Annotated in this window: 48 protein-coding genes (1 of these 48 running past the window's edge); 31 read left to right on the forward strand and 17 right to left on the reverse strand. The window is 73.6% G+C overall.

The features are described from left to right. Positions 1-150: 150 nt before the first annotated feature. Positions 151-333: a hypothetical protein gene (locus tag QK440_RS12950; RefSeq protein WP_282793212.1), complete on the reverse strand. Its 183-nt coding sequence runs from the start codon at positions 331-333 to the stop codon at positions 151-153. A gap of 139 nt (positions 334-472) precedes the next feature. After that, positions 473-1,735, reverse strand: coding sequence for a hypothetical protein (locus tag QK440_RS12955; RefSeq protein WP_282793213.1), 1,263 nt, complete (start codon positions 1,733-1,735; stop codon positions 473-475). Positions 1,736-1,925: 190 nt separating this feature from the next. Here QK440_RS12955 and QK440_RS12960 point away from each other — a divergent pair, with 190 nt between their 5' ends. After that, on the forward strand, positions 1,926-2,672 hold the full coding sequence (locus QK440_RS12960) for a phosphotransferase (protein WP_282793214.1): 747 nt from the start codon (positions 1,926-1,928) through the stop codon (positions 2,670-2,672). Positions 2,673-2,974: 302 nt separating this feature from the next. Here the strand turns inward: QK440_RS12960 and QK440_RS12965 are convergent, their stop codons facing one another. Further along, a complete protein-coding gene (locus QK440_RS12965) occupies positions 2,975-3,472 on the reverse strand; it encodes a DinB family protein (RefSeq protein WP_282793215.1) in 498 nt (165 codons plus the stop codon). A gap of 424 nt (positions 3,473-3,896) precedes the next feature. On the opposite strand from QK440_RS12965, the gene QK440_RS12970 reads away from it, so the two are divergent. Both QK440_RS12970 and QK440_RS12975 read left to right on the forward strand, forming a co-directional pair. Further along, entirely contained in the window at positions 3,897-4,421 is a 525-nt protein-coding gene (locus tag QK440_RS12970) for a hypothetical protein (RefSeq protein WP_282793216.1), read from the forward strand. Positions 4,422-4,436: 15 nt separating this feature from the next. After that, positions 4,437-7,019: a M48 family metalloprotease gene (locus QK440_RS12975; RefSeq protein WP_282793217.1), complete on the forward strand. Its 2,583-nt coding sequence runs from the start codon at positions 4,437-4,439 to the stop codon at positions 7,017-7,019. A gap of 50 nt (positions 7,020-7,069) precedes the next feature. On the opposite strand, the gene QK440_RS12980 is transcribed toward QK440_RS12975, so the two are convergent. Next, positions 7,070-7,654 (reverse strand): SMI1/KNR4 family protein, encoded by a 585-nt coding sequence (locus tag QK440_RS12980; RefSeq protein WP_282793218.1) that lies wholly within the window; start codon positions 7,652-7,654, stop codon positions 7,070-7,072. A 144-nt stretch (positions 7,655-7,798) separates the two neighbouring features. Between QK440_RS12980 and QK440_RS12985 the strand changes: the two genes are divergently transcribed. Together QK440_RS12985 and QK440_RS12990 are read left to right on the forward strand one after the other, a co-directional pair. Continuing rightward, positions 7,799-8,449: a hypothetical protein gene (locus QK440_RS12985; RefSeq protein ID WP_282793219.1), complete on the forward strand. Its 651-nt coding sequence runs from the start codon at positions 7,799-7,801 to the stop codon at positions 8,447-8,449. Positions 8,450-8,883: 434 nt separating this feature from the next. Continuing rightward, positions 8,884-9,249 (forward strand): cold shock domain-containing protein, encoded by a 366-nt coding sequence (locus QK440_RS12990; RefSeq protein WP_282793220.1) that lies wholly within the window; start codon positions 8,884-8,886, stop codon positions 9,247-9,249. Between the two features lie 138 nt (positions 9,250-9,387). Here the strand turns inward: QK440_RS12990 and QK440_RS12995 are convergent, their stop codons facing one another. From QK440_RS12995 to QK440_RS13015, 5 genes are all read right to left on the reverse strand, one after another. Continuing rightward, positions 9,388-9,657, reverse strand: a complete 270-nt coding sequence (locus QK440_RS12995; protein WP_282793221.1) for a hypothetical protein — start codon at positions 9,655-9,657, stop codon at positions 9,388-9,390. 365 nt (positions 9,658-10,022) lie between these two features. Then, a complete protein-coding gene (locus QK440_RS13000) occupies positions 10,023-10,292 on the reverse strand; it encodes a hypothetical protein (protein ID WP_282793222.1) in 270 nt (89 codons plus the stop codon). A 149-nt stretch (positions 10,293-10,441) separates the two neighbouring features. Beyond that, the gene (locus tag QK440_RS13005) at positions 10,442-10,723 is read right to left on the reverse strand and encodes a hypothetical protein (protein ID WP_282793223.1); all 282 of its coding nucleotides are present in this window, start codon (positions 10,721-10,723) and stop codon (positions 10,442-10,444) included. Positions 10,724-11,075: 352 nt separating this feature from the next. Next, positions 11,076-12,533, reverse strand: a complete 1,458-nt coding sequence (locus QK440_RS13010; protein ID WP_282793224.1) for an NF041680 family putative transposase — start codon at positions 12,531-12,533, stop codon at positions 11,076-11,078. 136 nt (positions 12,534-12,669) lie between these two features. Further along, positions 12,670-13,335: a peroxiredoxin-like family protein gene (locus tag QK440_RS13015; protein WP_282793225.1), complete on the reverse strand. Its 666-nt coding sequence runs from the start codon at positions 13,333-13,335 to the stop codon at positions 12,670-12,672. Positions 13,336-13,662: 327 nt separating this feature from the next. Here QK440_RS13015 and QK440_RS13020 point away from each other — a divergent pair, with 327 nt between their 5' ends. The 5 genes from QK440_RS13020 to QK440_RS13040 all read left to right on the forward strand — a co-directional run bounded on the left by QK440_RS13020 (position 13,663) and on the right by QK440_RS13040 (position 19,258). Further along, positions 13,663-14,268 carry a helix-turn-helix domain-containing protein gene (locus tag QK440_RS13020; RefSeq protein ID WP_282793226.1) on the forward strand — a complete coding sequence of 202 codons (606 nt, stop codon included), beginning with the start codon at positions 13,663-13,665 and terminating at the stop codon, positions 14,266-14,268. Between the two features lie 153 nt (positions 14,269-14,421). Then, positions 14,422-15,288 (forward strand): GNAT family N-acetyltransferase, encoded by an 867-nt coding sequence (locus QK440_RS13025; protein ID WP_282793227.1) that lies wholly within the window; start codon positions 14,422-14,424, stop codon positions 15,286-15,288. An 855-nt stretch (positions 15,289-16,143) separates the two neighbouring features. Then, positions 16,144-17,361: a phospholipase D-like domain-containing protein gene (locus QK440_RS13030; RefSeq protein WP_282793228.1), complete on the forward strand. Its 1,218-nt coding sequence runs from the start codon at positions 16,144-16,146 to the stop codon at positions 17,359-17,361. Positions 17,362-17,531: 170 nt separating this feature from the next. Further along, positions 17,532-18,377 carry an RNA polymerase sigma factor SigF gene (locus QK440_RS13035; protein ID WP_282793229.1) on the forward strand — a complete coding sequence of 282 codons (846 nt, stop codon included), beginning with the start codon at positions 17,532-17,534 and terminating at the stop codon, positions 18,375-18,377. A 290-nt stretch (positions 18,378-18,667) separates the two neighbouring features. Continuing rightward, positions 18,668-19,258 (forward strand): lytic polysaccharide monooxygenase auxiliary activity family 9 protein, encoded by a 591-nt coding sequence (locus QK440_RS13040; RefSeq protein ID WP_282793230.1) that lies wholly within the window; start codon positions 18,668-18,670, stop codon positions 19,256-19,258. 140 nt (positions 19,259-19,398) lie between these two features. Here QK440_RS13040 and QK440_RS13045 read toward each other — a convergent pair whose 3' ends face one another. Both QK440_RS13045 and QK440_RS13050 read right to left on the reverse strand, forming a co-directional pair. After that, positions 19,399-20,637, reverse strand: coding sequence for an MFS transporter (locus QK440_RS13045; RefSeq protein WP_282793231.1), 1,239 nt, complete (start codon positions 20,635-20,637; stop codon positions 19,399-19,401). Further along, entirely contained in the window at positions 20,634-21,923 is a 1,290-nt protein-coding gene (locus QK440_RS13050; protein ID WP_282793232.1) for an ATP-grasp domain-containing protein, read from the reverse strand. The genes QK440_RS13045 and QK440_RS13050 overlap by 4 nt, the downstream gene beginning before the upstream one ends. Positions 21,924-22,138: 215 nt before the next feature. Between QK440_RS13050 and QK440_RS13055 the strand changes: the two genes are divergently transcribed. Then, a complete protein-coding gene (locus tag QK440_RS13055) occupies positions 22,139-23,122 on the forward strand; it encodes a WYL domain-containing protein (protein ID WP_282793233.1) in 984 nt (327 codons plus the stop codon). Between the two features lie 114 nt (positions 23,123-23,236). On the opposite strand, the gene QK440_RS13060 is transcribed toward QK440_RS13055, so the two are convergent. Beyond that, positions 23,237-24,202 carry a superoxide dismutase gene (locus QK440_RS13060; RefSeq protein WP_282793234.1) on the reverse strand — a complete coding sequence of 322 codons (966 nt, stop codon included), beginning with the start codon at positions 24,200-24,202 and terminating at the stop codon, positions 23,237-23,239. A gap of 279 nt (positions 24,203-24,481) precedes the next feature. Continuing rightward, the gene (locus tag QK440_RS13065) at positions 24,482-25,471 is read right to left on the reverse strand and encodes a helix-turn-helix domain-containing protein (RefSeq protein WP_282793235.1); all 990 of its coding nucleotides are present in this window, start codon (positions 25,469-25,471) and stop codon (positions 24,482-24,484) included. A gap of 108 nt (positions 25,472-25,579) precedes the next feature. On the opposite strand from QK440_RS13065, the gene QK440_RS13070 reads away from it, so the two are divergent. From QK440_RS13070 to QK440_RS13110, 9 genes are all read left to right on the forward strand, one after another. Beyond that, positions 25,580-26,563 (forward strand): dienelactone hydrolase family protein, encoded by a 984-nt coding sequence (locus QK440_RS13070; protein WP_282793236.1) that lies wholly within the window; start codon positions 25,580-25,582, stop codon positions 26,561-26,563. A 138-nt stretch (positions 26,564-26,701) separates the two neighbouring features. Next, positions 26,702-28,531, forward strand: coding sequence for a molecular chaperone HtpG (gene htpG, locus QK440_RS13075; RefSeq protein WP_282793237.1), 1,830 nt, complete (start codon positions 26,702-26,704; stop codon positions 28,529-28,531). 296 nt (positions 28,532-28,827) lie between these two features. Then, on the forward strand, positions 28,828-29,292 hold the full coding sequence (locus QK440_RS13080) for a hypothetical protein (protein WP_282793238.1): 465 nt from the start codon (positions 28,828-28,830) through the stop codon (positions 29,290-29,292). A gap of 385 nt (positions 29,293-29,677) precedes the next feature. Beyond that, entirely contained in the window at positions 29,678-29,926 is a 249-nt protein-coding gene (locus QK440_RS13085; RefSeq protein WP_282793239.1) for a hypothetical protein, read from the forward strand. A gap of 487 nt (positions 29,927-30,413) precedes the next feature. Then, on the forward strand, positions 30,414-32,138 hold the full coding sequence (locus QK440_RS13090) for an ATP-binding protein (RefSeq protein WP_282793240.1): 1,725 nt from the start codon (positions 30,414-30,416) through the stop codon (positions 32,136-32,138). Positions 32,139-32,253: 115 nt separating this feature from the next. Beyond that, positions 32,254-32,673: a roadblock/LC7 domain-containing protein gene (locus tag QK440_RS13095; protein WP_282793241.1), complete on the forward strand. Its 420-nt coding sequence runs from the start codon at positions 32,254-32,256 to the stop codon at positions 32,671-32,673. Further along, complete coding sequence (locus QK440_RS13100) at positions 32,670-33,026, forward strand: DUF742 domain-containing protein (RefSeq protein ID WP_282793242.1); 357 nt, start codon at positions 32,670-32,672, stop codon at positions 33,024-33,026. The genes QK440_RS13095 and QK440_RS13100 overlap by 4 nt, the downstream gene beginning before the upstream one ends. Next, positions 33,007-33,627 carry an ATP/GTP-binding protein gene (locus QK440_RS13105; protein ID WP_282793243.1) on the forward strand — a complete coding sequence of 207 codons (621 nt, stop codon included), beginning with the start codon at positions 33,007-33,009 and terminating at the stop codon, positions 33,625-33,627. Before QK440_RS13100 ends, QK440_RS13105 begins: the two co-directional genes overlap by 20 nt. Next, positions 33,624-34,889, forward strand: coding sequence for a cytochrome P450 (locus QK440_RS13110; protein ID WP_282793244.1), 1,266 nt, complete (start codon positions 33,624-33,626; stop codon positions 34,887-34,889). The genes QK440_RS13105 and QK440_RS13110 overlap by 4 nt, the downstream gene beginning before the upstream one ends. A gap of 113 nt (positions 34,890-35,002) precedes the next feature. On the opposite strand, the gene QK440_RS13115 is transcribed toward QK440_RS13110, so the two are convergent. Next, positions 35,003-36,250, reverse strand: coding sequence for a cytochrome P450 (locus QK440_RS13115; protein ID WP_282793245.1), 1,248 nt, complete (start codon positions 36,248-36,250; stop codon positions 35,003-35,005). 184 nt (positions 36,251-36,434) lie between these two features. After that, a complete protein-coding gene (locus QK440_RS13120) occupies positions 36,435-37,013 on the reverse strand; it encodes a snapalysin family zinc-dependent metalloprotease (RefSeq protein WP_282793246.1) in 579 nt (192 codons plus the stop codon). A gap of 849 nt (positions 37,014-37,862) precedes the next feature. Between QK440_RS13120 and QK440_RS13125 the strand changes: the two genes are divergently transcribed. Continuing rightward, on the forward strand, positions 37,863-39,284 hold the full coding sequence (locus tag QK440_RS13125) for an erythromycin esterase family protein (protein WP_282793247.1): 1,422 nt from the start codon (positions 37,863-37,865) through the stop codon (positions 39,282-39,284). A gap of 115 nt (positions 39,285-39,399) precedes the next feature. Here the strand turns inward: QK440_RS13125 and QK440_RS13130 are convergent, their stop codons facing one another. After that, positions 39,400-40,086 (reverse strand): ribonuclease H, encoded by a 687-nt coding sequence (locus QK440_RS13130; RefSeq protein WP_282793248.1) that lies wholly within the window; start codon positions 40,084-40,086, stop codon positions 39,400-39,402. 293 nt (positions 40,087-40,379) lie between these two features. Here QK440_RS13130 and QK440_RS13135 point away from each other — a divergent pair, with 293 nt between their 5' ends. The 7 genes from QK440_RS13135 to QK440_RS13165 all read left to right on the forward strand — a co-directional run bounded on the left by QK440_RS13135 (position 40,380) and on the right by QK440_RS13165 (position 47,766). Further along, the gene (locus QK440_RS13135) at positions 40,380-41,492 is read left to right on the forward strand and encodes a hypothetical protein (protein WP_282793249.1); all 1,113 of its coding nucleotides are present in this window, start codon (positions 40,380-40,382) and stop codon (positions 41,490-41,492) included. 246 nt (positions 41,493-41,738) lie between these two features. Then, positions 41,739-42,203, forward strand: a complete 465-nt coding sequence (locus QK440_RS13140; protein ID WP_282793250.1) for a hypothetical protein — start codon at positions 41,739-41,741, stop codon at positions 42,201-42,203. A 32-nt stretch (positions 42,204-42,235) separates the two neighbouring features. Further along, positions 42,236-42,754, forward strand: a complete 519-nt coding sequence (locus tag QK440_RS13145; protein WP_282793251.1) for a hypothetical protein — start codon at positions 42,236-42,238, stop codon at positions 42,752-42,754. 83 nt (positions 42,755-42,837) lie between these two features. Further along, the gene (locus QK440_RS13150; protein WP_282793252.1) at positions 42,838-43,260 is read left to right on the forward strand and encodes a peptidoglycan-binding domain-containing protein; all 423 of its coding nucleotides are present in this window, start codon (positions 42,838-42,840) and stop codon (positions 43,258-43,260) included. A 14-nt stretch (positions 43,261-43,274) separates the two neighbouring features. Next, positions 43,275-44,372, forward strand: a complete 1,098-nt coding sequence (locus QK440_RS13155; RefSeq protein ID WP_282793253.1) for an RICIN domain-containing protein — start codon at positions 43,275-43,277, stop codon at positions 44,370-44,372. A gap of 220 nt (positions 44,373-44,592) precedes the next feature. After that, positions 44,593-46,191 carry an alpha/beta hydrolase gene (locus QK440_RS13160; RefSeq protein ID WP_282793254.1) on the forward strand — a complete coding sequence of 533 codons (1,599 nt, stop codon included), beginning with the start codon at positions 44,593-44,595 and terminating at the stop codon, positions 46,189-46,191. Positions 46,192-46,305: 114 nt separating this feature from the next. Then, positions 46,306-47,766: a WGR domain-containing protein gene (locus tag QK440_RS13165; protein ID WP_282793255.1), complete on the forward strand. Its 1,461-nt coding sequence runs from the start codon at positions 46,306-46,308 to the stop codon at positions 47,764-47,766. A gap of 47 nt (positions 47,767-47,813) precedes the next feature. Here the strand turns inward: QK440_RS13165 and QK440_RS13170 are convergent, their stop codons facing one another. Continuing rightward, a complete protein-coding gene (locus QK440_RS13170; RefSeq protein WP_282793256.1) occupies positions 47,814-49,058 on the reverse strand; it encodes a serine protease in 1,245 nt (414 codons plus the stop codon). 1,359 nt (positions 49,059-50,417) lie between these two features. Between QK440_RS13170 and QK440_RS13175 the strand changes: the two genes are divergently transcribed. The 3 genes from QK440_RS13175 to QK440_RS13185 form a co-directional block, all read left to right on the forward strand. Continuing rightward, positions 50,418-51,638, forward strand: a complete 1,221-nt coding sequence (locus QK440_RS13175; protein WP_282793257.1) for a cytochrome P450 — start codon at positions 50,418-50,420, stop codon at positions 51,636-51,638. Positions 51,639-51,722: 84 nt separating this feature from the next. After that, positions 51,723-53,072 carry a serine hydrolase domain-containing protein gene (locus QK440_RS13180; protein ID WP_282793258.1) on the forward strand — a complete coding sequence of 450 codons (1,350 nt, stop codon included), beginning with the start codon at positions 51,723-51,725 and terminating at the stop codon, positions 53,070-53,072. Between the two features lie 101 nt (positions 53,073-53,173). Next, on the forward strand, positions 53,174-57,671 hold the start of the coding sequence (locus tag QK440_RS13185; RefSeq protein WP_282793259.1) for a non-ribosomal peptide synthase/polyketide synthase. Its footprint extends 14,393 nt past the window's final position; 4,498 of the gene's 18,891 nt are visible here — the first part of the coding sequence; its start codon is at positions 53,174-53,176; the stop codon falls past the right edge of the window.

A 57,671-nucleotide genomic window follows, 5' to 3' on the forward strand; every position in this document is an offset into this window, starting at 1 on the left:
TGGGCGCAATCCGATCCCATGCCGCATCCGTCAACTCACCACGACCCACCACAAGATCAATTATCAGACAGGACCTAGGAGGGGGAAATGTCAGGCATCGAGCCGGAGCGAGTACCCGCCAAGGACTCCTTGCGCGCAGGCCAAGTCGAGTCAGGGCGAGACGGAGTTCTGGCGCGCGGCGTTCACCGTCCCCAGCGCCTTGGCGAACTCATGGTCGGCGGCGCCGCGTTCGAGCGCGCCGCCCTCGCCGGAGCCGCCCCTGCGGCGCAGGACGACGTAACACCCTCCAACTGCCGCGGCGAACACGACCAGCATGGCGACGATGAGGAACATGTCGCCCCCTTCCCCTCAGGCAGAGCCCTGAGGCCCCTTGTCGCTCTCCATCCTCGCCCACCAGCTGCACCGCTGGGAAGGCTGCCCCTCGGTACACGGACCTGCGGTCGCCGCGGCCAGGCACGTGGACCGAGGCACCTTACCCGCAGGTGCGAGCGACTTCCTCCAGAAGCACGGGGTAGTCCTCGCCGTAGGCGTGTATCGCCGAGTACACCGCGTCGAGCGCCGCGCGCAGGGGGTCTGCCTCGGCGGCACCCCTCAGCGCGGACAGGGCCGAATGCGGCTGCGACATCTCGAGACCCGGGAAGGACCCCGGTTCACCGATCCAGGCCACCACTGCGTGTACGTCCGTCCCAGCCGTAGCGAATGACCGGGTACGGCCCGCGGGTCCCAGCACCATGGCGTCCTCGTGCGGCGGCTTTCCGCCGGGCAGCGTCGGTGGACGGAACGGGGGCCGCGGAGGGGCGTAGGGCTGGCGGACGGTGCGCTGGGGGACACGCGGGTCGGCTTCGAGGCGGTCCCATACCCGCTCCTCGTCGGCGTACGACAACGGCAGCGCACGCCCCTCGGCCAGCGCGGCGAGCCCTTCCTCGATCCAGTCGATGCCGACGAGGCCGGACACCTCGCAGGCGCGGCGAGCCGCCAGCAGCGCCACCGCGCGCTGGACCTCCACAGGGGCGGCGTCGATCGCGTGCACCAAGGCCGCGTCGAAGTCACGTACGCCCAGTACGTTGCCCTCGACCCGGCGCAACGCCTCACTCGGCTCCCGACCGCCCCACTCCCAGCGCTCGTAGGCCAACTCCTCCTGTCGCTCGGCCTCCTCCTCCGCCAGGCGGGCAAGGCGCTCGGCCTCGGCGCGCTTCTCGGGCGTGGGCGGTGGCGGCTGCCGGCGCGCGTAGTCGTGCCAGTAGGCGGCGCACCGCGAACCGCACTTCAGGACGCGGTCCGGCGCGGAAGCGGCGGGCCAGAACTGCAGCAGATAGCGTTCCGTCGGATGGGGTTCGCCATCCACCCGCGTATCGAGTCTGTCGCCCTCGTCCATCCCCTGCGCGCTGTAGCGCACCCGGTAGTCGACCTGCCGCAGCCCCAACTCCCAAGCGCCTTCGCCTCCCCACAGCGTCAGAGCCGTACGCTCCGACACCGGGCGGAAGGACACCTCCACGACGTCTTCCCACGCGTCGTCCAACGGCGGAACCTCGTCGTGCACTTCCACCCGGAACCGTACGTCGCCCGTGTGCAGGCCCGTCGTCAGCCACAGCGCCCCAGGGGCCGCCGCCCCGCACAGCCCCGCGCTCTGCCCGGCGAACGCCTCTTCGAGGTCCGGCCCGTCACTGTCGGGGTCGCTCTCGACGTAGATCTGGCTGTAGTGCACGAACACTTCACCATCGACCGGCGTACGCACCCCGCACCCTCCCTACTCCGGGCCTGGCGCTGACCCGCGACCCACGACAGGCTTTCCCGGCAGCCTAAGCACTTCCGGCCGGGTGTGGGTGTCGTGCGGGAAGCCACTGGGCGGCGGGACGCGGTGTCAGCCGTGTTCACACGCGAAAATCCGGCGACGTAGGCGATCACGGCCGGAATACTGGTCACCCATGAACGAAGTCGAAGTCGTCGTCGCCCACTCCGAACGTGCGACGCTGCGCGTCGGCGATGTGTTCCTGAAGGTGGACGCCGACCAGGCGCGGATCGATGTCGAGGTCGAGGCGATGTCCCTCGCGCCGGTCCCGACTCCAAAGGTCCTGTGGCGCAAGCCGCCCGTGCTCGCGATCACAGCAGTGCCGGGGACGACGCTCGGGCGCCTCGGCGGGCCGTCGACCGGGTCGCCGGCGGCGTGGACCGCGGCGGGCGCCGCCATCCGCAAGCTGCACGACGCGCCGCCGCCGTCCTGGCCGGGCCGGGCAGGCCGGAGCATCGACGCGCTGGAGGCGGAACTCGACGCGGAGTGCGAGTTGCTCGTGACCCGCGGGATCCTGCCCGCCGACCTGGTCACCCGCAACCGCCAGGTCGCCGAGGCCGCGCTGCGGCCGTGGACTCCGGCGTTCACCCACGGCGACCTGCAGATCGCGCACGTCTTCGTCGACGGCGACGAGGTCACGGGCATCATCGACTGGTCCGAGGCGGGCCGGGGCGACGCCCTGTACGACCTCGCGACCTTCACGCTCGGCCATGAGGACCATCTGGACGACGTCATGACCGGCTACGGCACCGACGTCGACCTCGACGTCATCCACGCGTGGTGGTCGCTGCGAAGCCTGCTGGCGGTGCGCTGGCTGAACGACCACGGCTTCGACCCGTTCGCACCGGGCTGCGAGGTGGACGTACTGAAATCCCGGATGTGAGGCGGAAAGGGCGGCCAGAGTGTGCACGCGGTCCACTACCACGGCTTGGGCACCGTCGACTACGACCGCGAACCTGACCAGCAGGACGAGACCTGACCAGCAGGACGAGAAGGGGCACCACGGCCGTCGTGGACCGTGAACGGGTCCCCCCCCGAGCTGAGCCCACCGGCTCGTCGCCGTTCTCCTGCCCGAGTGCACGGCCGCTCAGCCGGGCGACCCGGCCTCGGGGCTATGGTCATCGAGGAGCGGAACTCCAGGCCTTGCCCAGCGACCTCGGTGGGCAGAGCGGAGCGGCTCTTCCGTCACGTGAGGACCAACCTCTGCCTGCCGTCGATGAGTTCGCGTACGACGTCCAGGTGGCCGGCGTGGGTGGCGGTCTCGGTGATCGCGTGCAGGACGATGTCGCGCAGGCTGTCGAGGCGCCAGTCGCCGAAGAAGTCCGGCCACCATCTCGGGGCCGCCTCCAGGTCGGCGCCGGCCAGGAAGGCGTCGGCGAGCTCCCCTTCCCTCCGGTAGAGAGCGAAGATCTCCTCGGCCGTCTTCTCCGGGGCGGGCTGCCACGCGTCCTCCCCGGCCCCGAGAACCTCTTCGATCGCCGCCTGTTCCCCCGCGGCAACGGCGCGGAACCAGAACTTCTCGTCATCCAGAGCGAGATGGTGCACCAGCCCGAGGCAGGTCCAGCCGGACGGCAGGACCGGGCGTCGCAGCGCCTCCTCGTCCAGACCCTCCAGAATGTCCAGGACGTGCCGGCGCTTGCTGTTCAGGACGCTGAGCAGCGTGGTGAGTTCGGTGTCGGCCATGGGACGGAGCCTATGCGGCCCCACTGACATCCGACTCGCCGAACGTTTCAGGATGCCGCTCGGAGCCGTCGGAGGCAGATGACAGCCCGGGGTGACGGCGGCGCCGTGCGGGGGTGGGCGGCAGCCACGGCTCCGCGTAGGTTGCCATACCAACTCGCTCCTCCCGGCTGATGCCGTGCGCCCAGCGCGACGCTCACCTCAGGCACACGGCCCCCAGGCGGCCACGGCAACCCCCTCGGCCCCCCGACGTGCGCACCGAGCGCCCCCCGGCGCCGCCGCGCGCCGGAACCGGCCGGTGGTCGTTCGGTTTCGGCCAACGGCCTCGCCCTCGATAATGGCGTGACGTCGTGGGGGCACGGACGGGGGCGGGGGAGAAGCCGTGGTGCGGAGGCGGGCGCGTGGGGGTGAGACCTCCCATCGAGAGGTGATCACGGAGATAGCCAGGGACGTGGTCGAGCAGGTGGCCCGGGAAGAACTGCCGTTGTTCTCAGCGGTCAGCCGGGCGTACTTCGCCGATCCGCGGCGGGCGTTGTCCGCGAAGGGGACGCGGAAGGCGCCGCTCGGGTTCGGGTCCGAGGCCGTCGAGTTCATCCTGACGCCCGTGGTGCTGGCCGCCACGGCCAAGGCGGTCGAGTGCGTGGCCGACATCGTGCTGCAACGCACCACCGGGGAAGGCGCCGGCGCGGCCCTGCGCAGGGTCTTCCGTCTCGGGCAGCGGCCGTCAGGCGGCGCGGCAGCCGATGTCACCGCCCCGAACGCGGCCTCTGGGACCGCCCCGGGCGCGGCCCCCGGGGCGGCCGATGCCGTCGCGTTGCGGCCGGAGGACATCGAACAGCTCCGGCACGTGGTGGAAGCCACGCTCCGTGACTGCGGCACCGCTCCGGAGAGCGCGCGGGTGATCGCGGACGCGATCATCGGCCGGTGCCAGGCCCCACGGGCAGCCGGTTAGCGCCGCGGCACAGCCATGACCGCGTGCGAGGGGGCGGCCTCCGGGCGGCGTGACGATCCGGGGGCGTCGTCCGCTCTTCCCGGCGGCACGACCAGTCGGCTCATCCTGCTGAGCGCCGCCGTCGGTGTCGGCGGGCTCTACGTGTTCCTGCAGACGTATTTCCTCGTCCCGCGGAACACGGACTTCTTCTTCGGCACCTTCAGCCGCTGCTTCCAGGACCCGCGGATCGCGCTACCGGAGCGGAGCGACGGCGGGTACGAGGAGTCGCGGCGCCTGCTGGTGCGATGTCAGCAGCCCGCGTTCGTCGATCAGGCACAGTGGGTCGGGCTCGGGTTCCTGCTGCTGTGCGGCGCCTCGCTGGCCTGGTACGCCACACACCCCTGGTGGGTGACGCGACGCAGGTGCGCGAGGCTCCCGGCCGTCCCGAGCCTGCGCGCGCGGTCCCTGGCACGGTTCCCGCGGAGGGACGACCCCCATGAGCGGGACATGGCGGAATACCTCGACCACCTGTGCCACGCGGTCGGCGTGCACCCCGCCCCCGTCTGGCTGCTGGACACCTCGGCGCGCACCGCGAGCGGACTCGCCTTCGGCCTTCCCCGGCGGCGGTACGTCATCATCGACGCCCCACTGGTGCCGTACTTCGCCACCGACCGCGACCTGTTCCGCCTCGTGCTCGCACACGAGCTGGCACACCTGCGCCATCACGACGTGGACAAGACCTACCTCGCCTTCGGCATCTGGTGGGCCTTCCTGACGGTCGCGGTGCTGCCGTTCGGAGTGCTGACCGTGTACCACGCGGCGTCCGGCGGGCCGCCCGCGCTGCCACCGGGCATCGTGCCGTACCTCGTGGACGTGCCGCACGCACTGGGGCTGATGGCCGCGCTCACCCTGCTCGTCCAGCTCGTACGGAACGCGGTCCTGCGGGCTCGTGAGCTGCACGCCGACGCACTGGCCGCGGCGCACGGCGTGGTCGACGGCGCGGCGGTGGTCCGGCGTGCGCTGCTGCCGGAGCCCGCCGCCCCGGGCCGGGGCCCGGTACGCCGCGCCCTCTCCGGGCTCGTACGGAGACTGGGGTACTGGCCGACCCCCGCGACACGGCGGCGCGTCCTGCTCGACCCGACCCTCCTGACCCGCCCGACAGTGGGGGAGATGCTCGGCGCGGGGATCGTCGCCGGCGTCTTCACCGCCAGTGCGGATACGGTGCTCGACACGCTCTTCCGCCTGCTGTGGGGAAAGCTCAACACGCGGTCGGGCGACCTGACGGTCGGCTGCGCGATCGGCGCCGGACTCACCGGAGTGCTCGCCGCGGCGGTCTGGCGGGCCGTCGCGGTGTCCGACCGGGCACCGGGACCTCCTCGCGCCGCCGTGGTGTGGGCGCTGCCCGCCGGACTCGTCGGCGGGTACCTCGTCGGGGCCGGCCTGCCCCTCCTCACCGACGGGACCGCGCTCCCCGCCACCGGCCTGGAGACGCAGGGCTTCGCCTGGCTGCTGCCGGCGGGACCGGTGCTGCTCGCCGGGGCCGCGTGCGTCACGGTCTGGCTCGTCTCCGTGGCGCGCGGCCTGCTCCCGCACGCGCGCGGCCGAGGACCCCTGTACGCGGTGGTGGCCACATCCGTCGTCTCCTTCGCCCCGTGGTTCGCCGTCTGGTACTCCCTGCGGCGCGACCACGCGAGCGCCGCGTTCCGGCCCGTCGCGGGGGACGCCCCGGACGTCGGGTCCTCGATCGGCTGGTACGCGGCGCTCGCCCGGTGGACGGGCTCCACCTGGCCACCGCTCACCGTGCAGGGGCGGCTCCCGCTCGCCCTCGTGGGCCTGTCGCTGATCTGGCTGGTGCCGCTCGCCCTGGCGCTGCTCGCAGGCAGGGCGCACGAGCCTGAGGGAGGTGCCCGGTCCCCGCTCCGGAGGCTGCTGCTCGCGGGCAGGGCGTACGCCTCCGGCGCGGATCTCCGACCCCGGCTCCAGAAGGCGCTGTTCGCGGGCCTGGTCGCAGGGGGCGCGGTGGCCGCCGCCGGTCTGGCGTTGCCGTTCCTCGCGCGGTCCGCACTGCCGTCCGCCGTCCTGCACTACTCCGGAACGCGGCAGGACGCCGGGTTCCCGGACGTCTACTGGCACACCTACGTCGCCCTCGCCGGCCTTGCCCAGGGCGCGGCGGCTCTCTGGATCTCCGCCCGAGCCCGCGGACTGCGGCCCGTACTCGTCCTGGCCGGCACCGCGGTGACCGCGCTCGTGTCCGCCGTCGGCCGGGCGCCGGCCTTCGCGGTGGCCGAGTGCACCGGTCTCTTCGGTGCGCCCGGCCACCGGTGTTCCGTCCCGTTCGACCCCGAGGTCTTCGCGCAGGACCTGCGGACCATCACCCTGCGCGGCCTGTTGCTGGTCATCCCCGCGGCCCTGCTGGGGGCGGGCATGGGGGCGCTAGCAGGCCGCCGCCCCGCGCTCCGGCAGGGCACCGCGCGTACGGCGGGCGGCCGCCGTGAACCCGCCTGGGCCCCGGGCACCGTCCTCGCCGTCCTCGTGGTGCTCGCCGTGGCGGACCTCGCGGCAGTGGTCCTCGCCCTGCCCGCGGACCACGCCGTCTGGAGGGTTTGGCTCAGAGGCTGAGTCCGGTGGCCGGTCGGCACGTGCCGCGCAAGGTGGTTCAGAGCCCGTCTCTAGTCCTCAGTGCTCGCCCAGTCCAAATCACCTTCCTCGTCTGTAACGGGGAAGTAGGTGTCCAGTGGCTTGCCGGTCTCCAGGACGGTAGCCGTGGCTTCCATGAGTGCCGGAAGGGACGTCCACGGGGGGCGTGAGCTGAAGAAGCATCCGGTCTCATGATCGGCGTTGCCAACCCGGCCTCTGCGCTGATACTGCCGCTGATCGATAACAAGGTCATCGCCACACCCGTTGGTGGCGAATGGAATCCACAGACGGTGCCACCACGGCCCGTGCTCTGCATCTGGATCGTCCGGTTCTGCATCGCCGCCGTGGCTGATCTCCATCTTCATCACCCATCGCGCGGCGATGTCCTGCGCACTCAGCAGCCCCCAGAACGGCGGCAGCACGCCGTGGTAGCCCGTGCCGTTGTGCCGCAGCAACGATTCCTTCAAGGGCTCGGGGAATGGCAGCCCGATGACCCGCTCAGCATCAGCAATCGCAGAAAGCTCCGCAGGGGGTTCGAGACCGGCGAATGTCCCCGGCGCATGGCAGGCGAGCCATTGCTCGATGCGGACCCAGGACTCAGTTATCGACGAGGGCATGCCCGGAGCATGCCAGCCCATCCCGATGGCCGCCCGGCAAGTCTTCTACCGGCTCGTGGGGGCCTTCTTCTTCCCAAGGACGAGAAGGCGTACGACCGGCTACAGGAAACCCTCAACCGGGCCCGCCGCGCCCGGCTGATCCCCATGGGCGCGATCCGCGACGACCGCGCCTCAAGCGCCGGTCACTGCTTCGGCTACGACAACCCAGAGGCCTCCTGGGACTCCGTGCGCACCTCCGCGCGGCACTACGCCCGACCGCTGACCGAGGGACAGCCGCGCGCCGTCGATGTGTGGATCGAGGCCCAGGGCATGATGCCGATGATCGCGGAGGTCACCCAGCAGTACGGCGTCGTCGTCTTCTGCTCCGGCGGGTTCGAGTCGGTGTGCGCCAAACACGACGCCGCCACCCGCATCGCCTCCCGCGAGGTCCCGACCACCGTGCTCAGCATCGGTGACCACGACCCCAGTGGCCTGAGCATCCTGGACGCCGCCGAGGACGTCGCCGTGTTCGCCGAGGAACTGGGCGGTACCCCACCGACCGTCGACCGGCTCGCCGTCGCCGAGCAGCAGATCACCCGCTACGGGCTCATCACCGCACCGCAGAAGAGGACCGACCGCCGCGGCGCCCACATGCACGCCACCGTCCAGGCCGAGGCGCTCAGCCCCACCCAGCTGACCGACCTGGTGCGCGCCGGCGTCGAGAAGAGCATCGACCTGCGGGCCCTGACCCGGGTCAAGGCGCAGGCCGAGCGCGAACGGCAGCAACTGGTGACCAAGGCCGAGCGGCTGCGGTAACCGGTGGGCGCGGGCACAGACCGATAGCCGGGGCGCGTGGTACCCGGGGGCTTCGCCGCCCCCGGGCCCCCGCTGCCCCGTCACTTCCCGGCGCGAAACGGCATCGTCGTGGTGCGGACCATTCGCGCCGTGAAGCAACGGGGATGCTGGGCGGTGGCCGCTCGCCGTGCCCGGCTACGCCCGCACCTCGGCCGGCGGCTCGTGATTGACCTTGCTCGCGCAAAGGGTCCGCTTCTGACAGTGACGCGCTGTGCGGCCCTGGCCTACGCACGGGCCCGAGAGGAGGCACGATCGGCTTCCGGCCGCCCGTCGAATCGGGCGGTCTCGACTGGGTCACATCGAATGTGCGCTGCGTCCCGTGCTGGCTGTCGGCAGCGACGGGATACTTGAACGGGGCGTGAGGGCAGCGCGGTTTCGAGCGTAGGGGAGGCTCCATGGCCGAAGGCACGGTCCGATGGTTCGATGACGTCCGAGGCTATGGCGTCATCGTCCCCGACAGAGGCAGCTGCTGGATCTATAACGATCGGGGCTCCAGCCTCCGCTTCCCTGTCGAACAGGAGCTGCATGTTGATCGCATCGACATCCTGACCAACAAGTACAAGACGCTGGAATCTGGCGAGCGTGTGGAGTTCGACATTGAGCTCGACGCGGCAGGTCTGCGAGCCGTCAGCGTCGGCCGGCTGGGAACGTGCGCTCCAGTTCCCGAGGTTTCCCATTCGCCCAGCACCGAGACCCGCCGTGCCCCCGGCACGCCCACCGCCTCCCGACCCCGCCCGGCACCTGCACTGCACACCGCCTGACCACACAAAACCGGCAGTGAGCACCGATGCGGGATATGGCTGGCCATACGGTGCAGGGACCCCGGGCGGAGGAGTGCCGGGGCCCCTGCGGCCGCTGGGTGCGCTGCCCGCGTCGCGGCCTGGCGGCGGAGGAAAGGGTCAAAGGGCGTTGACGGCGGTGCCGGGCAGGCTGGGGATCTCGATGTAGTCGATGAGGGACCAGTTGGTGGTGTTGCGCTTGATCATGGCCTGACTGTTGGCCTGCATGTTGTCGCCGGGGCCGGTGCCCGGGGACAGGATCGGCGCGGTGGGCCCGCTGATGGCCGAGGTCTGCTCACTCTTGTTCGTGTCGGCCGCGGCGGTACCGGCGGCCGACAGCATCAGGGCGGTAGCGGCCAGGGCGAGCACGGCGAAGCGCATCTGGTTCACGAATGTTCCTGCTTTCACATAGCGGTGGTAATGAAACGGAAGGTGCTGCACCCGGAAAGGGGGCAACGGTGTGAGGGTCTTTCAGGCTGCGTCATCGAACGCGGCCCGCAGGTTCGCCGCCCCTTGGCCCCCTCTCCGGGCGGCCCTGGGCTCGCCGCTCCTGCCTGCCAAGCCGACGGCATCGATCAGGGACAAGGTGACGGAGCGGAGATTGGTCCAGGGCCTCGCCGTTAGCCTGGCGGGCGCCGCGGCGAGCTTGGGCCGGGAACTGAACGGGCTCCAGCAGTCACTGAGGGCGAAGGCCCGCCCCCCTCTTGCCAGCGTCCGCAGCAGCGGCGCCCGCAACGGACCGGACAAAAGGGGTGTCAGGAGCGTTGCCCCTTCACCGGCTGCACGCCGACGTAGTCGAGAAGGGCCCAGTTGGTGGCGTTGGACTTGTCCATGACCTGCCGGTTGCCCTGGGTGTTGTCGCTGGGGCCGGTGCCCGGGGACAGGATCGGCGCGGTGGGCCCGCTGAGGGCGGAGGTCTGTTCGCTCTTGTTGGTGTCCGCAGCGGCGGTGCCGGCAGCCGAAGCGGCGAGGGCGGCGGTCACCAGCACGGTGGCGGCGACCCGCAGAGATGTGGGCGTGGGCATGAGCATGCTCCGTTCGGGGAGAGACAGGCGGGAGAACTGCGGTGTGCGGCGACAGGGCCGCTGGGCCAAACACGCCCGGCGGCCCGGCCCCGGCCGCACCGCTGCCCCCACAGCGCGCGTGCGGGCGCAGCGCTGCGCCGGGGCGGGTCTCAGGGCAGCAGGGCGGTGACGGTCTCGGCCTTGGTGTAGTCGACCAGCGCGTGGTTCAGAGTGTTCTTCTTGGCCACGTTCTGGCCGTTGACCTGCACGTTCGAGCAGCCGTCCGAAGTGGAGCCAAGTGAGAGGAGCACGATGTTGCACAGCATCGTGGACTTGGCGGTGCCGGTGTTGGTGTCGGCCGCGGCCTGCGGGGCCACGGCCAGAGCCGTACCCGCAGTCAGCGCGGCGAGCGCGCCGAACTGGGCCAGACGACGGTGCGGAGAGACGGGCAATGGGGCCTCACAAGGTTGGTGCCGAGGGGGTGGGTGCCCGGGCTCAGCAGCGAAGGAGGGCCCGGGCGCAGCCCGGCGCCGTCCGCCCCGGACCACCAGATGCTCAGCCGTCTACGCCCTACCGCTCATGCCATCGGCAGGTAGTCACATGAGCATCCAGTGTGCTGATAAACGCCCCACCTCAGGAGAAGGGCACGCACCCGCAGGACGGAACCCGCCCCAGCACTAGTTGACGGACGGGCGGGCCACAGCAACGGGAAAGCCGCCCGTCAGAATGCCCGGTTCCTGAACGCCTGCAGCGGGGGACGGTCCTGCAGCACTCAGGTTGAAGGACAGGCTCTCAGCTTGTCATTTATGCAGAGCGCCGCGGTTTTGTCCCCTTCTTGTGGTGGGCAGGGCGGCTGTATGCCTCGCCGGTGGCGAGGACTCGGCCCACTTCATGGCGGGTTGCCGGGTGGCGGTTCTTCGAGCCCGGCGGCCGGCCTGGACCGGGGCGGGACGGTTTCGGTGCACGGGTGGGTGAACCGGTTTTCGCGCGCAGGTTCCTGAATCCCCTCCGGACCCGGGCGGGCGTAAGTTTGTCCGGCGGGGCCGGTTTCTCCCAGGGCCGCCGGAGGTCGGTGGCCAGCGGGCGGGCCAGCCGGAGTTGCGCGTAGGCCGCGATCACCAGCCACGTCCAGCGGTCGGCCGCTTCCGAGCTGCGAAGCCGGGGCTTGGTCCACCCGAGTGTCTGCTTGAACAGGCGAAACGTGTGCTCCACGTCGAAGCGGCGAAGGAATGATCGCCAGCAGCGATCCACATCGTCGGAGGTGGCACCGGTCTTGGACCACCACAGCCAGACTGGCTTGTTCACCCCGCCGCTGGGCAGCTTTTCCACGACCAGGCGGACGACGGTGCCCTCGATGATGGGCAGTGGTCCGTCGTGGTCGAGCCAGGCCGCCCGGCGGGTCAGCCGAGGGTGCAGCCGGTCCCATGCCTGCGCGGTCGCCTTGCCGTAGAGGCGGGTGTCCGTGGTGGTCACGGCTTGTTCGGTGCCCCAGGTGTCGGGGTCGCCGAAGACGAACTCGCCGCCGTGCTTGGGCGGCCGGCCGCGAAGGCCGCTCCGCGGTGGTGTCGGCCGCCGCATGACGCGGTCGGAGCGGAGCCGGCCGAGAATCTGCACCGGCAGGCCCTCCAGCAGGTGGGCGATGCGGGGTGCGTCGTATCCGGCGTCCAGCACCACCAGGACCTCTGGATCGCCCTCCTGCCACTGGCCGGCGGCGACGAGCCGCTCGATGACCTCTCGGATCTGGACCGTGGTGACTGCGGCGACGTCCGCGCCGGGCTCCAGGCGGACCGCGTCCAGCACCGCTGTCCAGGAGGTGCGGCCGGTCTCCAGCGCAGCCACGATCGAGTACGGCCAGCCCGGGACCATCTGGTGCTTTCCCTCGCCGCGGCCGAAGGTGTGGCAGAAGGACCGGTCAGCACAGGTGTCAGCATCCGGCCGCAGCCACGGCGAGACGTCCACTGCCAGTACCAGCCGGCCGTCCGCCGCCCTCGGCAGCGGCACCTCTGCCAGGGCCCGGCGAAGCCGGGCAACATCGATCCGCCCTTGGTTGAGCCCGCCGTAGAGGGCTCCGTGGCCCCGACGGTGTTCGGGAGCGAGCGCCAGGTCAACCAGCGTCCGCACGGGCCCGTCCGTACACAACAGCGCGTCGCACAGCTCGAACAACGCGTCGCCCCGCGCAGTCAGACACGCGTACAACTCCGACCGGAAGTGTGACGCTTCCGCGAACGCGTCCCGCAGGACGCCCTGATGCACCAAACTCACGACCACGGCCTTCGTGCTGTCCTCTGCCTCTGTGACGGAGCAAAGGATCAGCCGAAGGCCGCTTGCACGTCCGATGAACTGCGAAAACGCTCACCAAGTTCGAGCCTCGTTCGACCCCGGACCATAAATGACAAGCTCAGGCGTCCGCCGCCGGGCCGTCGAGGGCGTCCAGGGCCGCGAGCACGTCCGCCGGTTCGGCCCGCAGTGCGTAGTCGGTCGCCACGAAGGCCCAGCGGATCACGCCGGACGAGTCGATGACGTAGGTCGCGGGCAGGGGCAGGGTGCGGCTGTGCCCGCCGTTGACGCGCTGGAGCTCGAAACCGAGGCTGTCGTAGAGCGCGCCCAGCTCCTCACCCAGGTCGAAGGCGATGCCGTAGCTCTTGGCGACGTCCGAGCCGACGTCGCTGAGCACGTTGAAGGTGAGGGCCTGCTTCTCGGTCAGGGACAGCGACTCGTCCGGCACCTGCGGCGAGACGGCGACGAGACGGGCGCCGCGCGCGGTGATCGCGTCGTGGTGCTCCTGGAGCGCGCGCAGCGCCACCTGGCAGAACGGGCACCAGGCGCCCCGGTAGAAGGTCAGCACGACCGGCCCCTCGGCGAGCAGCCCGGCCAGGGACATGTCCTCGCCCGTCGCCGACTTGAGGGTGAAGAGTGGCGCCCGGGCGCCGACACCGACCGCGCGGTCCGTGATGCCGGAGCGGGCGAGGGCCTCGGCGTTGCGGTCCATGGTCGCCATGGTCTCGGCCGACAGCCGGAGGTGCCGGTTGTCGTGGATGAAGCGGAGTTCGTCGCGCAGGCTCATGCGTGGCCGTCCTTGCTCGTGGGTGTCGCGTACGCGTGAATGCCGCGTACGCGTCGATGTCGCGTCCTCGTCGTCGTCATGTCGTCATGTCGTCATGCCGTCAAGTCGGTGCGTTGTCACCGTCGTTGCGTTGTCACGGTCGTTGCGGCGTCACCGTCGTCGCATCGTCATCGCGTCCTCGTCGGTCCGCAGGCACGGGCCTGCGGTCGTCGCGCCAGCCATCTTGAAACGACCGTTTCAGGATGCTGGTGGTCGCGTACGGGCGTCAAGGGCTAACCTGGACCGAACAGTTCAGGATGGCGGCCGACGAGACGGACAGGGGGAGCGGTGCCAGACATCAAGCACTTCGATCCCGACAAGGCCCTGGAGCGCGCCGAACACCTCTTCTGGCGGCTCGGCGCCGCCACCGTCTCCATCCAGGCCGTCACCGCCGAGACGGGCCTCAACCGCTCCAGCCTGTACGCCACCTTCGGCGGCAAGCGGCAGCTCTATCTGGCCGCGCTGCGCCGCTACGTACGCGAACGCGCCCGCCCGGCGTGCGAGCACCTCGCGGGCGACGGGCGCGGACTGCCCGCCGTCCAGGAGGCTTTCGACGCGCTGATCGACCAGCGCTGCTCCGGCGCGTACGCGGGGTGGGGCTGCATGCTCGTCAACGCCCACGCGGGCGGCGAGGCCGAGGACCCCGACGTGCGCGCCCTCCTCGACGACCACCACCGGCGGCTGCGGGGCGCGATGGCCGACGCCCTCGCCGCGGCCCGCGCCGAGGGGCAGCTCGCGCGCCACGTCGACATCGACGCCACCGCCGAGGCGCTCGTCCTCCTCGCGTACGGCGTGAACCTGCGCTCGCGCGCGGGCGCAGGAGCGGAGGCGCTGCGGCACACGGTGGCGACGACGCTGGCGGGCCTCAAGGACCCGGCGCCCCGGGCCGACTGACGGACACCCCGCCCCGGGCGGTACCGGTCAGCCGGCGCGGAGCCGTGTCTCCCCAGGTCAAGCCCAGCCGGAGCCTGAGGCGTGTCCTGCCGATCCGGCTGGCTGAGTAAAACCAGGTGTGGCCGGGCGCCCCGATGGTGTGAGATGCGGGGCATGACGATCGTTCTGAACGAGCCCGGCGTCGACGGGCTGACCGAGGCTGTGGATGCCCTCCGCTTATGGCAGGACGACCGCACGCCGCTGCAACTCCATCCGGGAGACCTCGGCTGGGCCTGGGCGCTGGGCGCGGAGAGGCTGGCCGCGGCCGTCCGCACCTGGAGCGTGGACGGACGGATCATCGCCGTCGGATACCTGGACGCCCCTGACGTGCTGCGCCTGACGACCGCGCCGGACCTGCGGCAGGACGGTGATCTGGCGCGCCGGATGCTGGCGGACCTTGATGATCCGGAGCGCGGGGTCCTGCCGCCCGGGAAGGTCGGCCTCGAAATCCCCAACGGCGCCCTGCTCCGCGAGGTCCTCTTGGAGGCGGGCTGGCATCTCGACGAGCCGTGGACGCCGCTGCGCCGCGACCTCGCCGAGCCGGTGCCGGACTCCGGCCTGCGGATCGAGGTGGCCGGTCCGGAGACGGCGGGGGTGCGGACCGCGGTGCACCGCTCGGCGTTCGGCAGCCCGTGGTTCACCGAGGAGGTCTGGCACGTCCTCGTGGCCGGGCCGGTCTACGCCGATGCCCGCTGCCTGATCGGCTACGACGACCAGGACAACGCGGTGGCCGCGGCGACGGTCTGGTCGGCAGGGCCCGGCAGGCCCGGCCTGCTGGAGCCCATGGGCGTGCACGCCGACCACCGCGGTCGCGGCTACGGGACGGCGATCAGCGTCGCCGCCGCGGCGGCGCTGCGTGAACTGGGTGCGTCGAGCGCGCTCGTCAGCACCCCCAGCTCGAACGCTGCCGCCGTCGCCACCTACAGGGCGGCCGGATACGAACCGTCGCCCGAACGGCTGGACGTCAGCCGAGCCGCCTGAAAAGCTGCCTGAAAGCGATCAGGCGGCGGTATCGGGCAGGCCGCGGCACCGCCCCTGGCCGGGGCGGAACGCCCTGTGAAGACGTGGGGGTGGGTCGGGGTTCGATGATGGCCGGAGGATTCGGCGTGGTGAACTGGACCGATGTGGCGCGGCCGCGGATCCCCCGCTGTCGCCGCGCTCCAACGGGTGCCGGGGCCGGTGGCGGGATCATCGCCGGGTCATCGACGGGCTCTGTGCAGTCGTCGAACCACTCGCCGCGGATCGCGTTCACCTTGGCCTCGGGGTAGGCGACGCCGCGCTCGAAGGAGTCCTTCACCACGTCGAGGACCCGGCTGCGTTCCGGTTGGTGTGGGGTGACGTCGGCTGTCCTCGGCTGTCCTCGGCCGCACGCGTCTCCGGCCTCACGCGTTCCCAGGAAGACCGGAAGCGCCGGAGCGCGGTGCCCCGGCCACGGGCGCCACCCCGGCGGCCCGCATACAGCCCGCGTCGCAGGACAGACTGAACTCTGCCCCGTGTGCCGACAGCGGCAGCCGTCACGGTGGCAGTAGGTCAGACGAAAGTGGCCCGGGTCGCGGAGCGCGTCCGGGGCCTGTGACGAGGGGGAAGGCCGATGCCCGAGCAGGACGCTCCCAGCGATCCGCAGCCGCAGCCGGAGCCGGAACCGCAGCCGAAGGCGGCGCGCCACACCGCGGCCCACCTGTGCACGGCCCGCCGGCGTGCGGTCCACCCGCGCGCAGCCCACCCGTGCGCCGTGGCGCGCCACACCGCGGCCCACCTGTGTGCGGCCCACCCGCGTGCGCCCCATCCGCGCGCAGCCCACCCGTGCGCGGTCCGTCGCAGAGTCGGGGTGGCCGCGTGAGCCTGGATCAGGTCCCCGCACCGGCCGCCGGCGCGTCCGTACCCGACGGCGGCGTTCAGGCCGCCCGCAAGCAGCGGTTGCGCCGGCGCCTTGAGCGGCTCATCGGCATCGCCGCGACCGAGGGCAACGAGCTCGCTCCGCTGCGGAACGGCGACGAGATCTTCCCGGCCATGCTGGACGCCATCCGCGGTGCCACCCACACGATCGACATGATGACGTTCGTGTACTGGCGCGGCCAGATAGCCCGCGACTTCGCCGCCGCCCTCGCGGACCGCGCCCGCGCGGGCGTACGGGTGCGCCTGCTCCTCGACGGCTTCGGCGCCAAGCAGATCGAGCGCGACCTGCTGGAGGAGATGGAGGGCGTCGGCGTCGAGGTCGCCTGGTTCCGCAAGCCGCTCAGGCTCTCCCCGTTCAAGCAGAACCACCGCTGCCACCGCAAGGCCCTGATCGTCGACGAGCACACCGCCTTCACCGGCGGCGTCGGCATCGCCGAGGAGTGGTGCGGCGACGCCCGCGGCCCGGACGAGTGGCGCGACACCCACGTCCGGGTGCGGGGCCCGGCGGTGGACGGCGTCGCGGCGGCGTTCGCGCAGAACTGGGCCGAGTGCCACGACGCGTTGTACGACGACCGGGACCGCTTCCACGAGCACGAGCAGGCCGGCACGTCGGTCGTGCAGGTGGTGCGCGGCTCGGCCAGCCTCGGCTGGCAGGACATGCAGACCCTGATGCGCGTCGTGCTCACCTCGGCCGAGGAGCGCTTCCGGCTGGCCACCGCCTACTTCGCCCCCGACACGTACTTCGTCGACCTGCTGTGCGACGCCGCGCGCCGCGGCGTCACGGTGGAGATCCTGCTGCCGGGCCCGTACACCGATCAGCGCGCCTGCCGCCTCGCCGGTCAGGGCCACTACACGAGGCTCCTGGAAGCGGGGGTGAAGATCTTCCAGTACCAGCCCACGATGATGCACGCGAAGGTCGTCACCGTGGACGGGGTGGCCGCCCTGATCGGCTCCACCAACTTCAACCGCCGCTCGATGGACCACGACGAGGAAGTCATGCTCGCCGTCCTCGACGAGGACTTCACCGCCGCCCTGGACGCCGACTACGACCGGGACCTCGCCCGCAGCGCCGCCGTGGACCCGGCCCGCTGGCGGCGGCGGGCCGCCGTGCAGCGGGCGAAGGAGACGGCTGTCAGGGTGATCGGCCGTTTCCTGTGAGCGGGCGGGCGGGTTGCTGTGCATGGGTGACCGCGGTGTACGGCCGACCGCCGTGCAGGGCCGACCGCGATTCGTGGGCGGCCGCGGCGCATGGCCGACGGCGATGCGGGTAGGCGGCGCCTCGCCGGACAAGGGACGGCGATCCTGAGCACACGCGAGGAGGGGCACGAATGACGACGATGACGGTCAGCAGCACCCAGGAGGGGACGCAGGCGCTGCCGGAGATCGGTGACCCTGCCAAGGTGGCTCCGCACGACGCCCGGGCGTTGTCGAAGCTGTTCTTCGAGCGGCTCTCCGTCCTGGAGGAGGGCACGCACGAATACCAGTACGCGCGCAACACGCTGATCGAGATGAACATGTCCCTGGTCCGCTTCGCGGCCGGCCGCTACCGCAGCCGGAACCCCGAGGAGCTGGAGGACATCGTCCAGGTCGGCATGATCGGGCTGATCAAGGCGATCGACCGGTTCGAGCTCTCCCGCGAGGTGGAGTTCACGTCCTTCGCCGTGCCCTACATCGTGGGCGAGATCAAGCGGTTCTTCCGGGACACCTCCTGGGCCGTGCACGTGCCCCGGCGGTTGCAGGAGGCCCGGGTGCACCTCGCGCGGGCCACCGAGGAACTGCGCAGCCGCCTCGGCCGTACGCCGACCGTCAAGGAACTCGCCGAGCTGATGAGCCTGAGCGAGGAGGAGGTCACCGAGGCCCGCATCGCCTCCAACGGCTACAGCGCCGCCTCCCTGGACGCCGCCCTCACGCACGACGACGAGAGCGAGACGCCGCTGGCGGACTTCATCGGCCGCGACGACGCCGCCCTCGAACTGGTGGAGGACTTCCACTCCCTGGCCCCGATGATCGCCGCCCTCGACGAGCGGGAGCGGCAGATCATCCACTGGCGGTTCGTCGACGAGCTCACCCAGAGGGAGATCGGCGAACGGCTCGGCGTCTCGCAGATGCACGTCTCCCGGCTGCTCTCGCGCTGCCTGACCCGTCTGCGCGAGGGCCTGCTCGCCACGAACTGAGGCCCCGCGTCAGCACCACGGCGCCCGTGGAGCCCGCTCCCCGGGCGCCGGTGCGGCCCGCCAACCGGGCCCATCCGAGCCCGCCCGCAACAGCCCGCCAGGCCGTCCCTGGCGGGCTGTTCATTGGTATGGACATGCTCAAAAGCTCGGGCTAGTCTCGAACTTGGTCTAGACCGCGTCGGACGTGTGCCCTCCGGTTGTTGCCGTACTGCCGCCTTTCCCGCTCGCCCGGCAGTGCGCCCGAGGTGTACGTCCGCCCCCACCCGCACCTCGGACCACGGGAGCCCACCATGCGCAGGAAGCTCACCTCCTTACTCGTCGGCCTCGGCCTCGCCGGGACGGCCGTGCTGGCCACCGGCGGCAGCGCCCAGAGCCACGGCTACACCGACTCGCCCGTCAGCCGCCAGCAGTTGTGCGGCAACGGCACCGTCCGGAACTGCGGCCAGATCCAGTGGGAGCCGCCGAGCGTGGAGGGCCCCAAGGGCTTCCCCGCGCGCGGGCCCGCCGACGGCCGCATCTGCGCGGGCGGCATCGGGCGCTTCTCCGAGCTGGACGACCCGCGCGGCGGGAACTGGCCGGCCACCAAGCTGACCGCGGGCCAGAGCCACACCTTCGTATGGCGCATCACCGCCAACCACTCCACCACCGACTTCCGCTACTACATCACCAAGGACGGCTGGGACCCCACCAAGCCGCTGACCCGGGCCGACCTGGACCCGCAGCCCTTCCTCACGGTGCCCTTCGGCGGCCGTCAGCCCGGCTCCACGGTCACCCACGCGGGCACGCTGCCCCAGAAGACCGGCCGCCACCTCATCCTCGGCGTCTGGACCATCGCCGACACCGGCAACGCCTTCTACGCCTGCTCCGACGTACGCTTCTGACACACCCTCGGGCCCGGCCGGGCCCGCACCACCACCCGGCCACGCCCGGCCGGTGAGCGCACACCGGAACCGACCCCGGGCCGGCCCATCGGCCCGGGGTCCCGCCGTCCGGCACCGACGTCCATCGCCCCGCCCCGCGGTCACGGTGCCGCATCCGCGGCGGCCGCCGGGCGGCGCCGCAGGCTGAGCCGCGCGGACAGCAGGCCGGCCACGCCGACCAGGGTCCACAGGGCCCACGGGCCGAACGCGTACACGGCACCGCCGACGAGCGGTCCGGCGCCCGTCCCGACCGTGTAGGCGACGCCGTGCAGCCCCTGGTAGCGCCCGGTCATCCCCGGGGGAGCCAGACCGCCCAGATAGGCCTGCGAGATGGAGCTGGTCAGCATCTCGCCGAGGCTCCAGACCACCACCGTCACCGCCAGCGGGCCCATACCGGTCATGAACCCCGTCAACGCGAGGCCCGCGCCGGTGACCAGGTTGCCGACGGCCAGGACGTACTCCGGCCGGCAGCGGGCGACCACGCCGGTGAGGGGCAGCTCCAGGGCGAGCACGAGCAGGCCGTTGAGCCCGATGAGGAGGCCGAAGTCGCGCTCGCTCAGCCCCACGTCGCCGACGTGCAGGGGCAGACCGACCGTGGACTGGACGTAGACGAACTCGGCGCACACGGTCATCAGCAAAAAGCGCGTCAGAGCGCGGTCGGCGAGCACCTCCCGGTACCCCGTCGGCCGGTCCGCGCGCGCGTGCGCGCCGCCCCGGCCGGGCCGCGCCCCGGGCGGATCCCGCAGCAGCACCCCCACGACCACGCCGAACAGCAGGCACGCGACCGCGTTGCCCAGGAAGAGCCCCGCGTACGAGGTGTCGGCGAGCACGCCGCCGAGGACGCCGCCCAGGGCCGCGCCCACGTTCATCGCGAACCGGAACACCCCGAAGGCGGCGAGCCGTTCCTGGTGGGACGCCGCCACGGAGTCGAGCAGCGCGGCGGCCGCCGCGGGCCGGTAGATCTGGGACGTCACCCCGATCAGGCCGACCACCGCGACGACGACCGGCAGCGGGCCGAGGTACGGCACGAGCGCCGTCAGACCCGCCGTGGTCACGGCGGAGAACACGATGGTCCAGCGGCGGCCGATCCGGTCGGCGAGGTGCCCGCCGACGGCGTTGCCGAGCACCTTGCCCACCCCGGACGCGCCCAGGACAAGCCCCGCCGCGCCGGCGGAGTGGCCGCGTCCGGTCAGGTAGAGCACGAGGAACACGGGCAGGAAGTTGCCGACCTGGTTGACCAGGATGCCGAGGCTGATGAACCACACCCGGGCGGGCAGGCCGCGCAGCGCGTCGCGGAACCGCGGCTCGGCGGCGCGCGGCCGGGCGGGTGCCGCGCTCACGCGACCGGCTCCGTCCGCACGCGCAGGGCCGCGGCAAGCCGCCTGCTGTGCGCGACCGCCTCGGCGGCGGTGGCGCCCCGGGCGATGACGTGCCCGACCTTGTCCTCGTTCCAGGTCAGCGGGGGCACCACGGAGCCCGGCTCCGCCCGCACCGCCAGCTCCACCAGCGCCGGGTCCGCGCGCACGGCCTCGGCGCCGGCCACCTCCACGACCCGCCCGGGCCGCGGCGTGAGGAACCGTACGGCCGCCCCGCCCCGGGGCGCTGGTGCCGCCGCGAGCGGTTCCACCAGGCCGAACGCGGCGCCCAGCGCGTACCGCTCCATGTCGACACCGTGGACGGTCGCCGTCAGCTCGTTGATCCGGTCACCGCCGACGCGGTTGTGCGACTCGACGATCCGCGGCCCCCGCGCGGTGAGCTTGACCTCCGTGTGCGCCGGCCCGTCGCGCAGCCCCACCGCGTCCAGGACGTCCCGCACCAGCCGGGTGACCTCGCGCAGTGTCCCGGCCGGGCAGGCGCTGGGCTGCGCGTGGCCGAGCTCGACGAAGCCGGGGCCGCCGCACTCCTTGTCGGTCACCGCGACGACCACGTGCCGGCCGCCGAAGGACAGGGTCTCCACGCTGACCTCCGGCCCGTCCAGGAACTCCTCCATGAGGAACGCGTCGAAGGAGTCGGCGCAGGCGAGGTCCCCGGCCCTCCACCGCCCGTCGCCGAGGGACCGGAACCGCCGGACGACGCCCTCCACGTCGGCCCGGTCGCGGACGTGGAACACACCGAGACTCCCCGACTCGCGGATCGGCTTCACCACGAACGGCAGCCCGTGCGCCGCGGCGAACTCCCGTACGTCCTCGGTACGGCGGCCGACCGCGAAGGCCACCGGACTGATGCCGCGCGCGGCCAGGTGCCGGCGCATCCGCCCCTTGTCCAGCAGCAGTTCCACGGTGGCGACGGACGTACCGGCCAGGCCGAGCGCCTCGTTGATCCGCGCCGCCGGCAGCAGCCCGGGCTCGAACAGCGACACGGCCGCCTGGAACGGGTACGCCTCGTGCAGCGCCCGCACCAGGGGGACGAGTCGGTCGACGTCGCCGTAGTCGAGCAACAGCGCCTGGTCGACGCAAGGGTGGTGGCCGCGGTCGTACGCGTCCGGGTACTGGACGTGGACCACGTCAAGGCCCAGCTCCCGGGCCTTGCGCACCTGCGCGCTCCGGCCGCCGACGACCAGGACGCGAGGCCGTCCGGCGGTGCGCGCCGAGGACCGTCGGCCGGTGGGGACGACATCGTCGGACAAGGTGGCTCCCTCTCTCGTGCTTCCTCCCGGCGGCTCCGCCCTGGGGGGGCGCCGGTCACGACGAACGCCGCACCCGCGCGGCCGGGCCCGAGGCCACGGCGGCGCCCACGGCGTACCGGGTCACGGGGCCATGGCTCCCGTGCGGCCGCATCACGCTATGACGGGTTCCGGACAATCGGCTTCCGGTACGGGAAGGGGCCGCCTAATCTGCTCGGGTGCCGACCGAACTCAGCCCGACCGCGCGGGCCCTGCGCACCATGGAGATCCTCCGGACCCGCCCCGGCGCGACGGCGAACGAGCTCGCCGCGGCGCTGGGGGTCACCGAGCGGGCCGCGCGCCGCTACATCGGGATCCTCAAGGAGGCCGGTGTCCCGGTGGAGTCCACCCGGGGCCCGTACGGCGGGTACCGGCTGGGACGCGGGACGAGGCTGCCGCCGGTGGTCTTCACGGAGGCGGAGGCGCTGGGCCTCGTCATGGCCGCGCTCGACGACTCCGACGAACTCGTGGGGCAGGCGCTGGGCAAGGTGATCCGGGCCCTGCCGGAGAAGCTCGGCCGCCAGGCGGCGACGCTGCGCGACCACGCGGCGGCCGCGCCCGACCCGCACTCGGTGCGGCCCGACCCGGCCGTCACCGGCGCGCTGGTCACGGCGTCGGCCGCCCGGCGGAGCGTGCGTGTGGCGTACCGGAGCGAGGCGGGGAACGAGTCCGAGAACGAGGTGGACCCCTGGGCGGTGGTCGTCCGCCACGGCCGCTGGTACCTCCTGTGCCGCTCGCACCGCGCGGACGCCATCCGCACGTACCGGGTCGACCGGATCGGCGCGGTCCAGGAGACGGCCCGGACCTTCGCGCCACCCGACGGCCTCGACCCGGTGGCGGTGCTGGAGGAGAACCTGGGCACGGGCTGGGAGTACCGCACCCGCGTGGTCTTCGACGCCCCCCTGTCCGAGGTGGCCCCCTGGGTCAGGCCCCCCATGGGACGCCTTGAGGCGTCCGGCGACCGCTGCGTCCTGACCGGCAGCACGGGCACGCCGGACATGTACGCGGAGAAGTGGCTGGCCAGGATGCCGTTCGCGTTCCGCGTCGAGGGCGGCCCGGAACTCCGCGCGGCGGTGGCGGCGGTGGCCGCGCGCTTCTCGGCGGCGGTGAACTCCGGGCCGACGCCCGACGCGCCGGGATCTGTGCCTGAGGCGTCTCCGTGAGCCCCCGCCCAGGCACGGTGTCCGCGGTGTCAGTCCTGGCTCGTCCCTCGAAGCGGCGCTTCCCGTCAGGTCCGCTCCGGGAACACGGGCAGGCGTGTGCGAGCGGCGTCGGCCTCAGCGCACCTGGCGCACCGCCACCGCGTTGTACGGCGTCGTCGGCGTGGGCTCCTCGGTGAAGCGGGAGTTGGGCAGGTAGAGCCGGTTCCCGTACGCGGCGGCGGTCGTGGGGATGCGGAAGCGTGGGTCCGTGATCCGCGTGACCGCCGTGCCGCGCAGGCCCGTGGCGTCCATGCGGAACACGTCGACGGCGTTCTGGCGCTGCTGGACGACGTAGAGAGTGCGGCCGAGGAGGAGGGCGCCGTCGCCGTCGGGGAGCCGGTGGGCGCCGAGGTCGACGCGGCGGGCGTCGCCGGTGCGCGGGTCGACCCGGTACAGGCTGCCGCCGTGGGCGTGGACGTTGATCACGAGCAGGCCGCGGCCGTCCGGCGTCCGCGCCAGGCCGTTGGTGGTGAACCCGTCCGCCGGGGCCTGGACCCACTCGCCCCGCAACGGCAGCGTCACCACGTCCCGCGGGGCGGGCAGTTCACCGCGCGGTCCCAGAGGCAGGCCGTACACCTGCTGCTGGGTGGAGTCGGTGAACCAGGCGGCCCGGGGCGTCAGGACGACGTCGTTGACGACGGTGGCGGGGGTGCCGACCTCGTACGTGGCGAGGATCCGGCCGCTGCGGCCCTCGACGACGCGCAGGTGGCGCGTGAACCCGCCGGCGATGAACAGCCGGCCGTACCGGTCGCTCTTGAGGCCGATGCTCATCTCGTCCGTCCCGGTCCCCACGGTCTCGCCCCGGCCGGTGGCGAGGCTCGCGCGGTACAGGGAGCCGCCTCCGAGCGACCCGAACCACGCGTAGGGACCCGGCCCGATGGCGATGCCCTCGGGCCGGAAGCCGTCGGGGAGCGGGAACTCGGTCGGCCAGGGCGCGTCCGGGGACCCGGCACGGGCCGCCGCCGCGAGCGGCCCCAGCACGGCCGCCGCGCCCGCCGCCGCACCGGCGCCGAGCACCTGCCGTCGGGAGATCCGGGGCACCTCTGGGGTCCGCGCCGCACGGGAGTCACGGCAATCACGGGCATCAAGGGAGCCAAGGGAGTCACGGGAGTTACGGAGAAGGGGGTCTGCCATGGCGTACGTCCTTCCGCAGTCGGGGCCTCTGGGCCTCTGGGCCTCTGAGCCTTGGGGCCGACCCGACCACGGAACCACAGCGGGCGTACCGCCGTGCCCTTTTCCGCCCGCGGCAGAGGAGAACCGAACCGACGGCCGCCCCCGGCCTCCGGCCGGGACACCTCGCCCGCGTCGACGCGGGCCGTCTCACCCCCCGCGGGCGTCGTACCGGCGGAAGGCCGCGCGGTACGCGCTCGGCGGGTGCCCCGTGTGCCGGGTGAACACCGTGCCGAACGCCCCGGCGTCGCCGTACCCGACGGCGGCGGCAACGCTCGCGACGGTCCGGTCGGTCGTCTCGAGCAGGAGGCGGGCCCGGCGCACCCGGGCGGTGTGCAGATACGCCAGCGGCGTCCGACCGGTCTCGCCCTTGAAGCGGCGGAGCATGGTGCGGGAGCTGACGCCGAAGGCCCGGGCCAGGGCGGGCAGGTCGTAGCGGACCGCGAGGTTCTGGTCGAGCCACCGCTGGACCCGCAGGGAGAAGGCGCTGCCCGCGGCGGGCAACAGGGCAGGGTCGACGTAGGCGGACTGCGTGGACCGCGCGTCGTCGAGGAGCGCGACGCGGGCGGTGGCCCGGGCGACGCCGGGGCCGTCGTGGTCGCGGACGAGCCGCAGCGCGAAGTCGTACATCGCGCTGAAGGCCGCGGTGGTGGTCACCCCCCGGTCGGTGACGACCAGCCGCTCCGGGCGGAGGCGGACGTCGGCGTACCGGCTCCCGAACCGGTCCGCGTACAGCCAGGACGTCGTCGCCTCGCGGCCGCGCAGCAGGCCGGCCTCGGCGAGCAGGAACGCGCCGACGCAGATCGAGACGACCGCGGCCCCCGACGCCGCCTGCGCGCGGAGCACGGCGGTCTCCGGCGCCAGATCCGCGAGGACCGCGTCGAGGTCGAGGGCGGGGGAGAGCGCGAAGCCCGGCACGAGCAGCACGTCCGCGGGCCGCACCGCCGCGACGTCGACGCGCGTGCCGCCGGACGCGAGCACCCGGCGGCGCGGCGAGACGACCGACGTCTCGTAGGACGGCCCGTCCGCGCCCCGTGCCGCCGCCACGTGCCCGGCCATGGTCAGCAGGTCGAGGACCCCGAACACCTCCGACGCGAAACAGCCGGGGTAGGCCAGCACACTCACGCGCAGCGGACTCACACGGCACCTCCGGCGGCCGGTCGGTGGACGGGGGATGGCGGTATCACCCCGCAGCCTGGCGATGCCGCCGCTTCCGGGGGAGGACAGCCTCTCGCCATCCTGTCCGCCATGACAACCGAACGAGACGACCGCGACCCCGCCCTGCGTACTGGACGAGGCGGCCGTGACCCCGCCATGCGTGCCGAACGAGGCCGTCGCGACTCCGCCGCGACCACCGAACGAGGCCGCCGCGACTCCTTGCGGGACTTCGACCGCAGAGCCGTCGACGTGGACGGCACGAGCAAGACCGTGTACGTGTCCGGGGCGGGCCCCGCCGTCGTCCTGATGCCGGAGATGCCGGGCATCAGCCCCGACGTCGCGCGCTTCGGGCGGTGGGTACGCGACTCCGGCTTCACCGTGTACATGCCGTCCCTCTTCGGCGTCGACGGCGCCTATCCGCGCGCCGACGCCGTGGACACCGTCGTCCGACGGGCCTGTGTCAGCGCCGAGTTCCGGGCCTTCGCCGGGGGCGGCACCAGCCCCGTCACCGCCTGGCTGCGCGGCCTGGCCCGCCGCGCCCACGCCGAGTGCGGCGGGCCGGGCGTCGGCGCCGTGGGGCTCTGCTTCACCGGGAACTTCGCCCTGACCATGGCCCTCGAACCGGTCGTCGTCGCACCCGTGCTGAACCATCCGTCGCTGCCGCTCGACGACCCCGGCGGCCTGGAGTTGAGCGCCGAGGACGCGGCCGCCGTCGCCGCCCGCGTCCGCCGGGACGGCCTGACGGTCCTGGCCTACCGCTTCGACGACGACACCTGGTGCACCGGCCGCCGGTTCGCGGCCTACCGGGCACTGCTGGGCGACGCCTTCGACGGCCGCGTCCTGCCCGGCTCGTCCGCGCACACCGACCCCCCGCCCTTCTTCCGCGACGTCGTCGGCTGCCCCCATAGCGTCGTCACGGCCCACCTCGTCGACCGCGAGGGCCACCCCACCACACGGGCGCGCGACGAGATCATCGCCTTCCTCGCGGAGCGGCTCCACGTACGGGACGGCTCCGGACCGCCGCGGGCACGGGCCGACGGCGACGGGGGGCGGACGGTGCGGGGAAGCGGGTGATGTGCCGTGCGCGCGGCCGGACGGTGACCGACATGTCAAAATTCAAGGTGCGCGAAACGGGGGTGTCGCTTCGTCCTCAGCGGCAGAAGGTGAACCGCGCCCCGGACCCGCGCGCATCACCTGACGAGAAAGGATGCCATGACCACCGAGACGCTGGAGTTTCAGGCTGAAGCGCGGCAGCTCCTGCAGTTGATGGTCCACTCGATCTACTCCCACAAGGAAGTCTTCCTGCGTGAGCTGATCTCCAATGCCTCCGACGCCCTGGACAAGCGGCGCCTCGCCGGCCTCAAGGACGAGCGCCTCAAGGCCGACGACCTGCACATCGCCGTCGAGGTCGACAAGGAGGCCCGCACCCTGACCGTGCGGGACAACGGCATCGGCATGTCGCGCGAGGACGTGGTGGGCCTCATCGGCACCATCGCCCGCTCCGGCACGGCCGAGATGCTGCGCCGGCTGAAGGAGAACAAGGAGTCGGCCGACCTGATCGGCCAGTTCGGCGTGGGCTTCTACTCCGTCTTCATGGTCGCGGAGAAGGTCACCCTGCTCACGCGCAAGGCCGGTGAGAGCGAGGGCGTCCGCTGGGAGTCGGACGGCGGCGGCACGTACACGATCGAGACCGTCGAGGACGCGCCGGAGGGCACGGCGGTGACCGTCCACCTGCGCCCCGCCGACGAGGAGGACGCCCTCCACGACTACACCGACGAGCAGAAGATCCGCGAGGTCGTCAAGCGGTACTCGGACTTCATCTCCTTCCCCATCCGCATGGGCGAGGAGACCCTCAACTCGATGAAGGCGCTGTGGGCGCGCCCGAGGTCCGAGGTCAAGGACGAGGAGTACCACGAGTTCTACCGGCACGTCACCCACGACTGGGCCGACCCGCTCGAGATCATCCCGATGCGGGCGGAGGGCACCTTCGAGTACGAGGCGCTGCTGTTCATCCCGTCCCGTGCCCCGCGCGACCTCTTCCAGCGCGACGCCCGCCACGGCGTCCAGCTGTACGTCAAGCGCGTGTTCATCATGGACGACAGCCGCGAGCTGCTGCCGGACCACCTCCGCTTCGTCAAGGGCGTCGTGGACGCCGCCGACCTGTCGCTGAACGTCTCCCGCGAGATCCTCCAGCAGGACCGGCACATCCAGCTCATCCGCCGCCGCCTCGCCAAGAAGGTCCTGTCGACCGTCAAGGACCTCATGACGAACGACGCGGAGAAGTACCGCACGTTCTGGCGGGAGTTCGGCGCCGCCGTGAAGGAGGGGCTGCTCGACGGGTCCGAGAACCACAAGGCGATCCTCGACATCGCCTCGTTCGCCTCGACCGCCGGCGACGAGCCCACCACGCTGGCCGACTACGTCGCCCGGATGAAGGACGGCCAGAACAAGATCTACTACGTCACCGGCGAGAGCCGCGCCCAGATCGAGAACTCCCCGCACATCGAGGCGCTGAAGGCCAAGGACTACGAAGTCCTGCTGCTGACCGACCCGGTGGACGAGATCTGGGTCGACACGGTGCACGAATACGACGGCAAGGAGTTCCAGTCCGTCACCCGGGGCGAGTCCGACGTGTCCGCCGAGGCGGAGGTCTCCCAGGAGGACACCGAGGCGTACAAGGCGGTGCTCGGCTGGCTCAACGACACCCTCGACGACGTCAAGGACGTCCGTCTCACGACCCGGCTGACGAGCTCCCCGGCCTGCCTGGTCAGCGACACCGACGGCATGACCCCCGCGCTGGAGAAGATGTACAAGGCGATGGGCCAGGGCTTCCCGCCGGTCAAGCGCATCCTGGAGCTGAACCCGCAGCACCCCCTGGTCAGCGGGTTGCGGTCCGCGTACGAGAAGCGCGCCGACGACCCGGACCTGACCGACATGGCCGAGCTGCTGTACGGCACGGCACTGCTCGCGGAAGGAGGGGACCTGGCGGACCCAGCACGCTTCGCCACCCTGCTCGCCGACCGCCTCAGCCGCACGATCTGAGCGCGTCCGGCGGACGGAGTCCCTCCGCCGGCGGCCCCGGACGGCTTCCGGACGAGCCCGCGGATGACGCCCCCCCGCTGGACAGCCCCCGGGACGACAGGTCCCTGGACGACAGGTCCCTGGACGACGGCCCCCGCCTCCGCCGGACGGAGCGGGGGCCCGTCGCCGCTGTGCGACTGTGCCGCGCCGGGCGTCGAGGGGCGCGATCCGGTCAACGCGGGTGCTGCCGTTGCCCGGGCCGCGCCGCCGTGTGACGGTCGGCTGGCACGTACGGTCGAACGGACGAGGGGGCAGGAATGAAGACTCGGCGGATCCGCCTGATACCCGCGGTGGCGGCCCTGGTGGCGGGCGGCCTGCTCGCCACCGGCACGGCGGGGACGGCCTACGCGGTGGGCCGCACGGCCGGTCCCGCGTCCGTGCGGGCCGTGGCGCCCGGCTCCCTGCCCCCGGAGGAGCAGGAGCGCCTGCGCCAGGTCGCGGCCGCGATCTGGCCCGACCAGGCCGCGGGCTGGGACATGAACACGGACGTCGCCGACGTCCTCTCCCGGGCCACGGGGGAGATCCTGCGCTGCTCGGAGGCGTTCGCGCTCGTCCCGAGGCCGCCGGGGTTCGTGCCGGGGCTCAGCTACCTGCGCGACTACTGGAAGCAGCTCCGCGACTACTTCCTCGCCGTCAAGGAGAACCGCACTTACCGCGTCTGCGTCGTCAACGCGGCCCGCAACCACCGCACCGCGATGGAGCTGGCCTCCATGGGCGTGTGACCCGCCGGGGGCCCGGGGCCTGGACTGACCGCCCGCCGCCCGGCCTCGCGTCTTCCGTACGCCCGAACGCCGATCGTTGCGTTCCGGGGATGTCGTGGCCGCCGCGTGCGGAGGTGGACCGGCGCTGACGACGCGGCAGGCACCGGGCGTTCCGCAGCGTGCCGACAGGCCCTTCGGGTGCCGGCGGCGCGGCGCGTCCGCGCGGTGCGGACGGCACCGGGCTTGCGCCCCGGACCCGGCGCGGCCCCCTCGGCGCCTCGCCGCCGGGGCCGGTGGCGGCTCGGCCTCGGCGAGCCGCGCCCGACCGGTTCCGTCTTCCTCGTCCCTCTCGGGAGGCCCCCGTCGCCCGTACCGGACCTGTACTGCGGGGCGTGCCCTGCGGGGCGTGCCCGCCGGCACCGTCCGCTCGCTCGGCCTGGGCGCCCTCATGACGAGCGCGGGCGCCGGGTGGCCGAGCCGGACCTGGCCGCCACCGATCCCGCGCGCGGGCCCGCTTTCCTGCCGGTGGCGGCGCGGGCGCCCCGCCCCCGCCGCCGTCGCCGTCCTCCTCCGGCTCGGCGGCGCCGTCGTCGAGGTGCCGACGGGCCGGACTTCGGCCGGTGACAACCTCCGCGTTCCCGGAGCCGCCCGGTGACAACATTCGCGCTTCCGGAGCCGCCCGGTGACCGCATCCGCCCTCCAGGAGTCGCTCCCGAGCGCACTTCGCGACGAAAGTTGGCTGAAAACTGTCGCTGATTGGTCTAGACACGGCGTGCTTCCCCTGTCTGTTTGTCGACAGGCAAGGCGTACTTCGGGCGGAGCGGGGCACGCCCAGGGGTGCAGAAACGTTTGGTGTGGCTCGGGTGCCCCGGCGAAGGGTGCCCCCGGTGCCCGCCGCCCCCGGCGCACAGCCGATATCGCATAGCACGCACCTGATGGTGAAGAGACGTTTCACGACGAAAACCGCTAGGCGGAGGCTCCCGTTCAGGGTGCGTGGCAGGACCACCCGATCTTGTGACTAGCATGGCCCCGCGCAGGCCGTCGCGAGGGACACGCCAGGCGACGGGCGTCGCGCGCGACAGCACCGATGTGAGGGCGGGCCGACGGCCCGCACCCCTGTGCCGACACCGAGGGGCCACGGAATGACACAGTCCGCCGATGGGCGTCCGCCCGGCATAGCCGGCACGCGGCGAACAGCATCCTCCTCGCCGCTGCTCCTGCTGGCGGCGGCAGCCGTGGGCGGCGCCGTGCCGGTGGCCCTCGCGCCGTCGGCCGCCCGCGGCTGGGTGGCGGCCGTGGCGGTGGCCGCCTGGCTGCTGCTCGCCGCCGTGGTGTGGACCGGACGCCGTACGGCGGCCACGCTGCGGGCGCGCGCCGCCACCGCCGAGCGCCAACTGGCCGACCTGCAGACGCAGGTGGGCGCCCGCGGCGGCGAGGTCATCCATCTGGCCCAGGTGACGCTGCCGTCCGTGGCGCGGTCCCTGCGCGAGGGCGCCGCCCCGCACGAGGCCCTGGGGCAACTGCGCCTGCCCGCCGACCCGGCCTGCCGCGAACTGCTCAACGTGTGCGTGTCCGCCCTGTCCGACGCGGAGCAGCGCGCCGCCGCGGCCGCCGCGGCCCAGGCGCACGCCGCCGGTGAACTGGCCCGGCTGAGCGACGACATCCGGCTGCTGACCACCGACACCGTCCCCGACGTCGTCACCAAGCTGCGCAGCGGCACCTCGGCGGACCGCGTCCTCGCCGCCATGTCCTGGCCCGCCGACCCCGCCCTGCGCGAGCTCACCGAGGGCGCCGTCCGCGAACTCGCCCTCAGCGAGCGGCGGGCCGCCGCCGCGCAGGCCGCCAGCGCGAAGGCGCTCAGCCGCGTCCAGGCCAAGACCGTCAGCATGCTCGCGGACCTGCGCGCCCTGCAGGACCGTTACGGCGAGGAGGTCTTCGGCGACCTGCTCCGGCTCGACCACACCACCTCGCAGCTCGGCCTGATGACCGACCGGCTCGCGCTGCTCATGGGCGGCCGCTCCAGCCGCGCCTGGAACAAGCCCATCGTCATGGAGAGCATCCTGCGCGGCGCCGTGGGACGCATCGCCGCCTACCAGCGGGTGCGGCTGCACAGCTCCAGCAAGGCGGCCGTCGTCGGCTTCGCCGCCGAGGGCGTCATGCACCTGCTGGCCGAGCTGATGGACAACGCCGCGAACTTCTCCCCGCCCACCGACGAGGTCCACGTCTACGTCGAGGAGTCGCGCACCGGCGTCGTCGTCACCATCGAGGACAGCGGACTGCGCATGGCCGACGCCGCGCTCCGCCGCGCCAAGGAGTACGTCTCCGGACAGGCCACCGACCTCGCGCTGCTCCAGGGCACCCGCCTCGGCCTCGCCGTCGTCGGACGCCTCGCCGGGAAGTACGGCGTCAGCGTGAACTTCCGGCCCTCCTCACGCGGCGGCACCGGCGTCGTCGTCCTGCTGCCCCCGCAGCTCATCGCCCAGCAGGCGCAGTCGGACAGCGCCCGCTCCACGCCCCCGGCCGACCCGGACCCGCAGCCCGCCGCCGCGGCGAGCGCCACCGCGGACCACTCGGCCGCCCCGCCGCCCGCCCTGCCGTCCCGTGCCGCGGACTCCCCGGAGGCCGACGCGGGCCGCTCCCTGCCGGAGGGCACCCTGGCCACCCCCGGCGGCCTGCCCGTACGCCGCCCCGGCCGCACCATGGCCGCCGCGCACCCCGCGCAGGAGGAGCGCGAGGGCACCGGGCCGGACGCCGCGGCGGACGAGCGGCGGCCGCGGCCCGCCCGCGACGTCGGGGCGCGCTTCGGAGCCTTCCACCGCGCCCGGCGGGCCGCCGCCGACGATGCGCGACCGCCGCAGGCCGAGTAGCCGCACCCGGCTCACGGACCGGCCCGCCCGCCGGACCGCCCCCCTCAACCCCCGCCCCGTCCACCGAAAGGGAGGCACGGGCGTGCGCACCCTCGGGTGACCGCCCGGAACCGACATGCAGACCACCGACAACAGCTTGAACTGGCTCCTGGAGAGCCTGCTCGACGGCACCCCCGGCACCCGGCACGCGCTCGTCCTCTCCCGCGACGGCCTGAAGCTCTGCTGGAGCACCGGCCTCACCCTGGACCAGGCCGACCAGCTCTCCGCGATCTGCTCCGGCATCCAGGCGCTCGCCCAGGGCGCCTCGGTCGAGTTCGGCGACGGCACCGGCGGCGTACGGCACTCCATGACCGAGTTCCACGGCGGCCTGCTCTTCGTCGTCGAGGCCGGGCAGGGTGCCCACCTCGCCGTCATCGCCGACGAGGACGCCGACCCCGGCGTGGTGGGCAACCAGATGACGCAGCTCGTGGCGCAGATCGGCGACCACCTGCGGGCCGAGCCCCGGGGCCAGGGCCGGCAGCACACCGCGTCATGACCCGGCGGCCCGTCGACGTGGGCGACCCGGACCGGCTCTACACCATCACCCAGGGGCGCAGCCGTGCCGACGCCGTCGCCTTCGACCTGGTGACCCTGATCGTCGCCGAGTGCGAGCCGTCCGCCGGCCAGCAGTCCGAGCACGCGCGGATCCTGGAGCTGTGCCGCCACCCCACTTCCGTCGTCGAGATCGCCGCGGAGCTCTCGCTGCCCATCACAGTGGTCCGCATCCTCCTGGAGGACCTCCGCGCGACCGGCCGCATCACCCCCCGACATCCCCGCGTGGCGTCATCCGCCGCGCTGCCCGATTCCGCTCTTCTCACGGAGGTGCTCCATGGGCTCCGCAACCTCTGAGCTGCCGCCGGCGTCCAGGACACCCCTGCGCGACACGGCCGAGTCCGGCCTCAAGATCGTCGTCGTGGGCGGCTTCGGCGTCGGCAAGACGACCCTGGTCCGCTCGGTCAGCGAAATCCGCCCGCTGAACACCGAAGAGGTCATGACCGAGGCGGGCGAGGGCGTCGACCGCATCCCGGTGCCGTCCGCCAAGAACACCACCACCGTGGCGTTCGACTTCGGCCGCATCAGCCTCAACGAGCGCCTGGTGCTCTACCTGTTCGGCGCGCCCGGCCAGAAGCGCTTCTGGTTCCTGTGGGACCGCCTGTTCTCCGGCACGCTCGGCGCCGTCGTCCTCGTCGACACCCGCCGCATGGAGGACTCCTGGTACGCCATCGACCGGCTCGAACACCACAAGACGCCGTTCGTCGTCGCCGTGAACCGCTTCGACGGCGACCACCCGTACCACTCCCTGGACGAGATCCGCACCGCCCTCGCGCTGCCCGCGCACGTCCCCCTCATCGACTGCGACGCCCGGGTCCGCTCGTCCGGCAAGGACGTGCTCATCGCCCTCGTCGACCACCTCCACCACCTGGCACGGGAACGGGAACTGACAGCATGACCGAAGTGACCGGACCAGCGGCCCCCGGCACCCCGCCGCCCGGCTGCCCCGCCCACGGCGACGCGGTGCGCCTCGGCGGCCTGGAGTACCAGCAGACCCCCTTCGAGCTCTACCGCGACCTGCGGGGCCGGTACGGCTCCGTCGCCCCCGTCCTCCTCGACGGCGACGTGCCCGCCTGGCTGGTCCTCGGCTACTCCGAGGTCAGCTACGTCACCGCGCACGACGAGCTGTTCGCGCGCGACTCGCGGCGCTGGAACCAGTGGGACCGCATCCCCGCCGACTGGCCGCTGCTGCCGTTCGTCGGCCACCAGCCGTCCGTCCTGTTCACCGAGGGCGCCGAGCACCGACGCCGCGCCGGGGTGATCACCGAAGCCCTCGAGGGCGTCGACCAGTTCGAGCTCGGCCGCGAGTGCGTGCACATCGCCGACCAGCTCATCGCCTCCTTCTCCGGCCGCGGCACCGCCGAGCTCATGAGCGCCTACACCCACCCGCTCGCCATGCGCGCCGCCGTGCACATGGTGGGCATGCCCGCGGGCACCGCCGACACCGAGGCGCTCGTCGAGGACCTGCGCATGTCGCTCGACACGGCCGAGGGCGACGACCCCGTGGCCGCGTACGGGCGCGTGGGCGAGCGCGTCCACCGCCTCGTCACGGAGCGGCGGGCCCGCCCGGCGGCCGACGTCACCTCGCGGATGCTGGAACACCCGGCGGGCCTCACCGACGAGGAGATCGTCCAGGACCTCATCTCGGTGATCGCCGCCGCGCAGCAGCCCACCGCGAACTGGATCTGCAACACGCTGCGGCTGCTGCTCACCGATGAGCGGTTCGCCCTGAACGTCTCCGGCGGCCGCCTCAGCGTCGGCCAGGCCCTGAACGAGGTGCTGTGGCTGGACACCCCCACGCAGAACTTCATCGGCCGCTGGGCGGTGCGCGACACCCAGCTCGGGGGCCGGCACATCCGCGCGGGCGACTGCCTCGTCCTCGGCCTCGCCGCGGCCAACTCCGACCCGCAGATCTGGCCGGGCGCCGAGGTCGGCTCGGAGAACTCCGCGCACCTGTCCTTCAGCAACGGCGAGCACCGCTGCCCCTACCCGGCCCCGCTCCTCGCCGACGTCATCGCCCGCACGGCCGTCGAGACGCTCCTCGAACGCCTGCCGGACCTGGTCCTCGCCGTGGACCCGAAGGAGCTGACCTGGCGGCCGTCCGTGTGGATGCGCGGACTGACGGCGCTGCCCGTGCAGTTCACGCCGGTGGCGCAGTAGTCCCGTACGAGCACGGGGGCGCGGCGCGCCCGTCGGTACGAGGCGGGTGCGGCGCGGCGCTCCTCCCGTGCGCGCGGCGGGCCGCGCGGGCCGGGCGGGCGCCGCGCCGGGCGTCAGCGCGCCGCCGGCGTGAACACCACCGGGAGCGCCTGCGGCCCGCGGGTGAAGACACCCTGCTCCCGCGGCGCGTGGCCGTCGGCGAGCCGCAGGCCGGGCAGCGCGTCCAGCAGGTCGTTGACGCCGGTCTCGACCTCCGCGCGGGCCAGCAGGGCGCCCACGCAGAAGTGCCGGCCGAGCGCGAAGGCCAGGTGGTCGGCCGCCGCCGAGAAGGCGGTCGTCGTGGTCAGGTCGTCGCGGAAGATGTCGAAGCGGTCCGGTTCGCGGTAGCGCTCGCCGTCGCGGTTGGCCGCGCCGATCAGGCAGGTGACGGTGGCGCCCGCCGGGACCGTGCCGCCCGCGAGATCCACCTCGGCCGCGGTCTGCCGCATGATCATGTGGACCGGCGGGGTGTAGCGCAGCGTCTCCACGAACGCCCGGTCCACCAGGGACCGGTCGGCCCGCACGGCGGCGAGCTGGTCGGGGTGCGCGAGCAGGTTGGCGAAGATGCTCGCGATGGCCTTGTCCGTGGTCTCGCCCCCGGCCGCGAGCAGCAGGCTGCAGAACGCCTTGATGTCCTCGTCGCTCATCCGCACGCCGTCGACCTCGGCCGCGCACAGCCGGGACAGCAGGTCGTCGCCGGGTTCCTCGCGGCGGCGCCGGATGATCGGGAACAGGTACTCCGCGAACTCCACGCGCGTCCGCTCGCCCGCGGCCGTGACCTCCGGGTCCCCGGCGAGGTTGCCGAGGAAGGCGATGACGCTCGTGTACCAGCCGTGGAACCGCGCGTGGTCGGCCTTGTCCAGGCCGAGCATGTCCGCGATCACGTTGACGGGGAAGCGGGTCGCGTACTCCGCCACGAGGTCCGCCGACCCGCGCCCGCGGAAGGCGTCCACCAGCTCGCGGGAGTTGCGGCGGATCACCGGCATGAAGGTCTCCTGCAGCTCGGCGCCGCGGAACGCCGGGGCGACCAGGGCCCGCCGCACCGCGTGCTCGCGCCCGCTGAGCTGGAGGATCGTCCGCCCGTGCACGGGCTCCAACTGCCAGTCGTAGTTCTCGGTGGTGAACACCGACTCCTTGTCCTTGAAGACGCGGGCCACGTCCTCGTACCGCGAGACCACATAGCTCTTGGTGGGCTCGTGCCACAGAAGCGGAGCGCGCTCGCGGAGCGCGCGGTACACGGGGTAGGGGTCGGCCGCGAACTCGGCCGAGAGGATGTCGGGTATGTCCTGAGCGCTGTCTGGCAGGGGCTGAGCAGTGGACACGAGGCTCCTCCAAGGGGAACGACTGCCGGGCGGAGCCAAGCTTATTGATCAAGAAACGGAACCGACAGGGTGCGGCAGTGACGTCGCGGGAGGAGCCGTGTCGCCGGGTGTGCCGACGCCGAGGTCCTGGCCGCTCGGGGGCGCGGCCAGGCACTGGCGTACGGCGGTCGGCCCGGGCCGTCGGCTACCGGGCGTCCACGAGCATGCGGCCGTCGGCGCGTGCGGTGGCGCCGTAGGCGTACGCGGCCTCGACCCGTGCCTGCTCGGCCGCGTCGGGCACCGCGTTCTTGCAGCTCGTGCCCGCGCTGGAGCCCGACATGAGCTGGGAGCACGGGCCGGGCTTGGTGTCCGGCAGACCCAGGTTGTGGCCGATCTCGTGCGCCGCGATACGGGTCTTGTCGTGGCCCTGGGTGACGGCCTGGTTGCCGAGTTCGACACGGGCGCGGCCGCCCGGGCGTACCGGTCCGAGGGAGGCCTGCGGCCAGCCGCTGGTGGCCACGATCTGGATCTCGGCCCGGGTGCCGGGGGCGGCCTCGACGAGCTTCACGTTCTCGACGTTGTTGTTCCAGGAGGCGACCCCGGCCGCGATCGCGGCCTCCCAGCCGGCGGCCCGGCTGTCGTCGTAGCGCAGCGTCACCACTGCCGCCGTGCTCTTCGCCGCGCGCGTCTCCTGCGCGGTCACGGCGTTGGCCGCAGGAACCGCGGTCAGGGCGACGGCCGCGGCGGCGCCGCCGGTGATGACCAGCCTGATGGAGTGCAGCATGGGCTGTGTGTCCCTTCACTTGTGGGGGCCCGGCTCGGTGCGGAGCCGGGGAGTGCGGGGAGGGTGGTGCCGGTCGTCGGACGGGCCGGGGCCGTGCGGTCCGCATGCGCTGCCCTGTCGTGCTGTCGCTGGGCGCGGAGCTGCGGCTGCGGGCGCGGGGCGGCCTCGGTCCGTCAGGAAGAGGGCGGCGAACGGCACTTCCCGCGCGGGCGGGGCCTCGCCGGGGCGGAGCCGTCCTGCCCGGCGTCGTGCACGCGCCCGTGCCCGCGTCCGCAGGGGCGCGTGACGCCGTGCCGTCGTGGGCCGCCGGGGTCCCGCGTGCCGTCGTACGCGGAAAGGCTGTACGGCGGACGGCCGCGGACCGGAGGCCCGCACAGCGAAGGCTCGTACAGCGAAGGCTCGTACACCGCGAACTCGTACACCGGAACGGAGCGTGTTCCCGCCGTACCCACCCGATCCCTGGGGCTGGGCATACGCCGCTCCATTCCTCGCCTCGCACACCTCGCAGCGGACGGCCGTGGCAGACGGTACAGCGCCCGGCCGGGCTCGAACAGCAGCCCGACGGCTGTGAAATTTCCGCAGGGAACCCACCCTGCCCACCGGTGGACACCGGCACGCGCGCCCCGGCGGCGGCACCCGCCGAAAACGCCCTGCGTCCCGCCGCACCCCCTTGATACGGTCCGTGGCATGCCCATGCGCCCTGGTCGGACGTGGTGTGCCGAACCCCGCGGCACCGCCCGGCGGGGCGCCGCCTCCTGACACGCCGACAGCTCCGCCGCGCCGGCTCTCCTCGCCGCGCGGCGCGCGACGCCCTCCGGCCCGTACCGACCGAACCCGCGGAGCACACCCATGACCCGTCCCGACCACCACGACCGCCCCGGTGCCGTGAGCGACCTGCGCGCCCTCCAGACACCGGCCGGGCCGACGAGGACGGCCGCCCCCGCCGAACTCGTCGAGTGGGTCACGCGCCACGCCCACCGGCTGGCGGCCCTCGGCCCGCGGGCGGACCTGGAGGCCCCGCTCGACGACCTGGAGCCGCTGCGCGCCCTCGTCGGCGACGCCCGCGTGGTCGCCCTCGGCGAGAACTCCCACCAGATCCGTGAGTTCGGCCAACTGCGCCACCGCGCCCTGCGCTTCCTCGTCGAGCGGCTCGGCTTCACCGTCTACGCCATGGAGTACGGGGCCGCCGAGGGCCGCCCCGTGGACGCGTGGATCCAGGGCGGCCCCGGCGACATCGACGACCTCCTGGCCCCCGGGCACCGCCCGGTGGCCGGGGGAGGGCAGGAGCGGCGCCTCAGGGGCCTGGGGCAGCCCGTGGAGTGCCGGGACACGCTGCGGTGGCTGCGCCGCCACGACGCGGGTGCCACGCACCCGGTCCGCTTCCTCGGCTGCGACATCCCCATGGCGGGCGGCTCACTCGCACCCGTCCTGGAGCCGGTCGCCGCGTACTTGGACACCGTGGACCCGGGCGCGCTGCGCTGGCTGCGCACGGCCCTGGACATCTCCGGCGCCGTCGAGGGCGGCACGGTCATGGTCCCCGCCTTCGCCCGGCTCGACCTGGACCCGGCCGAGCAGGACCGGCTCACCACGGCCCTCGCCCGCCTCGCGGGCCGGTTCGCGGACCTGCGTGAGACGTACGTCGACCGCGCCGGCCGCGCGGCCTACGAGACCGCCCTGTCGGACGTCCGCGCCGCCGTGACCACCGACCGGGCCCAGCGGGCCATGGCCGAGGCGCTCGCGGGCGCGCCCGACAGCCTGGGCTTCGTCGCCCGGGAGCGCTACCTGGCCGACACCTTGCTGGAGTTCCTGGAGCGGTCGCGGCCCGGGACGCGCGTCGTCCTCGTCGGGCACAACGCCCACATCCAGCGCTCGGCCAACCAGGGCGAGGGACCGCTCGCGCCGGCGACCATGGGCCACCTGCTCGCGCGGGAGCTCGGCGCGGACTACGTCCCCGTCGCCCTGACCGGCAACGGCGGCGAGACCGTGGAGAACGTGCCCGACCGCGACCATCCCCTCGGCATGCGCTGGGGCCGCGCCGCCACGCCCGAGGCCGTACCGGACAGCGTCGAGGCCCTGTTCGCGGGCGTCACCGACCGGCCGGCCCTGGTGGACGCGCGGGCGCTACGGCGGCACGCCCGGGCGCTGCGCTGCCCGGAGCCGGTCCGTACGCGGCTGGACACCACCTTCATCGAGATCCCCGCGCTGGAGGCGTTCGACGGCGTCGTCTGCGTCCCGGACACGACGGTGAGCGCGGACATGGCCGAGGAGTAGGCCGCCGAGCGGCCGGGTGCCGAGCGGGTCGGGTCCTGACGGGGCCGGCAGCCCGGCGGGCCGGACCGGGGCCTCGTCGTGGCGCCGCCGTCCCGCCGTCCCGCGGGCCCGCCGGTCAGGCGGTGGCGCACTCCGGGTGGCCCCAGCCGTGCGTGCCCTTCGCGATCTGCTCACCGGCGGCGTAGGCGCGGCCGCAGCCGCAGGTGCCCTTGAACTTCGCGGCGATGGTCCGGCGCCCGGAGCGCCCGCCCGCGCGGGTACCGGTGCGGCCGACGCGGCGGCTCGCCTTCTGCTGGTGCGGCTGCGGCTCGGGCACGTCGGGGACGGAGGTCGCGCCGTGCGCGGTGCCGTCCGGCTCCTGGGACTGGGCCGCCAGGCTGGCCGCGTGGTCCGCGACGGCGTTCAGCGGGTCACCGCCCACCTGGTGCGCGGGCACGTACACGAAGTCGACGCTGCGGCCGGACAACTGGGCGTCGATGCGCTCGACCAGGTCGCGGTTGGCCACGGGCTTGCCGCCGGCGGTCTTCCAGCCCTTCTTCTTCCAGCCGGGCAGCCAGACGGTGACGGCCTTCATGGCGTACTGCGAGTCCATGCGCACCTCGACGGGCACGTCGGCGGGCAGGGCCGCGAGCAGTTCGGACAGCGCGGTGAGTTCGGCGACGTTGTTCGTGGCCACCCCGAGCGGCCCCGCCTCCCAGCGCACCGGCACCCCGTCGGCGTCCGCGACGACCCAGGCCCACCCCGCCGGGCCGGGGTTGCCCTTGGAAGCTCCGTCACATGCCGCGATCACCCGTTCCGTCATGCTCCGATCATGCCAGGCCGTCCGGAGGGAGCCATTCCCGGGTGGCCGCCCGACCGGCGGACGCCGTGCCGGAACCCGCAGGTCCGCCCCGCTTCCAGCCCTCCGGAGGCCCGCGGGGACCGGAAAAAAGAGCGAAACACTCACGCGCGTGCGTTCCCCCTCGCCGCGCCTTGCTGGACGCTCTGCCCTCGCACCGCTCACCGCACGGGGCGCACCGATCCACCGCTCACCGCACACGTCACACGACCCGCCGTTCGACCACCGGAACACCGGATCACCGGGGAGGCATCGTCATGCACCGGAGACGTTTCGTCAGGGGCGCGCTCGGCACGGCCGCGGGGGCCACCCTGCTGCCGGCCCTGCCCGCCCGGGCCGCCGTCCGCGCCGACGGCTGGCAGCAGGCCGCCGTGCCCGACGCCGCGGAGATGGCGGGACTGCGCTCCGTGGCGGCCGCCGGGCCCCGCCTGGCCTGGGCCGTGGGCACGGAGGGCCTCGACCGCACCACGTACGGCAGACCGCTGTCGTACCGGTGGAACGGCACGGCCTGGTCCCGCACGGACACCACCGGCCTGGCCTTCGCCGGCCTCCTCACCCGCGTCGCCGCCAACGCCTCCGGCGAGGCCTGGGCCGTCGGCCTCGACCGCGAGCACAGCCTGTGGCACCTGTACGCCTGGGACGGGGACGGCTGGGAGCGGGTGCCCTTCCCCGGCGAAGGCGCGGCGGACACCGCCCTCCACGACGTCGCCGTCGCCCCGGACGGGAGCGCCTGGGCCGTCGGGACGTACGAGAACCGGTCCCGGACGATGCACTGGAACGGGCGGCGCTGGCGCTGGATCCGGCCGCTGCCCAGCGGCAACAACAACGCCGCGGTCGGGGTGCGCCGCTCCTGCCGCGGGGACGTCTGGATCTTCGGCAGCGGCGTGTGCGCCCGCTGGGACGGGACGTGGCACGAGATCCCGCTGGAAGGACAGATGAGCAACGTCACCGGCATGCTCCCGGTCGCGCCGGACGACATCTGGCTCTGCGGCTACAACTGGACCCTCCCCGGCGGCCGCCCGCCCGCGGCCCGGCTGAGCCACTACGACGGCACGGCCTGGCAGTACGTCGGCGCGCCCTTCACCGGAGGCGAACTCACGGGCATCGTCGGCGACGACCGCGACCGCCCCGACCGCATCGCAGGCTGGGAGTACCCGGACTGGAACCGGGCCCACTACCTCCGCTGGGACGGCGGCGACTGGGTCAGCGAGCGCGGGCCCGAGTCCACGACCCCGGTCCTGATCAACGGGATCACCCGGGTGCCCGGGACGCGGGAGTACTGGTCGGCGGGGTCGACGTCGTTCTTCCCCTACCCGCCGGGCCAGGTGCGCGTCGAACGGCTGCGGCCGCCCGCCGGGCGTTCCCGGTGAGGCGCTGCGGACGGCTCGCGGCGTTCGCGGTGCGGCGCCGCGGACAGCACGTGGCGTCCCCGGTGCGGCGCTGCGGACGGCGCGGGGCACCTCCGCCGAGGCGCTGCGGGCGGCACGGGACGGGCTCCGGCCACATGCCGTAGGGATGTCAGCCGTATGTCAGCGGCGTGGGCGACAGTCTGCCGTCGGAGCACCCAGGGTGGTCGGGCGAAGTGCCCCACACCCAGGGAGACGTGAGGGGGAGTCATGTCCGACAGGGCTGCCGTACGAAGACGCGGCCGGCGCGCCGCGCGACTGCTGCGCGGCTGCGTGCTGCCGGGGGCGCTCTGCGCGCTCGCCGGAGTGCTGACGGCTCCGGGGCAGGCCGCCGCGGCACAGGCCGCGGAGTGCCGGCTGCGCCCCGCCGAGCAGCACGTCGACTGGACCGGCCGGAGGTTCACCGGGGATCTGCTGTGCGAGGTGGAGCCGGGGCACATCCGGCTCCAGTCGCGCTCCACCAGCACGGTCAGCGGGGAGATGCTCTTCACGCCCGCCTGGTTCGTCTGCTGGAAGCAGGGCAGCACCTACCCCGGCACCGACCTCTGGTACTACACGCAGGGCGACCAGGTGGTGACCACACCGGCGGCCAAGGCCTGGGGCTATGTGCCGGCGACGTCGGTCAAGGCGCCGGAGCACCCCTTCCCCGGTCTGGCGAAGTGCCCGTGGACATGACCGCCGCCGGGGACGTGAGAGAGGTGCGAGCCGTGCCGACCGAGCAGCGGGACCAGCGACGTGGTGCGCGGCGTCCGGCCCGGACGCCGCGCGGGCCGGTGCCGTCCGCCCTGCGGGCCGCCTGGCGGCGGACGGCCGCCGTCGCGGCGGGACTCGCGGTGCTGGCCCTCGGGGCCGGGCTCGGCGCGCCCGCGCACGCGGCCGAGCGGGCGACCTGCGAACTCCGCGAGGGCATCGAGCTGCGGGACGCCATCGGCAATGTGTTCACCAAGGCCCTGTACTGCGACAACCTGCCCTCGGACGTGTACGCCCGGGCCGACTTCGCCTCGCCCGTCACGGGCTGGCTGAAGCTGTCGCCGTCCTGGTTCCCCTGCTACACCACCGGGCCTGCGGACACCCAGGGCAGCAAGACCTGGTACTACACCCAGGGCGACCAGGTGGGCTCGATGCCCAAGATCAAGGGCTGGGGCGTCGTCCCCACCGAAGCCGTGCGTCTGCCCGCGGGCACGGCACAGCCCTTCCCGGGCCTGCCGCGCTGCCCGTGGTTCTAGGCCGCGTACCCCGAAGCAACCGCGTACCCCGAAGCACGCAGGAACACCGCGTACCCCGAAGCACGCAGGAACGGAGAGATCCCATGTCTCGTCAGCCCAGGGTGACTCCCCAGGGGCGCGCCTCCCGGCGCGGCCCCGGCCGCCTGGCACACGGGCGCGCGGCGTACGGGCGCGCGGCCGCCGGAGTGCTGCTCGGCGCCGCCGTCCTGGCCGCCGCGCCGACGACGGCCTTCGCCCACACCCCGAGCCCGTCCACCGCGGCGGCGACCGAATGGCGCCTGTGCATGTACCTGGGGGGCCACCCCACGCTGAAGCTGGGGGACAGCGGCGAGGCCGTGCGCCACCTCCAGTGCGTCCTCAACGAGGTCTACCGCTACCAGACCGTGCCGATGACCGGCTCCTTCGAGGTCATCACGGAAGCCGCCGTCAGACACCTCCAGCAGCAGCTCAGCCTGCCCGGCACGGGCGTCGTCGACGCCGCGACCTGGACGGCGCTGCACCCGTAGGGAGAGGTGGGGAGATGTCCCGGATGGATACGAGGATGGATGCCCGGCTGGAGACGGAGTCCGCGACCCGGCACCGGCGAGGCGCACGGCGCGTGCCGGGCCGGGGCGCCCGGATCGTCATGGCCCTGATGTGCGCCGCACTCGCCGCGGCCCTCGGGCTGCCCGCGCACGCCACCGCCGCGGACCGGGCGCCGCACTCAGGTCCGGCGCGGGTCACCGCCCCGGACCGGGCGCCGCGCTTCGGTCCCGCGCAGGTGGTGAACATCGTCAACACCCACAGCAAGCTGTGCGTGGAGACTCCGGCGTCCGCGCTCGGCCAGCCGGTGCGCCAAGGGCGCTGCTTCGGCAAGCCCGCCGCCCGCTGGTACCTCCAGGCCTCCGGCGCCAGCACCGGCGCGGTCAACATCGTCAGCGCGGTGAGCGGCACGTGCGTCGGGGTGGAGAACGCCGACCCCGCCCCGGGAGCCGCGATCCGGCTGGCTCCCTGCGGCAGCGGCCCGGCCGTGAGCTTCCGGATCGTTTCCCTCGGCGACGGCGTGGGCTTCCAGACCATGACGTCCGTACGGCCCCTGTGCCTGGAGGTCACCGAGTCCTCCACCGCCGACGGCGCCGCCCTGCGCCAGTGGGAGTGCAACCAGCAGCCCGGTTCGCTCTTCACCCAGCAGCAGCCGCCCAAGCAGTGGGGCACGACCGTCGTCAACACCCACAGCGGGAAGTGCCTGAGCATCCTCGACCGGAGCGGGGCGGACGGCGCCAGGGCGATCCAGCGCGCCTGCGCGGGCAGCACCGACCAGCGCTGGCAGGTAGTCGAGCTGGGCGGCGGCAACGTCGCCGTGGTCAACGACAACAGCGGCAAGTGCCTGGCCATCAGCAACGGAAGCCTCGACAACGGCGCCAACGCCAACCAGTTCTCCTGCGACGGCTACAAGTTCCACACCTGGGCGCTGGCACCGGTGGGACCGCCGGAGGGCGGCACCTACACCCTCGCCAACCTCCGCAGCGGGAAGTACCTCGGCATCCGCGGCCAGAGCACGGAGGAGGGCGCCCAGGCGGAGCAGTGGGACCGCACGGCGAACGCGGACCAGGTGTGGCGCCTGATGCCGTCGGCGTGACACCACGGGCACGCGGCTCAGTGACAGTCACGTCACGGGCACCCGGCACCGTCACGCCACGGGCACCCGGCGCCGGGGGAGCGGACCCGCGGCGCGCGGAGGACCCGTCCCGTCCGGTCCCGTTCCGGTTTCCCCGACCCCGCGGGTACGGCGTACTCCACCTCAAGTCCGGGGGCCGGCCGGAGTGAGCGGGGACGGCCGCGCTCCTAGCGTTCCCCGTATGACCGATCAGCAGCGCGCACCCCTCAGCCGACGCCAACTCACCCTGCGGACCACGGCCTTCACCACGGCGGTGGCGGCCCTGGCGCTGGCCGCGCCCAGCGCGACCGCCGCACCCCCGCGCCCCGCCCCGACAGCCGCGACGGGCGGCCTGGACCGCTACTACCACCAGCGCCTCGACTGGCGGAGCTGTGTCCTCGGCCCCGGCGACGAGGAGGGCCGCGCGCTGGAGAAGGCGGGCGCGCGCTGCGCGGACGTCACCGTGCCGCTCGACTACTCCGACCCCGGCGGCCGCACCCTCACCGTCGCCGTCTCCCGCATCAAGGCCACCGACACCCGCCGCCGCGTGGGGCCGCTGCTGCTGAACAACGGCGGCCCGGGCGGCCCCACACTCGACGCGCCGCCCGCCGTCCGCGCCGCGATGAAGGACGTGGGGGCGCGCTACGACATCATCGGCATGGACCCGCGCTTCGTGGGCCGCAGCACCCCACTGGACTGCGGGTGGAAGATGGGCACCACCCTGTTCTCCGCGGGCGCGGGACGGGCGGGCTTCGACCGGCAGGTGGCCCTGCAGAAGCGGGCCGCCGACGCGTGCCGCACCACCAACGCGTCCGTGCTGCCGCACATCAGCACCCGCAACACCGCCCGCGACATGGACGTCATCCGGGGCGCGCTCGGGGACCGGAAGCTGTCGTACCTGGGTTACTCGTACGGCACCTACCTGGGCACGGTCTACGCGCAGATGTTCCCGCGCCGCTACGACCGGATGGTCCTCGACGGGGCGATCGACACCCCGCGCTACCAGCCCCGGATCCTGCGCGGGACCGAGGACGAGAACGAGCGGGCGCTCGCCGCCTGGGCGTCCTGGGCGGCGGCCCGGCACGGCACCTACGGCCTCGGCCGCACCCGCGCAGGCGTGCTCGCCACGATCGACCGCGTCGTCCGGGCCTCGGCGCGCGGCCCCCTGACCGTCGGCACCGGCTCCGAGAGGTACCGGATCGACGACAGCCACGTGCCGTTCCTGCTCGTCGAGGGCATCGCCGACGACACCGACAAGGCCCGCGCGGACCTGGCCGGGGCCGTCTCCGCGCTGGCCCGGGCCGCCACCGGCAAGCCGGCCCCGCTGCCGCCGGACCTGGCCGAGACCCTGCGGTTCGCGATGACCGGCGAGGGCTCGCACTGGGGCAGCGTGCAGACCGCGATCCTCTGCGGGGACGTGGCGGCCCCCCGCGACCCCGAGCGCTACTGGCGCGACATCCAGCGCAGCCGTCGCGACCACCCGCTGTTCGGCCCGCTGACGAACAACATCGGGCCCTGCGCCTTCTGGGACCGCCCCCGCGAGCGGCCCACCCGGGTCCGGCACGCCACCCCCGCCCTGCTGGTGGCCGCCACCGGCGACCCGCGCACCCCGTACGACGGGAGCGTCGCCCTGCGGAACCGGCTGCGCGGCTCCGCGCTGATCACCCTGAAGGGGGCCGACCGGCACGGCGTCTACGGCGAGTACGGCAACACCTGCGTGGACGACGAGGTCAACGCCTACCTGGCCACGGGTGTGCTCCCCGAGGGCGACCGGACGTGCGTGAAGCGACCCGTGGAGTAGCCCCCGACAGGGCGGTCTCGCACGGCGGCCGGTGATTGTCAGTGGCGTCTCCTACGGTGTGAGCACCTGGACCCGGTGGAGACGCCCCGGGTCCGTCCTGGGGAGGGGTCTGCCATGTCCGCCGTGCCCGCGCAGCCGACGCACTCGACGACGTACCTGGAGCTGTCGCAAGAGGGCGGCGGCGCCCACAAGTTCTACGAGGTGGAAGTCGCGGGGACGGTGGTGACGGTGCGCTACGGACGCATCGGCGCCGCCGGGCAGACCCAGACGACGACGTTCCCGACGGCACAGAAGGCGCGCGCGGCGGCCGCGAAGAAGGTGCAGGAGAAGGTCCGCAAGGGATACGCCCCGGCCGTCCCGGGGCAGCGGGCCCCGCGCCCGGTGACCCGCCGCCAGGTGGCCTCCGCCCCGTCCACCGCGCGCGCCGTGGCGCCCGTCCTGTGGCGGTTCCGCACCGGCTCCGCCGCGTTCGGCATCCACGTCGACGACGAGCTGTGCTGGGTCGGCAACCAGGCGGGCGACGTCTACACCCTGGACCACGACGGCGGCGTCCGCGCCCGCTTCAGCCTCCCGGACGGCGTGAAGTGCCTGGTCGCCGACGACTTCTGGATCTACGCGGGCTGCGACGACGGCAAGGTCTACGACCTGTCGTCGAAGCTGCCCTTCGCCGCCTACGACATCGCGGCCGACGTCGACATCTTCTGGCTGGACATCCACGAGGGCATCCTGGACGTCTCGGACCGCGAGGGCCGGCTCACCGTCATCGACCACGAGGACGAGCACCAGTGGGCGCGCCGCAGCCAGGGCGAGCACGCCTGGATGGTCCGCGCCGACGACCGGGCCGTTTACCACGGCCACCACCGGGGCGTCACCGCCTACGCACCCGACGGCGGCGGCGAGTTGTGGCACACCACCACGCGCGGCGGCGTCCTCTTCGGCTGGCAGGAGGACGACGCCGTGTACGCGGGCACCGCGCACCGCGTGGTGCAGCGGCTGCGCAAGGCGACGGGCGCGATCGAGGCCACGTACACCTGCGACAGCCCGGTGTACTCCTGCGCCACCTCGCCCGGCGGACGGTTCGTCTTCGCGGGCGACGCGTCGTCCTCCGTCTACTGCTTCGACCAGGACGGCACGCGCCTGTGGAAGCTCGGCACCGGCGGCGGCTCGGCCCTGTCGATGCAGTACCACGACGAGCGGCTGTACCTGGTGACCACGGACGGCTCGCTGGTGTGCGTCGACGCGAGCGAGGAGGCCGTCACCGCCGCGCAGCAGGGCACGGTGCCGGTCGCCCGGGACGTCAAGCTCGCCGCCGCGCTGCCCACCTACGAGCCGGCCACCACGGCCGGCTCGGTGGCCACCGTCACCCACGCCCCCAGCGGGGCGGTCGTCGTCGAATGCGTCCAGGAACACGGCCGCCTCCGCGTCCACGTGGTCTCCGAGGGCTACGAACCGTCCTGGAAGGTCCAGTTCCCCCGCGCGATACGGGAGCCCGGGGCACGCTACGTCGTGGACGCCCTGCACGCGGCGGCCGGCGGCTTCTACCGCGTGCGGGGGGACATCCGCCGACTGCGGTGACCGGCGCGCGGGGGACGGGCCCCGCGCGCCGGAACGGGCCCCGTCGCTCAGGAGGGCCGGTTGTCGATCAGGTCCTGGACCTGCGGGTGGATGCGGTCCATGCGCGTGCCCACGTTGGTCGGGCAGGAGCCGCCCCAGTGCAGGGCGATCACCTTGTGGGACGAGCCGGCCACGACCGGGGAGCCGGAGCTGCCGCCGGAGGTGTCGCAGGAGTACCCGACGTCCTCGGTGCCCAGCTGAGGGGTCCGCACCCCGCAGTAGGCCCCGCCGTCACGTTCCTCGTAGAGGGAGATGCGCTTGGGCCGGGTGTCGCCGTGGCCGACGACGTAGGCCTGCTCACCGGCGACCGGGGCGCGGGTCTCCAGGAACAACGTGCCGAACGGGGAGACGCGGTCGAAGTCGTCCACGCTGAACACGGTGTAGTCCAGGCTCGCCGAGGTGCGCAGCAGCGCGGCGGCGCCGACCTTGGTGCCGGGACGCGGGTCGTTGCCACCGCAGGTGGCGCAGTCGTAGTCGAACTGCACCTCCATGGTGTCCAGTTGGGACTGCGTGCTGACGCAGTGGTTGTTGGTCATCATGTGGTTGCCCCGGCCCACACGCCAGGCGGTGCAGTAGCCCGCGCCGTTCGTCAGCATGCGGGCGACGCCGCGTGACGCGGCGTACGGCGCGGGGTGGCTGCTCTTGTAGCAGACCGCGTCACGCCGGCCGTCGGCGCCGCACACGCTGCGGGCGCTGGAGGGATTCCGGGCGGCGAACTCCGCCGCGGAGTAGCCCCGCCAGTAGCGGTCGACCGACACCTCCGAACCGTGTCTCGCGTGCGAACCGTGTCTCGCGCGCCGGTGCAGGGTGACCACGGCGGTGTCGCCGTCCACCGACAGCGCGGCGAAGCCGGTGCGGCCGTGCCGCGTGAACCCCGCGTCACCGGGCGCGGCGCCGCCCCGGACCGGGTCGCCGTGGTACGTGTGCGTCTCGCGCCCGGTCGGATCGGCCACCGTCACGTAGTCACCGGGCGCGAGCCGGAACCGGTCGAAGTGCACCTTCACGTACGACGCTCCGGCGTGCCGGACCTCGTGGCGGTCCGGGCCGCCGGCGGAGGAGAGCCGCAGAGCGGCCGCCTCCTCCTCGCCCGCGACCGGAACCGGAGCGACCGGCGTGTCCGCCGCCGGACCCCGGGCGGACGCCGACGCGTCCTGGACGCGTAACGGGGCGGCCGCGTCCGCCGGAGGCGGCGCGGCGGGAGTCAGGACGGCCGCGGAGACGAGCACGGCGGCCGTCAGCAGGGGAGTGAACACGGTGACCTCCTGGTGGAGTCGGCGGAGCGCGGGCGGCGGGCATGGACCGCCGCCCGCCCGATCCGGCGGGCCCGGGGGGTTCCGGTTGCCGGGCCCGACGCGGACCGCGCGGTACGGGATACAGCGCCAGAGTAGACCTGTACATGACAACAAGTGAGCCGAGTGTCGGCCAGAGCCGGGAGTTTCGTGTTCCGGGGTGAATGCGCCCTGTTGATGCCATCGAGGCCGTTGTTTCCAGATCTTCTTCGACTGTTGTGTGCATACCCTAAGCACTGGCCACGACATTGGGCGTCAACCCGACATTCGCCGTTAAGTGGAGAGAATTTCTGGCGGCCTTCGGAAAGAAAGCCGTTTCTGATCGAAGCGCGCGCCCGCGCACTGTGCGTGACTGTGCGCCCCCGTGCGCCCCCATTGCATTCAGCCAGGGTTACTCGGCGGTCCGATGAGGGATCGGGGCGAGTCGGGCATCTCTGGTCGCCGCATGTCAGGGGAGAGGATCAAGTACGCGCGACAGTGCACGAATTCGATCAACATCTGCCACAACGGCAGGTGTTCATGGCCGGAGTTGGGCGCTCTTCCCAGGCGGGAGCCGTCCGTGGCCGGATGCGCGTAAACGGAAGGCGACGTTTTTCATACCGGCGTGTTTGACTGTGGGGCGCCGGGGCACACGCGGTGGCGGCGGTCCCCATCGGACTGTTGAGACGCGAACTAGACCACCGGAAAGCTACTCGGCGGTTAATCGAAACGGACGGCGGAAGTGCCCTCCATTCAACTTCTGGGGGTTGCTATCGAGTGACCCGCCGTGAAGACTGTGGCGAGGGTGCTCTGAATATGCGTGGTGCAAAGCGCAGGAACGCTTCGACGGGATGTGTGTACGTCCTCGTCCGTAGCTGGGGGGCTCGCGTTCACGGGCCCGCGCCACCGATTCGTACGAGCATGGGGAAGTCTCGCGCACCTGCCGCGAGGAACGTTTCACTGGGGGATGAGTGATGTCGGCTTGGTCCGCGCAACAGGTGCCGCCCTTCGCCCAAGGGCGGACGGAATGCCGAAGTGCGCCGGGGCGGACGTGCTGACCCGGGCCGAGCGGCCCTGGTGACGGACGGATGACAGGCGCACGGGCCGGTGAGGACACCGCCCGTCGGTAAGACCCGCCCACCTTCCGTGACGGACGCTCCGCCTGTCCGCACGCGTGTCCACCCCCCTCGCCGGATCCCCGGGTGCCCTCACGGCGCCGCGCGGACGCGAGTCGCCCGGGGGTGGCGGCCGGCACCGTCCGGCGCGCCCGGGCCGGTGCGGCCCACGTCACCGCCCCATCCCTGCTTTCGCCGTGCCCGCGCGTCCCCCACACAAGGGAGAGAAGTGACCAGCAACTCGACCAGCAGCCCGTCGGCGCAGGAAGACCTGCTGTTCGACACCCTGACCGACCGGTGGCGGTCGCTGCGCGAGGCCGGACCGGTCCGCTACGACGAGGCGCAAGGGGTGTGGCAGGTCGTCAGCCACGAAGGGGTGGCCGCCGTGCTCGCGGACCCGGCGACGTACTCCTCGGACATGACCCCGATCGCCCCTACGCAGGAGGACTTCGAGGCGTTCAAGCAGGGCAACTTCGTCGGCATGGACCCGCCCGAGCACCGCAAGTTCCGCACCCTGGTCAGCCAGGCGTTCACGCCGCGCGTGGTGCACGGGCTCGAACCGCGCATCGAGGCCGTCTGCGCCCGCCTCCTGGACGCCGTGGCGGACCGCGACCGGATCGACATGGTCGACGCGCTCGCCTACCCCCTGCCCATCATCGTCATCGCCGAACTGCTCGGCATCCCCGCCGAGGACCACCCGCTGTTCCAGGAGTGGGCCGCCACCCTCTTCGGCGGCGACCAGCTCGGCGACGCGCCCGACATGGCCGACCTGGAGCGCGCCCTGGAGGCCATCGCCCCGACCGTGCGCGAGATGAACGGCTACGTCCTCGAGCACATCCGCCGCCGCCGCACCACCCCCGGCGACGATCTCACCAGCAAGCTCATCGCCGCCGAAGTGGACGGCGTCCGCCTGCGGGACCAGGAGATGGTCGGGTTCGTGGCCCTGCTCCTGGTCGCCGGGCACGTCACCACCACCGCCCTCCTCGGCAACGCGCTGGTCGCCTTCGACCGCAACCCCGGGGCGCTCACCGCCCTGCGCGCCGACCCCGGGCGGCTGCCGGACGCCATCGAGGAAGTGCTGCGCTGGCTGCCGCCCTTCCCCGAGCTGGGCCGCCGCGTCGCCAAACCCGTGGTCCTCGGCGGCCACGAACTCCCGCCCGACGCCCTGGTGATGGCGCACCTGGGCGCCGCCAACCGCGACCCCGGCCGCTTCACCGCGCCGGACACCCTCGACATCACCCGCAGCCCGAACCCCCACCTGACCTTCGGGCACGGCATCCACTTCTGCTTCGGCGCGCCTCTGGCCCGCCTGGAGGCCCGCATCGCGCTGCGCATGCTGCTCCAACGTTTCCGCGACCTCGCCGTCCCCACCTACGACGACGTCACGTACCAGAACCCCGCCGTCCTCGTCGGCGTACGCCACCTGCCGGTCGACGTCGTCAGACCGTAAGCACGCGCGCCACCACGCCCGGCCCGGAGCCCGCCGGGCGGCGTGCCCCCACCCTGAGTCACCGTCAACAGGAGTCACCTCCTCATGCCGTACACCACCGCCACCACGATCATCGAGCGGTCACCGTCCCGCCTGCGCCAAGCGCTGCAGGACCGCCTCGACGCACTCGCCCGCACCCACCGCGTCCCCGGCGCCCATCTCGCCGTGGACACCGGGGCGGACGTGGTCAGCGTGCACACCGGCACGGCCGACGCCGCCACCGGCACTCCGTTCACCGCGGACACGGCCGTCCCCCTGGGATCCGTCACCAAGGTCTACACCGCCGCCGCCGTGCTCCTCCTCGCCGACGACGGGGACCTCGACCTCGACGACCCCGCCGCCTCGTTCGTGCCCGAGCTACGCGCGTTACCTGAGGTAACGGTTCGCCACCTGCTCAGCCACACCGCGGGCCTGCCCACAGGACCCGACTCGGACACCGCCGCGGGCACGACCGTCCCGCGCTACCTGACGGGCACCTGCACCGCCCAGGACGCGCTGTTCACACCCGGCGCCGGCTTCTCGTACTCCAACGCCGGCTACGTCGCCGCCGGACGGCTCATCGAGTCCGTCACCGGCATGACGTGGAAGGAGGCCGTCCGGGCCCTGCTCCTGGAGCCGCTCGGCACCGCACCCGCCCACCTCGACGACACCGCCCCCGCCCGCGCGGTCGCCGCCGGCCACGCCGTCAACACCGCCACCGGGCAACTGCGCCCGGCCCGGCAGAACCTCGCCCCCGTCGAGGCGCCCGCGGGCGCCCTGCTGGCCAGTGCCCTGGACCTGGCGACCCTCGGGAGAGCGCTGATAGGCCGGTCCGCGGTGCTGCCGACCGCCGTCGCGGCGCACCTGCGGACCGCCGTGCCGGGCGCCGCCCCCGGAGTCCTCGCGGACGCCTGGGGCCCGGGGCTCGCGCTGTTCCACCAGGACGGCCGCTGGTGGTGCGGCCACGACGGCAACGCCCAGGGCACCTCCTGCCACCTGCGGGCCGAGCCCGACAGCGGCGTGGTGGTCGCCTTCACCGGCAACGCCGGCGGCGCCACCGCCCTGTGGCGGGACCTCGCCGACGACCTCACCCGGCTCACCGGCGTGCGCGTGCCGACCGCTCCGGCACCCGCGCACCGCGGCGAGCCCGTCCCGTTCCCCGAGTGCGCCGGCACCTACCGCAACGGCGCGACCGAGTACCGCATCGCCCTCGACGACGCCGGCGCGCCGGCGCTGTCCGTGGACGGCGACCTGCCGCTGCCCCTGGTCTGCTACCCCGACCTGACGTGCGACCTCGTCGACCCGGCCACCGGCCGCCGCGAGCCCGGCGGGCACTTCCACCGGGACCCCGTCACCGGCGCCGTCGACCGCGTGCAGATCTCCGGCCGCACCGCCCGCCGCACCCGTACCGCCTGACCCCACACCGCTCCGGCGTGAGCACTCCCCGGGACTCACCCTGCCCGGGGGACCCCGTGCCCGCGCGTCCGCATCGTCCCCGCCCTTGAAGGACTCGCCCCATGACGGACCTGCATGACAAGCCCACCCCGGCGGCGCCCCGGCCGCGGGCCGAGCGCACCGCCCCCCGGGACGTGAGCACCGGCGCGGCACCGCACCCCCCGCTCGGGGAGCTGTTCGCCGCATGGGTGGCCCGGACGCCCGAGGCGCCCGCGGTGACCGACGGCCGGCGGACCTGGTCCTACCGGGAACTGGCCGCGCGGGCCGACCGCCTGGCCGCCGAGCTCGTCCGGCGCGGCGCCGGGCCGGACCGCACGGTGGCGCTCGTCCTGCCCCGGTCGATGGAGCTCGTCGCGGCCGAGATCGCCGTGACACGTGCGAACGCCGCCTTCCTGCCCGTCGACCCGGGCTACCCCGCCGAGCGGCGCGCGCTGATGCTGACCGACGCCGCGCCCGCCGTCGTCCTCGACGACCCGGACCATGTCCGCGCCGTCCTCGACGACGACTCCGCACCGGCCCCGGACCCCCGGCCCGCGCCGGTGGGCCCCGACCACGCGGCGTACGTCATCTACACCTCCGGCTCCACCGGCACCCCCAAGGGCGTGACCGTCACCCACCGGGGCATCGCGGGCTTCAGCCGCGCCGCCGCCGAGCAGTACGCCGTCGGGCCCGGCGACCGCGTCCTGCAGTTCTCCTCGCCCAGCTTCGACGCCGCCGTCCTGGAGCTGTGCAGCTCCCTCCTGTCCGGCGCCACCCTCGTGGTCCCGCCGGACGGGCCCTGGCTCGGCGACGAACTCGCCGCCGTCCTGGACGGCCACCGCATCACCCACGCCCTGATCCCGCCCGCCGCGCTCGCCACCCTGCCCGACCCCGCGCGCGACGACTACGCGCGCCACTTCAGCACCCTGATCGTGGGCGCCGAGGCCTGCCCGCCCGCGCTCGTCGACCGCTGGGCCCCCGGCCGCCGGATGATCAACTCCTACGGCCCGACCGAGGCCACGGTCGTCGCCTCCTGGACCGGCCCGCTGACCGCGGGCAGCGGCACCCCGACCATCGGCACCCCGTTGCCCGGCACCGAGGTCCACGTCCTCGACGCGGACCTGCGGCCGGTCGCCCCCGGCGCCGAGGGCGAGCTGTACGTCGGCGGGGACGGCGTGGCCCGCGGCTACCACGGCCGCCCCGGCCTGACCGCCACGCGCTTCGTCGCCAGCCCCTTCGGCCCGCCCGGTGCCCGGCTCTACCGCACCGGCGACCGCGCCCGGTGGACCGAGCAGGGCGAACTCGAGTTCCTCGGCCGGGCCGACCGCCAGGTCAAGGTCCGCGGCTTCCGCATCGAACCGGGCGAGATCGAGGCGGTGCTGCTGCGCCACCCCGCCGTCCGCGAGGCCGTGGTGGTGGCGCGCGAGGACGAGCCGGGGCGGAGGCGGCTCGTCGGCTACGTCACCCCCACCGACCCGGACCGGGCCCCGGACCCCGGGGCGCTGCGCGCCCGGGCGGCCGCCGCCCTGCCCGCGCACATGGTCCCCTCCGCCGTCGTCCTCCTGGACGAACTCCCGCTCACCTCCCACCACAAGGTCGACCTGCGCGCCCTGCCGGCGCCCGCCGCCGCGCCCGCCGCGGGCCGCACCGCGCCGCGCACCCCCGAGGAGCGGGCCCTGGCCGCCGTCTGGGCGGACGTCCTCGGCGTCGACGGCCTCGGCGCCCACGACGACTTCTTCGACCTCGGCGGCGACTCGATCCTCGCGGCCCGGGCCCTCGCTCGGGTCCGCGACGAACTGGGCGCCCGCCTCACCGTGCGGGACGTGTTCACCGCGCGGACCGTCGCCGCCCTGGCCCCGCTGCTCGCCGACCCGTCGGCCGCAGCCCCGGTCCGGCCCATCCCGCCCGCCCCGCGCGACCGCCCGCTGCCGCTGTCCAGCGCCCAGCGGCGGCTGTGGTTCCTCGACGACCTCACCGCGGGCGACACGGAGTACAACACCGGCGTGGCGCTGCGGCTGCGCGGCGACCTCGACACCACCGCGCTGCGCCGCGCCCTCGACGCGCTCGCCGCCCGCCACGACTCCCTGCGCACCACCTTCGCCACGGTCGACGGACAGGGCGTCCAGCACGTCGGCGGCGACGCCCGGCTGCCCCTGCGCACGGCCGACGTGACGCACGCGCCCGCCGCCGAGCGCGCCGACGCCGCCGAGCGGCTGCTGACCGAGGAGCTCGGCCGCCCCTTCGACCTGGCGACCGGGCCGCTCACCCGGGCCCTGCTCGTCCGCCGCGCCGCCGACGACCACCTGCTCCTGCTGGCCCAGCACCACATCGTCACCGACGGCTGGTCGGTGAACGTCCTCACCCGCGAACTGGCCGAGCTCTACCGCGCCGAGGCCACCGGCACCCCGCACGGCCTGCCCGCCCCCGCCGTGCAGTACCCGGACTTCGCCGTGTGGGAGCACCAGCGGCGGTCCTCCGGCGACTCCTCCGGCGAGGAGGCGGACGACCTCGCCTACTGGAAGCGGCACCTGTCCGGCATGCAGCAGCTCGAACTGCCCACCGACCGGCCCCGGCCCCCGGTGCGCACCACCGCGGGCGCGGCGCACCGCCACCGGCTCCCGGCCGGTCTCGTCGAGCGGCTGCGGCACCTCGCCACCGGCCGCGGCACGACGGTGTTCACCCTGTTCGCGAGCGCCGCCGCCGTGCTGTTCTCGCGCTACTCCGGCCAGCGGGACGTGGCCTTCGGCACGGTCACCAACGGCCGCGGCCGCCGTGACCTGGAGGACGTGACCGGCTTCTTCGCCAACACCGTGGTGCTGCGCGCGGACGTCGACGACACCGCCACCGTCGACCGGTTCGTGGAGAGCATGCGCGGCACCGTCCTGGACGCCTTCGCCCACGACCAGGTCCCCTTCGACCGCGTCGTGGAGGAGCTGGCCCCGCCCCGGGACCCCAGCCGCACGCCCCTGGTGCAGGCCCTCGTCGTCCAGCAGACCCGCGCCGAGCACCCGGCCCCGGCCGGTGGCGTACGGATCGAGGACCACCCGCTGCCCCGCCCCGCGGCCCGCTTCGACCTGGTCCTGGAGTTCGCGCCGGACGCCGACGGCGGCTACGAGCTGACGGTCGAGTACAACACCGACCTGTTCCAGGCCGCGACGGTCGGACGCGTCAGCCGCCATCTGCACCGGCTCCTCGACGGCATGGCGGACGGCCCGCACCTGCCCCTGGCCGCACTGCCGCTGCTCTCCGAGGAGGAGCGGCGCACGCTGCTCGACTCCTGGAACAGGAGCGCGGCCACCGGCGGCGAGACGGGGGACAGCACCCTCCCGGCCCTGTTCGAGGCGCAGGCGGCCCGCACGCCCGACCGGACCGCCGTGGTGTGCGGCTCCACCCGGCTGGACTACGCCGAGGTGAACCGGCGCGCCAACCGCCTCGCCCGGCGGCTGCTCGCCCGCGGCGCCGGCCCCGAGACGTTCGTGGCGCTGTGCCTGCCCCGCACCGCCGACCTCGTCACGGCCCTGTGGGCGGTGCTGAAGTCCGGCGCGGGCTACCTCCCGGTGGACCCGGAGTACCCCGCCGAGCGCATCCGCTTCATGCTCGACGACGCCGCCCCCGCCCTGGTCCTCGCGGGCCGCGACACCGCGGGCGCGCTGCCCGCGGGGTGCGAACCGCTGATCCTGGAGGACTGCCTGGAGGGCTGCCCGGACGAGGACGGTGCGTCGGCCGACGGTGGGGGAGCGGCCGACGTGACGGGGGCGCCGGAGGCCCCGGTGAGGGCTGAGCTCCCGGGGGAGCCGGGGGACGTGACCGACGCCGACCGGCCGCGCGCCCTGGACGCCGACCACCCCGCGTACGTCATCTACACCTCCGGGTCCACCGGCCGCCCCAAGGGCGTCGTGGTCACCCACCGCAGCGTCGCGGCGCTGGCCGCCTGGGCGGGGGCCTGGTTCGGGCCCCACCGCCTCGCGCACGTGGTGGCCTCCACCTCGCTCAACTTCGACGTGTCGGTCTTCGAGACGCTCTGCCCCCTGCTGTCCGGCGGCACCGTCGAGGTCGTCGCCGACCTGACCGCCCTCGCCGACGCGCCCGAGCGGCGCCGGGCCGGACTGGTCACCGGCGTCCCCTCGGTGGTCTCCCGGATGCTCACCGCGGACGGCGCGGCCGTCGACGCGGACACCTTCGTCCTGGCGGGCGAGGCGCTGCCCGCGCAGACCGTCCGCGACCTGCGCCAGGCGCTGCCCTCCTGCGAGGTGGCCAACATCTACGGCCCGACGGAGGCCACCGTCTACGCCACCGCCTGGTTCGCGGGCGACTCCGCCGCCGTGCCCGAGCAGGCGCCGCCGATCGGCAAACCCGTGGCCCGCACCCGCTCCTACGTCCTCGACCGGATGCTGCGCCCGCAACCGCCGGGCGTCACGGGGGAGTTGTACCTCAGCGGCGACGGCCTCGCGCGCGGCTACCTGGGCCGCCCCGGTCTGACCGCCACCCGGTTCGTGGCCGACCCGTTCGGCGCGCCGGGCGAGCGCATGTACCGCACCGGTGACCTGGTGCGCTGGAACGCCGACGGCGAGCTGGAGTACC

The sequence above is a fragment of the Streptomyces sp. CC224B genome, from assembly GCF_030010595.1.
GTDB lineage: Bacteria > Actinomycetota > Actinomycetes > Streptomycetales > Streptomycetaceae > Streptomyces > Streptomyces longispororuber.

Bases quoted from the DNA above. Each gene is read 5' to 3' on its own strand.
- QK440_RS13110 (WP_282793244.1), top strand. From the start codon at position 33,624: ATGACCGAAGTGACCGGACCAGCGGCCCCCGGCACCCCGCCGCCCGGC.
- QK440_RS13000 (WP_282793222.1), bottom strand. From the start codon at position 10,292: ATGCCCACGCCCACATCTCTGCGGGTCGCCGCCACCGTGCTGGTGACC.
- QK440_RS13080 (WP_282793238.1), top strand. From the start codon at position 28,828: ATGAAGACTCGGCGGATCCGCCTGATACCCGCGGTGGCGGCCCTGGTG.
- QK440_RS13160 (WP_282793254.1), top strand. From the start codon at position 44,593: ATGACCGATCAGCAGCGCGCACCCCTCAGCCGACGCCAACTCACCCTG.
- QK440_RS13090 (WP_282793240.1), top strand. From the start codon at position 30,414: ATGACACAGTCCGCCGATGGGCGTCCGCCCGGCATAGCCGGCACGCGG.
- QK440_RS12960 (WP_282793214.1), top strand. From the start codon at position 1,926: ATGAACGAAGTCGAAGTCGTCGTCGCCCACTCCGAACGTGCGACGCTG.
- QK440_RS13150 (WP_282793252.1), top strand. From the start codon at position 42,838: ATGTCTCGTCAGCCCAGGGTGACTCCCCAGGGGCGCGCCTCCCGGCGC.
- QK440_RS13040 (WP_282793230.1), top strand. From the start codon at position 18,668: ATGCGCAGGAAGCTCACCTCCTTACTCGTCGGCCTCGGCCTCGCCGGG.
- QK440_RS12985 (WP_282793219.1), top strand. From the start codon at position 7,799: ATGGGCGCGATCCGCGACGACCGCGCCTCAAGCGCCGGTCACTGCTTC.
- QK440_RS13070 (WP_282793236.1), top strand. From the start codon at position 25,580: ATGACAACCGAACGAGACGACCGCGACCCCGCCCTGCGTACTGGACGA.
- QK440_RS13180 (WP_282793258.1), top strand. From the start codon at position 51,723: ATGCCGTACACCACCGCCACCACGATCATCGAGCGGTCACCGTCCCGC.
- QK440_RS13155 (WP_282793253.1), top strand. From the start codon at position 43,275: ATGTCCCGGATGGATACGAGGATGGATGCCCGGCTGGAGACGGAGTCC.
- QK440_RS13035 (WP_282793229.1), top strand. From the start codon at position 17,532: ATGACGACGATGACGGTCAGCAGCACCCAGGAGGGGACGCAGGCGCTG.
- QK440_RS13140 (WP_282793250.1), top strand. From the start codon at position 41,739: ATGTCCGACAGGGCTGCCGTACGAAGACGCGGCCGGCGCGCCGCGCGA.
- QK440_RS13105 (WP_282793243.1), top strand. From the start codon at position 33,007: ATGGGCTCCGCAACCTCTGAGCTGCCGCCGGCGTCCAGGACACCCCTG.
- QK440_RS13095 (WP_282793241.1), top strand. From the start codon at position 32,254: ATGCAGACCACCGACAACAGCTTGAACTGGCTCCTGGAGAGCCTGCTC.
- QK440_RS13025 (WP_282793227.1), top strand. From the start codon at position 14,422: ATGACGATCGTTCTGAACGAGCCCGGCGTCGACGGGCTGACCGAGGCT.
- QK440_RS13130 (WP_282793248.1), bottom strand. From the start codon at position 40,086: ATGACGGAACGGGTGATCGCGGCATGTGACGGAGCTTCCAAGGGCAAC.
- QK440_RS12965 (WP_282793215.1), bottom strand. From the start codon at position 3,472: ATGGCCGACACCGAACTCACCACGCTGCTCAGCGTCCTGAACAGCAAG.
- QK440_RS13165 (WP_282793255.1), top strand. From the start codon at position 46,306: ATGTCCGCCGTGCCCGCGCAGCCGACGCACTCGACGACGTACCTGGAG.
- QK440_RS12990 (WP_282793220.1), top strand. From the start codon at position 8,884: ATGGCCGAAGGCACGGTCCGATGGTTCGATGACGTCCGAGGCTATGGC.
- QK440_RS13120 (WP_282793246.1), bottom strand. From the start codon at position 37,013: ATGCTGCACTCCATCAGGCTGGTCATCACCGGCGGCGCCGCCGCGGCC.
- QK440_RS12980 (WP_282793218.1), bottom strand. From the start codon at position 7,654: ATGCCCTCGTCGATAACTGAGTCCTGGGTCCGCATCGAGCAATGGCTC.
- QK440_RS12975 (WP_282793217.1), top strand. From the start codon at position 4,437: ATGACCGCGTGCGAGGGGGCGGCCTCCGGGCGGCGTGACGATCCGGGG.
- QK440_RS13135 (WP_282793249.1), top strand. From the start codon at position 40,380: ATGCACCGGAGACGTTTCGTCAGGGGCGCGCTCGGCACGGCCGCGGGG.
- QK440_RS13015 (WP_282793225.1), bottom strand. From the start codon at position 13,335: ATGAGCCTGCGCGACGAACTCCGCTTCATCCACGACAACCGGCACCTC.
- QK440_RS12950 (WP_282793212.1), bottom strand. From the start codon at position 333: ATGTTCCTCATCGTCGCCATGCTGGTCGTGTTCGCCGCGGCAGTTGGA.
- QK440_RS13125 (WP_282793247.1), top strand. From the start codon at position 37,863: ATGACCCGTCCCGACCACCACGACCGCCCCGGTGCCGTGAGCGACCTG.
- QK440_RS13100 (WP_282793242.1), top strand. From the start codon at position 32,670: ATGACCCGGCGGCCCGTCGACGTGGGCGACCCGGACCGGCTCTACACC.
- htpG (WP_282793237.1), top strand. From the start codon at position 26,702: ATGACCACCGAGACGCTGGAGTTTCAGGCTGAAGCGCGGCAGCTCCTG.